This is a genomic window from Arminella tubonensis (assembly GCF_003240585.1).
Lineage (GTDB): Bacteria > Pseudomonadota > Alphaproteobacteria > Rhizobiales > Rhizobiaceae > Rhizobium > Rhizobium tubonense.
Window position 1 is genome coordinate 1 of sequence record NZ_PCDP01000035.1, and the last position, 54,646, is coordinate 54,646.

Consider the following 54,646-nt stretch of genomic DNA (forward strand, 5'->3'; position numbering starts at 1 on the left):
GTCGCGGCGGCGCGATCGCGCTGGGCAACGGCCTGGTCACGCTGGGTCTGCAGCACCGGAACCTTGTTCTCGGCTGCCACGAGAGCGGCTTCGTCGCGTTCGACGGCCGCAGCGGCCTGGTCCTTGAGCGACTGGCTTTGCTCGACATGGGACTGTGTGCCAGCGCCGCTGGTGATCAGCCTTGCATTGCGTGCGGCATCGGACTGGGCGAAGGCCAGCGAGGCGCGGGACGCGTCAATCGAGGCCTTGGCCTGACCGATGATGGACTGCTGCAGATGAATCTGGGCGTCGATGTTGGTGATCGCCGCCTCGGCAGCCTTGACGTCTGCCCTCGCCCCTGCGAGCGCGGCCTGATAATCGCGATCGTCGATCCGGGCAAGAACCTGTCCGGCCTTGACGGTGTCGTTGTCCTTGACGAGGACGTCCTTGATATAGCCCGCGACCTTGGGCGCAATCGTCGTGAAGTCAGCCTTCACATAAGCGTCGTCAGTGGACTCGATGAAGCGCCCGACTGTCCAGTAGTGATAGCCGAAGTTCGCGCCGAAGGCGACGCCTGCGAGAAGGACTGCGGCGAGGATGCCGCGCTTGACGACACTGCGACCGGACTTCTTCGGCGCTTCGGGCGCTGCCGCTGCCTCGGCGGCGGGTGCGGCCGGAGCATCGGCGACCTTGGCCGTCTCAGCCTCGGCGGCCGTCTTGAATGCTTCCTTGCGGGGTATCTGAACCATTGTCCTTCTCCTGTGTCCTGCCCGGTCCGTCCGGGTGGGGCTTGCCCTGTGAACATGAAGATGGCCCGCTATCCCCAGTTTGATAATCCGCTTATATTGGCAAGGATCATAAACTCTGAGCGGATAATCAGGAGGCATGCTTGGATCGTCTCACAAGCCTTTCGGTCTTTGGAAAGGTGGTCGAATGTGGAGGATTCTCCGCAGCAGCGCGCCGCCTCAACATGTCGGTCACCATGGTCGCCAACCATGTACAGTCGCTGGAAGACAGGCTGGGCGTCCGGCTGCTGAACCGGACGACACGCAAGGTAAGCCTGACGGAAACCGGAAAATACTACTTCGAGCGCTCCACGCAGATCCTCGCGGATCTCGATGAGGCCGACCGTGCCGCGGCGGCGCTGACGACCACTCCGCGAGGCACGCTCAAGATCTACTCCGGCACCGCGATCGTCCGCTTCCTGCTGCCCGTCATCGACGAGTACCTCGATCTCTATCCCTCGGTCTCTCTCGACATGAACATAGGCGAGCGGATGATCGACATGATCGAGGACGGCTACGACCTTGTGCTCCGCACCATACCCTCTCCCGATTCCAGCCTCGTGGTTCGCAAGCTCACGCCTTGGAGGCACATCCTGGTCAGCTCGAAGTCCTACCTCGATACCCATGCCGAACCGAAGACACCCGACGACCTCGCAGGCCACAACTGCCTGCAATTCCCCTACTATCCCTTTGGAGACGAGTGGCGCTTTGAATCACTATCCGGCGAAACCCAGAGTGTGAGAGTTCAGGGAAACGTGCTTTCCAACAGCGCGGAGACGCTTCGTCATCTGACCGTCAGCGGCCGGGCGGTATGGCTGGCCCCCAGCTTCGTCGTCGCGGAAGACCTCGCCGAGGGACGCCTCGTCCGTCTTATGCCTGAATTCCGGGGTGTCGAGTTCGCCATCAACGCCGTCTACCCGAACCGAACGCATCTGCCGACCAAGGTCCGCCTTTTCATCGACATGCTGGCCGAGCGGTTCACGGAGCACCGCAAGTGGATGACCTGATAGATCAGCTTGGGCGTTTCGGGCAACGGATCGGAAGTGAAAGGGAAATCTTGTCGAGCTTTGCTAAACTGCAAACTGATGGCAAACCGGCAAACGGCGACCGCGCCACTTAAGGCGCGTTCGCTGTAAACCATTGATTTTGGTAAAATTTTGGTGGGTGATGTAGGGCTCGAACCTACGACCCGCTGATTAAGAGTCAGCTGCTCTACCAACTGAGCTAATCACCCGTAACCGCTTTTGACGGCGTGACCGGGCATATAAATAGGATCGGTTTCATTGTCCAGCCGCTTGACTGATTTTCTTTGGCTATTCGGCAAAATAATTTCACAAAAAGCCAATTATCGAACAAAATCAAAGTTCCAGTGTGCCGCTTGCAATGCGCACCGCCTGGCCGCCAATTCGCGCGTTGGAAATTTCGCCGCCGTCGACGTCGATATGAAGATGAATGAACGAAGGCCGACCCATCTCGACCCCCTGCTCTACGATGAAGGGGTAATGGCCGTCTGGCAGCCGGTCGAAATGGTGGATCGCGCCGGAGAGAGCTGCCACTGCCGATCCTGTTGCCGGATCCTCGACGATGCCCATTCCGGCAGCAAACATGCGGGCGTGAAACTTCGCGGTGTGATTGACGGCCCCGCGGCAATAGATGTAGGCGGACGCCAGTGAACCGTCGACGAAGGGAACCGTTTTCTCCCAAAGTTGCGGATCGAATTCGATACGCTGCGCCGCGCCAACGTCGTGTACCGGTACCATCAGGAACGGCACGCCCGCAGTCCAGATCGACGGCACGTGATTCTCAAAGCCGATCTCGGTAACCTTCAGTCCAAGCGCATCGGCCAGCCTCATCCTTTCGAGTGGCAAAAGGATCTGCTGCGACTTTCGCGGCAGGTCGAATTCGGCGAAGCTCGCCCGCTCCTGCTTGAGCCGCACGGCACAGCGCACCGGCCCGACTTTTTCCTCCAGTACGGAAACCAGATCGATATCGCCGCCGTGTCTCGCATGGGATCGTTCCGCAAGCGCTATCGCTGCACCAACCGTCGGATGTCCCGCAAAAGGCAGTTCCCGTCCGGGCGTGAAGATACGCAGGCTTGCGGTATGAGCGGGATTGGTCGCGGGGCGGACGAACACGGTTTCAGAAAGGTTCAGTTCGCGCGTGATCGCCTGCATCTCCTCGTCGCTCAGGCCGTCGCCGTCAAAGACCACGGCCAGCGGATTGCCTGCCAACTTGGTGTCGGTGAACACGTCGTAGACGCTGTATCTGCGGACCACCCCTGCCTCCTTCGATGACTTCCAAATTTCCAAACTGCCCGACCGCGCAATCAAGCGCAAGGCGGTACGCTTATCGCGGCCGATCGAAGAACCAGGCAAGGATCGGCAGCATCGAGACGTTATAGGGTTGCGCCTCCGGATCGGCGGAGCGGATCGCCACTGCACCCTCGATCTCCTGATCTGCGGCATGAGGCATATGGGCCTCGATCCGGGCAACCAGTTCGTCGGCCGTCACCGGGAAGCGAAAAAGACGGAACACCGTCAGCGAGTGCCTGAAATGCGAGGCGTGATAGCCGGGCTCGGCCAAGACGTCGCTGAGGTCGAGGCCTGTCTCCTCCAGCACCTCGCGGCGCATGTTGCCTTCGATATCGCAGCGGCCGTCGACTATATCGTTCTCGTCGAGAGATCCCGCCGCGAAATAGACCTGGCCGGGATTAGCGGTGTGCTGCCCCATGCGGATGGCCACCAGCGCATTGTCGGAGGTCACGAGCACGGGAAAGGCGAATACGTGGAAACCGCCCGCGCGCACCGTCTGCTTGCGCCACCAAAGAAACGTAGAGAACGGAACGACATAGGCATCGCCGAAAATACCGTCTTCGCTCACCGCCATGCGATGCTGAAAAACCATGCGGCCCTCGAAGAGCGCCGGGTTCGCCGTGATCTCCGTAAGCCAGTTTGCGCGCGCCGCCGAAGCCTCGTGCAGGTGAAACGGATGATCTCCCTCAAGCACACGGAGATCGATATGCCCCACCGGGAACACGGTCTGCTCCGGTGGCCAATTGGCCGTGTCTTCCTGCAGCGGGGTCTTCATTTGCAATCCCGAGGTCATCATTTGAAATCCCCAGTTGTCACTTGAAATCCAGTGTCATGACAACGGGGCAATGGTCGGAGGCCTTCGGTCGGTCCCAGCCGGTGCGCGGATAGCGCTCGACCTCCTGGCCAGGCGGAAAGATCGTGCGATATGGCTGGCCGGCGCGGATGATTTCGGGAAGACGATCAGAATTCGCCTGCGCGAGCGCCGGCGACAGCCAGAGATAATCCAGCTGGCAAAGCCATTGCTCCTGTGGTCCGCGTGCGTGGTACAGCGTCCAGCGGTCCATTGGGCTGCGGCGCGCGATCACGTTTTCCGCAAAGCCGCCATTGCTGAAGACATCGAGCGCGCTTTCCGCCTCCCGCTGATGTTCGAAGCGATAGCCGGTCCGTCGCCGGCCGATGACGTCGACGCGCTCCTGATAGTCGTTCATATCGCCGCAGATGGCGAAATTCCCGGTAGCGGTCTCGCCCGGCCCGAAACGGCTCTCGATGATGCGCCGCACGGCAAGGGTCTCTGCCCGGCGCACGGGCATCGTGACGTGGCGCCCGTCCACGCCGTCGCGGGGACCGCCCATCGACTTCAGGTGCACCACGTAGAGCGCAAACGGGACGTTACCGATCAACAGGTCGAGCTCGAGGCAATCGCGCTTGAATATCCTGTCATCGGGATGAAGCCCGAGTGCCGCCAACTCGTCGTTGAAGAGGTCAAACTCCCGGTATGTCACCGTAGCGTGACTGGTGATGCCCTTGAGCTCGATGCGCTCGCCGTCGCTCGTCTGTTCGCGCATGAGCACGGCGACATCGATGCCACGGCTGTCATTGCCTTCGACCAGATATTTCTGCCGATAACCATTCCCGACCATGCGGAAGAGATAGCCGTTTTCGAACGCCTGCAGCGCCGCCATGTTGTCGACCTCCTGCAGACAGAGGATATCCGCATCGGCATCGGCGATGGCAAGTGCCGTCATCTGCCGCGTGTCGTCGGTCGCTGCGACCACGCGCGCTTGCTCGAGCTGCTGATAGACGCCCTCGTTGCGCACCTCGAAAAGCTTCAACACGCGATCCTGATGCATCTGGTTGCGAAACCCGGTGAAATCGAACCGCGTCAGGAATTTTCGATATTGAACGTGGCGAGACGCAGGGACATGAGGCATTCCTGATGCGGACGGGTCCTTACCCGGCCTTGGCAGTTACGGTCGACTTGAACTTGCCCATGAGATACGGGCCTGACAGTACAGGCTCATATTTCGGCGCAGCACCTGGTTCGACACAGGATGGCAGGCAGGCGATCTCGGCGGACCAGTTCGGTTGATGGAAGAAGGCAAGCGACTGCCGGCGCTTCATGCCACCCTCCTCAGGCGGTGGATTGACGACGCGGTGCATGGTCGAGACCCAGCGATCATTGGTCCAGAGCGCCATGAGGTCGCCGATATTGATGACAAAAGCGCCCGGCACCGGTGGGACCGCCGTCCAGCTGCCATCCGGCGCGACGATCTCGAGACCCTTCGAACCGGGCTCCGGCAAGAGGATCGTCAGGCTGCCGTAGTCCGTATGGACGCCGGCACGCAGCTGTCCCGGCTGTGGTGCTACCGTCTGCTCCGGGTAGTTGAGGGCCCGCAGTGCACTGATCGGCGCATCGACGTAGCGATCGAAGAAATGTTCCTCAAGCCCCAGCCCTACCGCAAAAACGCGCATGATGCGGGAGGCGAGTTCCTCCATCGAACGATAATAAGCCTTCCAGGCGTCGGCAAAGCCTTCCGGTTTCTCCGGCCAGATAGTGGCGGCATAACAGAAGCCGAGCGCCTCCGGATCGACCATCCCCCGAGGCACCGCAAGAGGACCGCCATTAAAGCTCTCCTTGAGATCGGGCGGCGTATCGACATTACGCGACTTGGCAAGCGCCTCGGTACCCGGGCCTAGATAGCCGTAGGGATAGCCGGGAAACGGCGCTTTCGCGCCCTGCTTTTCGTCCGGAGACTGGTCGAAAAAGGCCCTGGCCTTTTCCCATATGCCGGCGATGACATCTTCGCCGACCCCATGATTGGCAATCGCCAGGAATCCGGTCGAACGGCAGATTGCGTCCACTGTCGCGCCGAGCCGCTTCTTCTCATCGACACCAGCCGCCTCGAAGGCACCGAGATCGAAAACCGGGAAGCTTTGGCTGGACATGAGACGATTCCCTGCTGACTGATGCGCAAATCAACCACAGGAAGACGACGGGAACAACCACCATGTCGCCCAGACTGCCCCAAGGTAAATTAGAGCCGCCATGCCGAGCGGATCACGACGGTGAGCCTTTCCCCCGGCACGACCGCGAAACGGCTGTAGGCCCGGAGCGACTGGCCATCGGGCAACCGCAGCCGCACCGCATAACGCTCCCCCTCATAGAGCGAGGACTCGACCACGCATGAAACGCCCCCGGCATCGGCGATGACGTCTTCGGGACGTACAAGGATATCTGCACGCGGTGAACCATCATTTCCGGGGCGATCACGGTCGTCCCCGGGGCGACCACGGTCGTCCCCCGGCCGCTTCAGCACCTCTCTCAGCGCCGCCCAATCCAGCAACCGCGGCCCGACATCGCTCGATATGGGCACAGACAGGATGGACCCCCGCCCAACCAGTCCACCGACCAGCCTGCCCTCCGGCCGGGCATAGATTTCAGCCGGCGCCGCCACCTGCATCAGCCGGCCCTCGGACATCACCGCGACATCGGTCGCCAGCGCCATCGCCTCGCTCTGGTCGTGGGTGACATAGACCATCGTCGCACCCGAGCGCTGGTGGAATTCGCGGAACGTCTCCTCCATCTCGGTCTTCAGATGGCGGTCGAGGTTGGCAAGCGGCTCGTCGAGCAGCACGACGTCGGGAGATGTCACCAGGCAGCGGGCAAGTGCCACCCGCTGACGCTGCCCACCGGAGAGATCCGCCGGCCGCCGGTCCGCGAAGTCGCCGAGGCGCACGGTCCCGAGCGCCTCCCGTACCTTTTCACGGTAGCGCTCGCCGGAAATTCCGCGCACTTTCAACGGATAACCGACATTGTCGGCGACGTTCATATGCGGCCAGAGCGCATAGGACTGGAACACCATCGCCATATTGCGGCGCTCGGGCGGCAGGTAGCTTTCGGAGTTCGTCAGCAGCTTTTCACCGAGACGGATCGACCCGCCCGTGGGCTGCTCGAAACCGGCGATCATGCGAAGCACCGTCGTCTTGCCGCAACCCGACGGCCCCAGCAGCGCCAGGAAACCGCCGTCGCGCACTTCCAGCGACAAGCCATCGACCGCCGATCGCCCGGTGCCGAAATCCTTGCTGACGCGATCGAGGATCAGTTTCGCCAAGGCACCACTCCTTTTGGAAGGCGCTTGGCCAGCAGTTCAAGCAACAGCATCATCGCGACGACCATGCAGACGACCAGCACCGACATCGCCGATGCCAGATCGGAGCTGCCGCTATCGTCGAGATTGTAGATGGCGACGCCCAGCGTCTGCGTTCCGGCCGACCAGAGCAACGCCGATACCGTCAGCTCGTTGCAGGCGATCAGGAAAACCAGGATGACCGACGCGCCCGCCGCCGGCGCGATCAGCGGCAGGATGATGTCCGCCAGCCGGCGAAAGAAGCCGGCGCCTGACAAACGGGCGGCCTCTTCGAGCGCCGGATCCAGCTGCAGGAATGCACTAAGGACGGGCTTCAGGCTGACGGCGAAATAGGCCGAGAAATAGGCGAGCAGGATGATCCATATCGTCCCGTAGAGCGTGACGTGGAGCACCGGCAAAGGTGCAGCAAAGACCAGGATGAACGACACCGCGACGATAATTCCGGGCAGCGCATAGGGAATCTCGATCAACCCGGCGACCACGCGGCTTGCCAGATCCCGCCGCTTGGTCAGCGAGTAGGCGGCAAGGACTGTCACCGCAAGGAGACATATCGACGTCATGCCGGCAAGAAACAGCGAATTGGAAAAGGCCGTGCGCGTCACTGTCTGGCGAAACAGGATCTCGGTAAAGGCGTGCAGCGAGGCGGTCCTGAAGCTGAGTGGGACCCCATAGGCCGGCACCAAGGCGCCTGCAACAAGTGCGAAGAACGGTGCGACGAGCATGACGAACAGGATCCCCCACAGAAGAGGAAGCGCCGCATAACGCCAGCGTCCCAGCGACAAGGCAGCCGAGGCGCCGGACAGACCGATGACGCGGTAGTCGCGGCCGCGAAGCGCCCCGCCCTGCACCGCAAGGCCCACCACCGATATCACCGCGATCATCGTCGACAGCACGGCGATATCGCCGAAGGTCCGGGGTCCGAAGGAGGAGAATTTGGTGAAGATCAGCGTCGAGAGCGTAAAGATCGAGGCCGGAATGCCGAGGATGGCCGGGATACCGAAATTCCCGACCGAGGAAACGAAGGCGATCGCCGCACCGGCGATGACGCCAGGCAGCGACAGCGGAAAGACGATGTCGCGGAAAACTCGAAAACCGGAAGCCCCTGAAAGCCGCGCCGCCTCTACGCCATCGCGCGGCAGGGCCATGAGCCCCGCCCGGAGCGCCAGATAGACCAGCGGCGCATGCTGGACGCCATAGAGCAAGGCAATACCGCCGATCGAGTAAAGCGGCTGCGGCGAGCCCAGCGGCGGCGCGATATGCAGCGCCTTCAGCAGCGGACTGGAAGGGCCAGACATCTGTACCCAGGCGAGCGCCGTTACCTGCGGCGGTATCATCATCGGCAGCACGAAAAGAAAGCTCAGTATATTGCGGCCCGCGATGTCGGTCAGCGTCAGCAGGAAGGCAAAGAGACAGCCGATGGCGAGCGAAATCATCGTCCCCAGCACCGCCGTCTCGACTGTGTACCAGGTCGAGCGCCATAGCGCCGGATCGGTGACCAGATCATAAGCGCCGCCGCGCAGCAGCGCGGCAATGCCAGCCTCCGCCAGCCGCGCCAGGGGCAGCACGCTCAGGATCGACACCACAAAAACGACGAAGGGAAACAACCACGCCGGCTGGCTGTTTCCCCTGCGGACATATCCGTACATTCAACGTCCAGAATGGGTCAGTAAGGCCTTGTAGCTCAATTCGAACCGTAGAACGATGAGAAGGTCTTCAGGTCCCTGTCGGTGTTCTTCAAGGCGACAGCGGCATTCAGCGGCAGGACCTTAATGCTGTCGCGGGTAGGGAAACCGGCAGGCAGCGCCATGCCGCCTCTTGCCGGAATATATCCAAGCTTGAGGAAGCCCTGCTGGCCTTTTTCGGATAGCACGTAGTCGACGAACTTCTTCGCCGCATCGGCGTGCTTCGCGGTCGAAAGGATCGCCACCGGCTCGGTGACCGCGGAGACGCCCTCCTTCGGAAACACGAATTCAAGCGGCGCGCCCTTGGCCTTTTCGCGGATCGGCATGTAGTCGACAACCATGCCATAGGCCTTTTCGCCCGAGGCAACAGATTTCAGCACCTGGCCGTTGCCACCGGCAGCAACCGCGCCGTTGCCTGCGAGGTTCTTATAGAAATCCCAGCCAAGGCTATCGACGTCGGCAAGCGTCTGCGCGTGAATGAGGGCAGCACCGGAGGCAAGCGGGCTCGGCATGACGACGAGGCTCTTGGCTTCCGGCTTGGTCAGGTCCTGCCAGCTCGTTGGTTTCATCGAGGCGCCTGTGTTGTAGACGATACCCGTGGTGATGAGCTTGGTCGAATAGTAGTAGCCGTCGGCGTCATAGAGCGCGGCGTCGTAGTTGGCGGCTTCCGGCGACTTGTAGGCCATCAGTTTGCCGGCTTCCTTGAGACGCTCCAGCGTCACCATGTCGGCGATCAGGAGCACGTCGGCCACTGGATTGCCTGCCTGTATCTCGGCTTCGAGCTTGGCCATGATCTTCGGCGTGCCATCGCGCACCCAATCGACCTTGATTTCGGGGTTGGCCGCCATGAAGCCGTCAACCGTCGACTGCGCGTCCTCGTTCGGCTGGCTGGTATAAAGCACCAGGTCGGCGGCATGCACCGAAACCGAAAGAAAGCTCGCGGCGAGCAGGCCGGCAACCGCGGTGACGAAGGTTTTCATGATGGCATCCCAAAGTGATTTCGCACAGGTTCCTTAGCCACGCCGGTTAACATGAATGTGACAGGCGGCTGAACCATTTGGGACGGCATCGACCGCCGTTGGGCTTGACCCTGCCGCCAAGCCCCTATTTGTTGCCCCAACATCTGCACCATTGCTGACACTGTCTTTCCGCGGAGGAACCCCTATGGAATACCGTCTGCTCGGCCGCTCCGGCCTGAAAATCTCGACCATCACGATGGGCACCATGACCTTCGGCGGCAAGGGTTGGGCAAAGACCGTCGGCGATCTCGGCGTCGGGGAAGCGCGCAGGCTGGTCGACATGTGCCTCGATGCCGGCGTCAACCTGATCGATACCGCGGATGTCTATTCGCAGGGTGCCTCGGAGGAGATTCTCGGCGAAATCCTCGGCGGGCCACGCAAGAACGGCGTGCTGATTGCCACCAAGGCTCGCTTCCCGATGGGCGATGGGCCGAACAACGCGGGCTCTTCGCGATATCACCTGATACGCGCCTGCGAGGCCAGCCTCAAGCGAATGAAGACCGACGTCATCGATCTCTACCAGCTCCACGAATGGGACGGGCAGACGCCGCTGGAAGAGACGATCGAGGCGCTCGATACGCTCGTCCGCCAGGGCAAGGTGCGCTACATCGGCTGCTCGAACTTCTCGGGCTGGCATATCATGAAGGCGCTCGGTGTCAGCGAAAAGGACAGCCGCGAGCGTTTCGTCAGCCAGCAAATCCACTACACCCTCGAATCCCGCGATGCCGAATACGAACTCCTGCCGATCAGCATCGACCAGGGCCTCGGCATCCTCGTCTGGAGCCCGCTGGCCGGCGGTCTCCTCTCGGGCAAGCATCGCCGCAACCAGGCGACGCCGGAAGGCACGCGACAGTTTGCCGGCTGGACCGAACCGCCGATCCGCGACGAGAACAGGCTTTGGAACATCGTCGACACGCTGGTCTCTATCGCCGAGAGCCGCAATGTCTCGGCAGCCCAGGTGGCACTTGCCTGGCTGATCGGTCGAAAAGGCGTGACGTCTGTCATCATCGGCGGCCGCACGGATGCGCAGTTCAAGGACAATCTCGCTGCTGCCGAATTGACGCTGACCCAGGACGAACGCCAACGGCTCGACGACGTCAGCCTGCCGCAGGTGCTCTACCCCTACTGGCACCAGATGAACACCGCCACCGATCGGCTCAGTGAGGCCGATCTGTCGCTGCTCGGACCGCATTTGAAGAAGTGAGCTAGTGACGGCGGCGGTCCCGCGACCGCCGCTGATCTCGCCCCACTCGCACAATCGTTCAAGACCGACGCGCGCCCTCCTCCTAGTGACATTCCATCAAGCAACATGGAGGAAGCATCATGCAAACCGAAAAACAGAAAACCTACACCCCTATCAATCTTGCCCAAAAATCGGCGTTGCTGACCGAGCACTGGCAGCCGCGCGTCATCGCGGAGCTCAACGACTACCAGTTCAAGATCGCCAAGATCATCGGCGACTTCATCTGGCATGATCATCCTGAAACGGACGAAGCCTTCATCGTGCTCGAGGGCGAATTGCGGATCGATTTTCGGGACGGGTCGGTTCTGATCAAGCCCGGCGAAATGTTCGTCGTGCCCAGGGGTGTCGAGCACAAGCCCTTCGCCGCGGCAGAGGTCAGGATGATGATGATCGAGCCGCGCGGAACCGTGAATACCGGCGAGGCTGGAGGAGAACGGACGGCTCAGAACGACGTGTGGATCTGAGCCGGCGTTTCCCGGGTGAAGTCAGAGCTTTGCCATCTCGCTTGCGATCAACGCACCGAGCCTCGAAATACCCTCGTCGATCATCTGATCGTCGGCACAGGAGAAGCTGACGCGGAACGTGTTCGGGCCTGAGCCATCGGCAAAAAATGCCTGGCCGGGCACGAAGGCGACCTTCGCGGTTTCCAGCGAGGTCGCCAGCAGCTTGGCGCCGTCCATGCCGCGCGGCAGGGTGATCCAGACGAACATGCCACCCTCGGGCTTCGTCCAGCTCGTTCCTTCCGGCATGTACTTGGCAAGCGCCGCCAGCATGCAGTCCCGGCGATGGCTATAGGTCTTGCGAACCTTGGCAACCTGCGCGTCGAACCCCCTCTGGGCAACCTCATAGATCGCCATCTGGTTGATCGTCGACGAATGCAAGTCCGCCGCCTGCTTCATCAGTACCAGCTTGCGGATAACAGGCGCGTTTCCAACGACGAAGCCGACCCTGAGGCCCGGCGCCAGCGTCTTCGAAAAGCTGCCGCAATAGATCGTCCGCGTCAGGTTGATATCGCCCTTGCGGGCGATTTCGAGCGACAGGATCGGCGGAATCGGATCGCCGTCGTAGCGCAGCGATTGGTAGGCCGCGTCCTCGATGATCGCGATATCGAGATCATCGGCAAGGTCGATCAGCTTTTCGCGCGCCGCAAGATCGATTGTCTCGCCGGTCGGATTGGCGAAATCGGCGGAGAGATAGGCAAACTTGACACGACCGCCGGCCTGTTCGGCAGTGATGCGATAGGCCTCGGGCGTGCGATTCCCGTTCGGCGTCAACTGGTCGTAGCTCGGCTCATAGGCGTTGAAGGCCTGGAGCGCACCGAGATAGGTCGGTGCCGTTACCAGCGCCGTATCGTTCGGCGACAGGAACAGCTTGCCTAAGTAGTCGAGCCCTTGCTGCGAACCGGAGACGATGAAGACGTTTTCGAGATCGCATGCAACGCCGATCGCCGCCATCTGCTGCACGAGCCATTCCCGCAGCGGCTTGTAGCCTTCGCTGACCGAATATTGCAGCGCCGAATTGACGGCCTCCCCGTCGAAGATATCGCCGTAGGCCTGCTTGAATTCCTCCGCCGGAAACAGCTTCGGATCGGGAATACCCCCCGCAAAAGAGATGATATCCGGTCGCTCCAACAGCTTCAGAAGTTCGCGGATTTCAGAGGCGCGCATACGGCTCGAGCGCGTCGCAAAGATGTTTTCCCAATTGAACATGGGGCTTCCTCGTAATTTTTTATCTTTAGACGACCAAACCACGCAAGAAAAGATAAGTCAATATTGCTGACCTATTTTGTTGGATGCGCTGGCGGTGTAAGGAATGGATTGAAGGTCGAGACTGGGAAATTGGCAAAATCCTTGGTGTTTCTGGTTACAACGGTCATGTTGTGAACGATAGCCGTCGCGGCGATCAGACAATCTTCAATTAGATCGTCAGACCGCATATCCATGAGTTGAGCCCATTTTCGAAAAACCAGCGCGGTGGAATCGAGCACCGAAATTGATTGAAGCATGCGGTCCAGCCACCGCTCTATCTCATCCGCCTTTTCTAGATCTCGCTTCCGTGTGATTTCTATGCCGGCTTGAATTTCACCCGCCGTGATTGCCGCGAGATAAAGCGAATTTGGGGATACGCTTCCGAGCCATTGGACAACGGCTCCGTGGGGCTTGCGACGCCTAAGCTCCGAGACGATGTTTGTATCGAGTATATACATCGGCGTCTTTATTCGAAGCCCTGAGGTTTCCGACGCCGCAAGCGGCCTCTATCCGGAATTTCCAGATCAAATCTCGGCTCGGGCGCCAGAAGCAATTCCTTCAAAGTTGGCCTCGCCCTCTTCTGCAAGTCCTCCCACTCGTCAATGGAAACCAGGACCGCGCGGGGTTGTCCTCGTTTGGAAACAAGTTGGGGTCCCTCCTCCATGGAAGCATCAAGCAATTCGCTAAACCGCGCCTTGGCATCCTGAACCGGCCATTGCTTCATCGCAACCTCCTAACTGACTAGTCAACATACTAGTCAGTTCACTTCAACAATTCAACTTATCTCTGAAATCACTTTTCGCGCCAATCATCACACTCGATCATTGCGCCGCAATTCTGCAAGAAGGCCACTGCCTTGCTCCCGCTCAGGAGCAAGGCATCCGTATCAACTGGCGCAAGGCCTTCAGATCAGGAGCGCAGCAGCGCCGAGAGCTGGGCATTGTTGGGCACCTGCCCCTGCGGAGTCGCCTTGTCCACGACGCCGGGCAGAACTTTGGCGAGCTGCTCGAGCAACTCCTGTTCGCTGACGCCCGCTTGCCGCGCGAGATCGCTGATCGTCTGCGATCCTAGCGCGCCGCCGAGACTGCCGGGCGAGATCGGCTGATTGGGACCCGGCTTGACCCAGGAATCGACGGCTGCACCCTGGCCGGCTTCGGTCAGCTTGCCAAGAAGGCCGCCCAGTCCGCCGAACAGTCCGCCATCGTTTGCCGGCGCATTCGCCTGCTGGGTGGCGGCCTCGTCGTCTGTGTTGCCTTTGCCGCTGAGAAGCTTCCCAACGAGCAAAGCGCCAAGCGCAATCATAATCGGCTTCGATATATTTCCGCCGGGAACGGCGTCGTCAAAAATTCCCATTGTCCCATCCTCCTAAAGTTTCCGTTGCGAATGCCAAGCTACTGATCGATTGCGCGCGACCGATCAGGCCTTGATTTAATATCTCGGCCATTTAGCTTACAGTTGAAATGGTTGTGTTATGTGACCATTCAAGGAGGGGTGCGAAATGAATGTATTTGCGTGGATTATTCTGGGTCTGATCGCCGGTTTCATCGGCAGCAAGATCGTCAACAAGAGCGGCTCGGGCATGATCATGGACATTGCGCTCGGCGTTGTCGGTGCAATTGTCGGCGGGGTAATATTCAATTTCTTCGGCGCGGCCGGCGTTACCGGCTTGAATATATGGAGCCTTCTGGTTTCCGTCATCGGAGCCGTCGTCGTCCTTTGGCTCTATCACGCCGTTTCGGGCCGTCGCGCCTGACCTGATCAGCCGGCTCAAAACGACAAAGGCCGGAGCTTAAAGCCCCGGCCCTTACTTTTTAATTCACGGAAATCGCTTAGTTGACGCTCTTGTCGACCAGCTTGTTCTTGCCGATCCAGGGCATCATGCCGCGCAGCTTGGCGCCGACTTCCTCGATCTGGTGGCTGTCGTTCAAGCGGCGGATGCCCTTGAAGCGAGCGCCGCCGGCACGGTATTCCTGCATCCAATCCGAAGTGAACTTGCCGGTCTGGATGTCCTTTAGGACGCGCTTCATCTCAGCCTTCGTCTCAGCCGTGATGATGCGCGGGCCGGAAACGTATTCGCCCCACTCGGCCGTGTTGGAGATCGAGTAGTTCATGTTGGCGATGCCGCCTTCATAGATCAGGTCGACGATCAGCTTCACTTCATGCAGGCATTCGAAATAGGCCATTTCAGGCGCATAACCGGCTTCGGTCAAGGTTTCGAAACCAGCGCGGATGAGCTCGACAAGACCGCCGCAGAGAACGACCTGCTCGCCGAAGAGATCGGTTTCGCACTCTTCGCGGAAGTTGGTCTCGATGATGCCGGAGCGTCCGCCGCCGACGCCGCAGGCGTAGGAAAGCGCCAGTTCAAGTGCGTTGCCCGAAGCGTTCTGGTGAACGGCAACGAGGCAGGGAACGCCGCCGCCCTTCTGGTATTCGCCGCGAACCGTATGACCGGGGCCCTTCGGCGCGATCATGACGATGTCGACCGATGCCTTCGGCTCGATGAGGCCGAAATGGATGTTGAGGCCGTGGGCAAATGCGATTGCAGCGCCGTCGCGGATATTGCCGGCGATGTCGGCCTTGTAGATGTCGGCCTGAAGCTCGTCCGGGGTCGCCATCATCATCAGGTCGGCCCAGGCTGCAGCTTCGGCAACCGTCATGACCTTGAAGCCGTCGGCTTCGGCTTTCTTTACGGTCGGCGAACCGGCCTTGAGCGCGATCGCAACGTTCTGTGCGCCGCTGTCCTTGAGGTTCAGTGCGTGGGCGCGGCCCTGGGAGCCGTAACCGATGATTGCGACCTTCTTGGCCTTGATGAGGTTGAGATCGGCATCACGATCGTAATAGACGCGCATTGATTTTTTCCTTCCCTTTGCTTGTCTGTTGTCAGTATCGAACCATCAGACGGTCGCTGCCGCTTCCGCCGAAACTTTTTCCGTGCCGTAGAGCCGGAGGAAAGCGCTGACCGCCCTCTCCGCCTGGCTGCCGGTATCCTTCATGCCGGGCTCTCCGAGCAGCATGCGCACATGCAGGTCGGAAACCACGAGCCCGTATAGTGTATGATAGGCCTCGTCGCCGTTGGAAAAGCGCAGCAGCCCTGCCCGCTTCCCGGCATCGATAAGCCCACCTGCACGCTTGTCGATCTGCCGTCGCCCGCGCTCCAGCAAGAGCGTGCCGAGCTTCGACCCGTCGCGGTTCGACTGGCCGATCGCCAGCCGGTTGAGAGCCAGCGAAACGTCTCCGGCTAGGACCTCGAGAAGATCACGGGCAAAGATGACAAGATGGTCGTGCAGGCTCGCAGCCGTCAGCCGCTCGCCGTTGCGCTCGAACGTCCGGACTTTGCTCGCCTGATAGGCGATCATCGCCGACAGAAGCCCGTCGCGATCACCGAACCACTTATAAAGACTTTCCTTGGAGCAATTGGCTGCCCGCGCAACGCCCGACGTCGTCAGCGCCTTCTCGCCACCATCGACCAGCAGCAGAAGCGCCTGCTCCAGAACGGCGTTCTGGCGCGGAGAAAATTCGCTCGACTGTGCTGCATCGCTTGGCAAGATTGCCACTCCCAAATACGTACCGTACCGTACGGTTCGCAAGCCTTATCGCGCAGAGATGAAGCGTCGTCAAGCGCTTTTCGCGCGTGACGTCGAGGATTTTTGCGATCGAAAGATGGCTAAGGGAAGACGTCGAACGGCCTATTCGGCGGCGATCGGGCTGCGCATGCCTTCGACATCCCTGAGTGGTGGCAATCCGTATAGGCGGCTGTACTCGCGGCTGAACTGGGATGGGCTCTGGTATCCGACGCGATGGCCGGCAGTCCCAACGTCGAGCCGTTCGATCAGCATCAGCCGCCGCGCTTCATGCAGGCGAAGCTGCTTCTGATATTGCATCGGCGTCATCGCCGTCACCGTCTTGAAATGATGGTGCAGCGACGAGACGCTCATGTTGACGCGTTCCGCCAGGTCCTCGATGCGCAACGGCTCGGTGAAGTTGGCGCGGATCCAGCCGACGGCACGCGCCACCTTGTTGCTCTGGCTTTCGGCAAGCGCGATGTGCAGCAGCCGCGGCCCATCGGGCCCGGTCAGCAGGCGATAGAGGATTTCCTGCTCGATCAGCGGTGCCATTGCGGCAATGTCTTCAGGGCGGTCGAGAAGCCGGAGCAGCCGGAGCGATGCGTCGAGCAATTCGGGACTGGCGATGTTGACCGCAAGCCCTCGCATGCCGTCTGCTGCAGCCGGCCGCGGAATGCTGACCCGCGCGAGAAGATCGCTCAGTCTTTCGCTGTCGATCGCGAGGCCGAAACAGAGGTATGGCGTCTCCACGCTCGCCTCGGTGACATGCGAAGCAACCGGAAGATCGAGCGAGGTGAGGATATAGTGGCCGGCTCCGTAGCGGTAGACATCCGTTCCGACCGTCAGTCTTTTCGCGCCCTGAGCCACGATCGCGAATCCGGGTTTGTAGGCAGAATGCAGCGGCTGGGTCGGCGAACAGCGCCGGAAAAGGCTGAGATTGTCGATCGCGGTCGGAAAATCCCCATCGTCGGTGGCAAAACGGGCAATGATCGAGGCGATCTCGGAATGAGGATGAAATGGCAGTGTCATGCGCAACCAGCTGTTTTCGGATCGTTACCTAGCTATGCCGACCCGCCGCTCCGAGAAATACGGCGAAGGGCAGATTTGCAGGATCATACATAAAGCTTGCAGGATCGCTCTAACACCCCGGCGTCTAAATATTGCATAGTTCGAACATATTCTCAGCCCCTCACCTTAAATGGAGTTACAGATGGCTATTGCAAAAGGCTATGCCGCGACCGACGCGTCCAAGCCGCTCACCCCCTTCACCTTCGAGCGCCGCGAACCGAATGCCGATGACGTCGTCATCTCGGTCAAGTATTGCGGCCTCTGCCACTCCGACATCCATCAGGCACGCAACGAATGGGGCAATTCAAAGTATCCCATGGTTCCGGGCCATGAGGTTGCCGGTGTAGTCACAGCCGTCGGTGAAAGCGTCACCAGGTTCAAGGTCGGCGATCACGTCGGCGTCGGCTGCTTCGTCAATTCCTGCGTCGGTCATGCAACGCGCAATGTCGATCTCGAGCAGTATATGCCCGGTCTCGTCCAGACCTACAACGACTTCGAGGCCGACGGCACGACGCCGACCTATGGCGGCTATTCGGACTCCATCGTCGTCAAGGAAGGCTATGTCCTTTCCTTCCCGGAAAATGTTCCGCTTGATTCCGGTGCACCGCTTCTTTGCGCCGGCATCACCCTCTACTCGCCGCTTCGCCACTGGAATGCCGGCCCCGGCAAGAAGGTCGCGATCGTCGGCATGGGCGGTCTCGGTCACATGGGCGTCAAGCTCGGCGCGGCGATGGGAGCTGACATCACCGTCCTCAGCCAGTCGCTTTCCAAGAAGGAAGACGGCCTGAAGCTCGGCGCCAAGGAATATTACGCAACGAGCGATGCTGAAACATTCAAGAAGCTCGCCGGCACTTTCGATCTCATCATCTGCACGGTCGGCACAGTCATCGACTGGAACGCCTATCTTAACCTGCTGAAGATCGACGGCGCCATGGTGCTGGTCGGCGTTCCGGAACATCCGGTCCCGGTCCATGCCTTCTCGGTCATCGGCGGCCGCAAGAGCCTGACCGGCTCCGGCATCGGTTCGATCAAGGAAACGCAGGAAATGCTCGACTTCTGCGGCGAGCACAACATCGTCGCCGAGATCGAGATGATCGACATCAAGGACATCAACGAAGCCTATGAGCGCGTGCTGAAGAGCGACGTGCGCTACCGCTTCGTCATCGATATCGCGACCCTCGCCTGATATCGTTGCGACAAGATGGCAAAGGGCGGCTCTCCTGAGCCGCCCTTTAGCCTGTTGACAAACCACGCTCGCTATTCGCCGTCATCCTCGGCCTCGTGCCGAGGATCTGCCGTAGATCAATCCGGTTATAGATGCTCGGGACAGGCCCGAGCATGACGAGAGAAGCTGGGAGTCACTGATCCTTCTTCTATTCCTCCCGCATCGTTTCCTTCTGTGTGATCAGCCGGGCGCTGTGCTGGCGGCTCATGTAGATCCAGACCCAGCTCAAGGCGACAGCCAAGCGTGAGCGCGTGCCGATCAGGAAGTAGATATGGGCGATGCCCCATATCCACCAGGCGAGCCAACCGCGCAGCTTCAGCCAGCCGAAATCGATGATTGCAGCGCTTTTTCCGATGGTTGCAAGGCTTCCCTGATGTCGATAGCGAAACGGCGCTGGCGCAGGACGACCGGCAAGCCTGGCCCTGATGACCTTGGCGACATAGGCGCCTTGCTGTTTGGCCGCGGGCGCAATGCCAGGCACTGGCTTGCCGCTTTCCCAGATCACCATGGCCGTATCGCCAGCCACGAAAATATCCTCCTCGCCGGGCGCCCTGAGCGCCGGGTCGACGACCACCCGTCCGGCCCGATCGGCCGGCGCGCCAAGCCAGGTCGCCGCCGGCGAAGCTTGCACCCCGGCCGCCCAGACGATCGTGCGGCAGGGCACAAACGTGTCCCCCATCGTCACGCCTTCCGCCGTGCAGGCGGTAACCGCATGACCGAGGCGGACCTCTACCCCGAGCTTCTCCAGCGTCTTCTGTGCATAGGCGGAAAGATCTTCGGCAAAGCTTGAGAGAACCCGCGGCCCCGCCTCGACCAGGATCACCTTGGTCGTCCGCGTGTCGATATGGCGAAACTCCGGCGGCAGCGTCACGCGCGCCAGCTCAGAGATAATGCCCGCGAGTTCGACGCCCGTCGGCCCGGCACCGACGATCACAAAGGTCAGCAAGGCCTCGCGGACCGCAGGATCGGTTTCCATCTCAGCCTGTTCAAAGGCCAGAAGAACACGGCGGCGGATCGTCGTCGCATCCTCCAGCGTCTTCAGCCCCGGCGCCACCGGCTCCCACTCGTCATGGCCGAAATAGGCGTGCGTGGCGCCCGTGGCCAGAACCAGCGTGTCATAACCAATGCTCTCGCCACCTTTCAGAAGGACCGTTTTTGCTTGCCGGTCGATGCCGGTGACCTCGGCCAGCAACGTCGTCACCTCGGGCCGGTCGCGATAGAGGCTGCGGATCGGCCAGGCGATTTCGGAGGTCGAAAGCAGCGTCGTTGCGACCTGGTAAAGCAGCGGCTGAAAAAGGTGATGATTGCGCCGGTCTATCAGCGTTATGCGGACGGGCGCCCCCTTGAGACCATTGACCAGTTGCAACCCCGCAAATCCACCACCGATGACGACAACATGATGTTCCTGCATAAAAATTCCCTCGTGGGCCCCGTGGCTAACCTAGGGCCGTTGTGGCCTGGCATCAATCTACCGCCAGCGCATGGCACCCGTGCAACCCTGGTCGACATGGCGCGAAAGCCTTTGACCTTCGCCACCCATTTATTCAGGTTGCCTCAAATGGCATAAACGGGGCGAAACGTAATGGTAGAAAAGGCGGAAACCGGCCGCGAAGAACGGTCGCTATCGCGGCATATCCTTCCGACGTCAGGAACGATGATCGCGGTATGCACCACGCTGATTGGGCTGGTGAAGGTCGTCGAAGGTCGCATCGGGCCAAGCCATGTCGACGAATATGCGGCCTTCGCCTCGCTGCTGTTCCTGGCAAGCGCTGCGACGTCCTATTTGTCGATCCGCAATATTCAGAAGCAAGCCCTGAGCAAGCGGTTGGAAACCATCGCCGATCAGTGTTTTCTTGTCGGCCTCCTCAGCATCGTGCTGATCGGCCTGTTCTTCGCCTATGAAGCGATCTGATAGCCGTCACTCGGCATAGCTGACGGGAATGGTGATACCGCTTTTCAGCTCTTCCATCGATATCGATGCCGCAACGTCGAAGAGTTCGACCCTGCGGACGATCTTCTTGTAGATGACGTCGTAGTGCTCGACGCGGGGCAACACGATCTTCAGAATGTAGTCGTGATTTCCCGTCAATCGGTGCGCCTCGACGATTTCGGGAATATCGCTGATCGACTTTCGAAATTTCTCGATCCACTCATCGGAATGATGCGCCGTCTTGATCAGCGCATAGACAGTTGTCGGCACCCCCATCTTCTCGCGGTTGAGCACGACGATGCGCCTGGCGATGTGGCCACTTTCCTCCAGGCGCTGGATGCGCCTTGAGCAGGCCGAAACGGAAAGCGCCACACGCTCTGCAAGATCGGTCACCGAAATGCCGGCATCGGCCTGCAGAAAATCGAGAATCTTGCGGTCGCGGTCATCCAGCATGGCGGCATCCTCCAGGTTGACGCGTCAGTTTTGCGCGTTCTGTCGATTATGCGCAATAAATCGTGACAATGCTAGCTGATGAAACAAAAGAACGCAAAGACGTCGCAGCGGAATCGTCGCAATATGGGGCCTGAAGACAAAAACGGAGAACAGCAAAAATGCGCACCATCGGCCTGATCGGCGGCATGAGTTTCGAGAGTTCGGCGGTCTATTATCGCCTCGTCAACGAGATGGTCCGCGCCGAACTCGGCGGCCTCTCATCGGCTGAGGTGTTGATGCACTCCGTCAATTTTGCCGAGATCGTGGCGTTGCAGAAGGCTGGCCGTTGGGACGATGCCTCAGCCCGCCTCGGCGATGTCGCCTCGAAACTCGAATTGGCCGGCGCCGATTGCGTGCTGATCTGCACCAACACCATGCATCTGATCGCCGACGAGGTTGCCGCCCGGATTTCGATCCCGCTGATCCATATCATCGACGAAACGACGGCCGCATTGAAGTCGGCCGGATGCAAGCGACCGTTGCTGCTAGCCACCCGCTACACGATGGAGCACGGCTTCTATGTCGACCATATGGCGGCCCTCGGCGTGGAGGTCATGGTGCCCGAGGCGGACGACCGGACCACTGTGCACAACATCATCTTCGACGAGCTTTGCGCCGGCAGGATCCACGACACATCGCGCGCAAAGCTGATGGCCGTCATAGACCGGGCAAAGGCTGCAGGCGCCGACAGCGTCATCCTCGGCTGCACGGAAATCTGCCTCATCCTCGACCCGCACGGCTTGGCCCTCCCCGGCTTCGATACCACCGCAATCCACGCAAGGGCAGCGGTCGATTTCGCACTCCTGGAGGACAGGGCGACGGGGAGAAACGCGGCGTAAGGCGGCGACGACGTCGTTTATCGCCGATCAGCGCGAGGCGACGCGCGTGCTCGAGCCTGATAGACGCGGCACCACGACCATGCGGTTGACTTCGCCGCGCTGGAAGGCAGCAAGGAACCGCCGGTAATCCTTGAAGACCACGCAGCCATTGGAATCGCCGCGCCGGCCAAGCATGTAGGTATGGGCGAGCAACCCGGTCCGACCATAGACTGTACCGCCGGCGATCGGCGTCAGACGCAGCGCCTGCACGCCATGGAACATGGATTCCCGCAACGTCAGCGCATAGGTGTTCGGCGGTGTTGGGCCGCGGTTCTTCGTGCTCACGAAGCGCGGATTATCGAGCATGTTGCCAAGCCCGGAATGAGCCTCCAGCCGCTCGCCGCTTGGCAGGTAAACTGTTCCGGCAGAGATGTCGTAGACGGCGACACGGTTGTGACCGCCCGGCAGCGAAATCGCATTGTTGAACGTCGGCGCATCCTCGGTAACGCCGTCGTCAGCCCGCGCATAGGCCAGTACCGGTTCGCTCGGCCGACGGAAACGCTGCTCGGCGGCCGAACGGGCGCTTCCTGTCATCCCGCGTGGCCTGGCGGCGGGAAGCGGCACACTATCAAGCGGGTCTTCGTCTGAAGACGACCCGGCATTTGCCATCACAAGATTGAACGGGTCTTCCGAAGAGGCGTCGTCTGTCAATGAAGCGGTCTGTGTCGCAGCGGCCGCCGCAATCGGCCTTGCGCTCGGTATCGGCGGCACGAAGTCCACGACGTCGTCGGCTTGCGGCGATGCGGCATCGGCGAGCGCAACACCGACTGCTCTCTCCATGGGGCCGATTTCAGCGGTCACGGGTTCGGCTTTCGCGACTACGCTGTCGCCGAGCGAGGCACTGTCGGCAGCCCTGACCGCCATCGCCGCCATTCCGCCCGACCCGCGATCTGCGTCCGGTTTGGCCGAACCCGCAAGCGCGATGTCGACACGCTTTTCGTTAGCAGCAATTGGTGGTGTCATGGGAGCAATGGCCGCGACCGCCGTGGTATCGATCACCGGCCGCGACGCGGCGTTGGCAAGCGCCACCCTGAGCGCATTCTGGACTACGGCGGCTGCAAGCTTGCGGGTCGCGTTTTCGCGGTTTCCCTTTGCAACGGCGACCGCATCGCTCAATGCCTGCTGGTCTGCGGACAGAAGCGGGTGCAGGCGCGAAAATTTGGTCACATGAACGAGGCGCTGGCCCTGGGATTCCGCGGCAGGCAAGTTCGTCCGCGGCGCAAGCGAAACCCGCGTCAGGCTATTGCGATCCGGCGAAAGCGACACGGCCATCGTCTGCATCGTGGCAAGCGTCGCCACCATCCATGCTAGCGAGGCGGTTACAACGCCGATCGCGACCGCACTGGCGAGAACTCCACGAAACCTACGCGAAGGAAGCACAAATCCGCTGAACGGACTGACGTCATTGAAGGTCTCGGTCGCAAACGCCATGATACTCGTCTTCCAAACTACTGACTCAAACCCGGCCGCATCACATGACGCAACTCGACTACGGTCAGTGTGGCGACCGGCAAGCGCCGAATACCCACTCCCGTCGCCACTTGCCGACTGTTTGGAAGAATGAAGAATCTTGGTAACTATTTCCTTTACGCCGCCCCGGTTTCGGACATCTAATATTTCTAATTGCTCACGTACCAGACCGAAGAGCATTCGGAAACCCGCCAAATTTGGCGTTTGCGTGGCGAAATCGCCTTGGCTGGCCGCTTGATTGTCGATGGCCGACGGTTGACGGCAGCGGTTGGAAGATCGGATAAGGTGAGCAAGCCGCATGATCTACCGGGCTGAAATCACTTCTAAACCAGGATCCCCAGCCGGGCGGAACCGCAGCGCCCGGCGCTATCGAGAGGCCTTTGGATGAGCAGCACCTTTCCCGAAATTTATCTGGTTCGACATGGTGAAACAGAATGGAGTCTGTCCGGAAGACATACCGGCCGTTCCGACATTCCGCTGACGAGCAGGGGCGAGGAGGCCGCGCGTGGCGTTGCCGGCCGTCTGCAGGGACAGTCGTTTGCCGCGGTCTGGTCAAGCCCGTCCCAGCGCGCCATGAACACCTGCGCGCTAGCAGGCTTCGGCTCCGAGCGTGTGGTCAAGGATGATCTGGCGGAGTGGGACTACGGCGCCTACGAAGGGCTCACCAGCAAGCAGATCCACGCCGAGCGTCCCGACTGGCAGCTGTTTCGAGACGGATGCCCCGAGGGGGAAGCGGCAGCCGACGTCGGTGCAAGGGCGGACGCGATCATCGGCCAGATCCGAGAGGCCAATGCGAGGATCCTGCTGTTTTCAAGCTCGCACTTCCTGCGGGTCCTGGGCGCCCGGTGGCTCGGCCTTCCGCCGGAAGACGGCGCCCGCTTCGTCTTGGACACGACGAGCATCAGCGTTCTCGGCTACGAGCACGACCTCGCCGAGCCCGTCATCCGCCGGTGGAACCAGATATAGGCAGCCCAAGGCGTTCCGATCAAAACATGTCGCCATGACGTGAAAAGCCATCGCTCTCGATGTCTTTCAAAGCTTTGAAGCGCTTGACCAATACGGCGTGCGTGGACAGTGCGTTTGCTATGCGAACGAAAAACTCTCCACGCTCCTCCGTACATTGCTCGTTCCAAGCCACAGGGTTGACCACTTTTTCGAGCCAAGGGCCAACTGCCAGCAACCGGGCTGAGCTAGCGTGATGAGGGCAAACCGCCATCGCTACGCGATCCGCGGAATATTCCTGGGCACATGTCGTCGCCCGTCCTGGCAAAACCAGGGTATTTGGAACCAACGAAATGATTATTCGCCACAATGATACATGGCCCAGTTTGTGGTGTGCGAGTTCATGCGCCAGCACAAACTCAACAATCTCCGGCGAAGTCGGCAAAAGCAATGCAATTTCAGAATGGATGACAACGTAGTTATGCCGCCGATTGCATGACAGCGCATATGCATTCACGACACCGTTGCCGTTCGTCAAATAGAGTCGCGGCAAATGTGCCATCGCCAGGCGTCGACCAAGCTCTTGATAAACGGCAAATAGTTCAGGAAATTGCTTCGGACCGATGAGAATTGAATTGCTGCGCGCAACGGCAGCCGCAAAAAACCTGTGAAGATAGATAGCAGCCGGAGCCAAGGGCAAAAGGATTGCCATTTCCAGCGAAAAAATAGCGTCATGCGCATCGCTATCGAGACCTTTCGCCCAATCCGTTTGATCAAGCTCAATCAGTCCGATGGCAAGCGCAAACGCCAACAACGTGATTATTAGGGAAAGCCGGATCATTGGCATTTCCCAACGATGGCGTAGATTGAAGAAATTACGGGCTGGAGATGTGGGGCTACACATGGAAATTTCCATTATTAATATTTTAGGTTGAAAATAATTTGGAAGTACCGGCACAATTTCCCAATGTTTTTTTGGAGATCTGTCGATAAACGTGCCGCGACACCAGATGTTCCAACTCTCTTAGATTTTATATAATTTTAACACACGCAAATCCACAACAGACGATCTACGACGTCTTGGCACTAAATGGACGTGGTTCGGTTTCGAGCAGACTTGCTGCATCGCAAAATTTCGATTGATTTGGAAACGATCATTCCCTATTCAAGGGGAATGATCACATCAACGATTCAGGCCACCAGGCTTCGCGGCCGTCCACGCGAATTCGACATGGACGCAGCTCTAGACAAGGCTCTCGCTGTCTTTTCCGAGCGCGGCTATCATGCTGCGTCGATCAGCGAGTTGACGGAAGCCATGGGTCTGACATCGGGCAGCGTCTATAAGGCGTTCAAGGACAAGCGCGGCATCTTTCTCGCTGCCTTCGATCACTATCGCACCATCCGCCGGAAAATCGTCGACGAGAAGGTGGCAGCTGCAAGCTCCGGGCGCGAGAAGGTAATTGCATTGCTCAACGTATACGCCGACGCTTCGCACGGTGCGCAGGGGCGTTGCGGTTGCCTGGTGGTCGGCAGTGCCACCGATCTCGGCTTGTTCGACGACGAGGCAGCAAAGCGCGTTGCCCTCGCCTTCGAACAGAACGAACAGCTCCTCGTCGATCTGCTCCGCCTGGGCAAAGCAGATGGTTCGATTCCCGATCATATAGACGTCGCGACGACATCGCGCACCCTGCTGTGCCTGATGAAAGGCATGCGCCTCGTCGGCAAGACCGGTCGGAGCCATGAAGAAATGTCCGCGGTCGCCGAGACTGCGTTGAAACTGTTGAACTGATTTCGCAATTTTTGATCCGGGTTCGCTCGGTCGCATCCGCACGCCCCTCGAGGAACCCGCATGACCTCCACCGCCGCAGCCACCCAAGAAGCCGCGATACCGCATAAGACTATCTCGCCCTGGATGACCTTCATGTTCGCCGCCGCTTGCGGGCTGGTGGCCGCAAACCTGTATTACGGCCAGCCCCTCGCCGGCCCGATCAGTGCAGCACTCGGCTTCACGCCGGCCGCAACCGGCTTGATCGTCACGCTGACGCAGATCGGCTATGGCCTCGGTCTGCTCCTGATCGTGCCGCTCGGCGATCTCCTGGAGAACCGCAAGCTCGTGCTGACACTGATCGGCTGTGCGGCGATCGCCCTGATTGCGGCGGCCTTCGCCTGGTCGCCGGCACTGTTCCTGCTCGCATCACTCTGTATCGGCCTCGGCTCCGTCGCGGTGCAGGTGCTGGTACCCTTCGCGGCACATATGGCCCCCGATGCGACCCGCGGCCAAGTCGTTGGCAATGTCATGAGCGGCCTGCTCTGCGGCATCATGCTGGCGCGGCCGGCAGCCAGCTTCCTGGCTGAATATTCGTCCTGGCACGCAGTCTATATCTTGTCGGCGATCGTCATGGTCGCCCTGGCCGGCGTGCTGCGCGCCGTACTGCCGGTCCGCATTCCCCATACCAGATTGCGTTATGCCCAGCTGCTTGCCTCGATGGGCCATCTCGCATTGCGCACTCCGCTGCTGCAGCGCCGGGCCATTTACCAGGCCTGCATGTTCGGCGCCTTCAGCCTGTTCTGGACGACGACGCCGCTGCTGCTTGCCAGCCCCGCTTTCGGTCTCAGCCAGAACGGCATCGCCCTCTTCGCGCTGGCAGGGGCTGCCGGTGCCGTCGCCTCACCGATTGCCGGGCGACTGGCGGACCGCGGATATTCGATGTGGGCAACCGCATTCGCCATGCTGCTCGCGATCGGCGCGTTGCTGCTTGCACATGTCTCCGGCGGCGGTTCGACGCTGGCGCTCGTCATGCTGACGCTCTCCGGCGTCCTGCTCGATTTCGGCGTGCAGACAAACCTCGTCATCGGCCAGCGAGCGATCTATGCCTTAAGCGCCGAACACCGCAGCCGCCTGAACGGCCTTTACATGGCGACGTTCTTCGCCGGCGGCGCCATCGGCTCCGCCATCGGTGGCTGGGCCTATGCGACGGGCGGCTGGAACCTCACATCCTGGATCGGCGTCTGCTTCCCCGTCGTCGCCCTACTCGTCTTTGCCACCGAACGCTTTAAGAAATAAGCAAGGGGCGCCGGCAAGATATCGGCGCCCTATCCCAATCTTCAGCCCGCGGCCTCGTCGAAACGTGTCCGAGCAGCCCTCACTGCGTCGTGGTTTGCCTCTGCCCAGTTCAGCAGTTCTGCCAGTGGCGCATAGAGCGAGCGGCCAAGGTCGGTCAGTCGGTATTCGACGCTCGGCGGTTTGGTTGGAAATACCTCGCGATCGACATAGCCGTCGCGCTGCAGGTCGCGCAGCGTCTGGGTCAGCATGCGCTGTGAAATGTCAGGAACCATGCGCTTTAGCTCGCCGAAGCGATAGGGTTTCTGCGACAGGCATTCGATCAGCAGCGTCGACCACTTGCCATTGATCTGCTGCATGACATCGCGCACCGGGCAGTTGGAAAAATCCAGCTTGCTGATATCGATGCAGCGCGCTGGCTCTACGGCGTTGCGCAGATTGACGACGGTTCCGGCCATGATGGTTCCCTTTTGGTAACGTACGGTCGAAAACCTGCCTCCTTTACAGCGTGCAGTCAATTCCTATTCTAGTGTTAGTCTCTTTTTGAGACCGATGTCCGTCGGGCAAGATGGCCGACACCAGGGAAACAAAGGAACGCCCACATGAGCAACACTCTTCTCGTCACCGGTGCCGCCGGCCAGCTTGGCCAGAGCGTGATCCGCCACCTGATCGAGACCTACCATGTCTCGCCCGGCAGCATCATCGCTGCCACCCGCAGCCCTGAAAAGCTGAGCAGCCTTGCCGCCAAGGGCGTCGTCGTCCGCAAGGCGGATTTCGACGATGCCACCACCCTACCCGCAGCCTTTGCCGGCGTCGATCGCCTGCTGATCATCAGCACCGATGCGCTCGACACGCCCGGCAAGCGGCTCGTCCAGCACAAGGCGGCAATCGATGCTGCCAAGAAGGCAGGCGTCAAGCATATCCTCTATACGTCGATGCCAAGCCCGGACAAATCGCTGGTCACCTTCGCGCCTGATCATCTCGGCACCGAGGAAGCCATCAAGGCGAGCAGCATCGGCTACACGATCCTGCGTGACGCCTGGTATTTCGACAACTACCTGATGGGCCTGCCGCACAGCTTGCAGGACGGGAAGTGGTACACCGCGGCTGGCACTGGCCGCGTTCCCAATATCTCCCGCGAAGACTGCGCACTCGCCATTGCAGCCGCCCTCGCTTCTGGCTCTACCGAAAACGCCGTCTACACATTGACCGGCGACCGTGCGTCTACGATTGAGGAGGTCGCCGCAGTCGTCACGGAGGTCACTGGCAGGCCTCTCCAGGTCGTGCAGGTCAACGACGAACAGCTCGCCGGCGGCATGACCGGCGCGGGCCTGCCGAAATTCCTGGTCGACATGCTGGTATCCGCCGACGCCAATATCCGCGCTGGCAATTTCGAAACCGTCACCGGCGATTTCAAGAAGCTGACCGGCAAGGAGCCGCAGACGCTCAAGGGCTTCCTGGAAAAGCACAAGGCCGCGTTGGCAGCTTAATTCCTTGAACAGGAAGGCCCGCCCCGCATCGGCGGCGGGCCCTCCCTAAACGATCAGACCGACTGTCCGCAGGCACGGCGAAAGCGACGAACTGTTTCAGCCATGCCGAATTCCAGAGCATCGGCCGTCAGCCCGTGACCGATCGATGTCTCGGCGAGATCGGGAATTCGCTTGATCAGCGGTGGCAGATTAGCGACTGTCAGGTCGTGGCCAGCGTTGACGGCAAGGCCGATCGCAATTGCCGCATCCGCAGTTCTACCCAGCGCATCGAGGATCGGCGCGGCACGCTCCGGTGCGTCGTAACAGCCGCCGTAAGGGCCGGTATAAAGCTCGATCCGGTCGGCGCCGACGGCCTTGGCGACCGATACCGCCTCCGCATCGCCGTCGCCATCGGCAAACAACGACACCCGACACCCGAGCTTCTTGTACCTGGCGATCTCGCCCGTCAGAAAGTCGCGATTCCGGCGGAAATCCCACCCGTGGTCCGAGGTTGCCTGCGCCGGATCGTCTGGCACCAGCGTCACCTGCTCCGGTTGAACACCGGCACAAAGCTCGAAGAACTCGTCGGTGGGATAGCCCTCGATGTTGAACTCCGCTTGTGGAAACTCATCGTCGATCAGAGCGCGAATGACCGGCAGATCGGAGAAGCGGATATGCCGCTGGTCCGGGCGCGGATGGACCGTCAGCCCGCTCGCTCCGGCTTGAAGCGCAATGCGCCCAAGCGCTTCGACGCTCGGCCACGGCAGGTCGCGGCGATTGCGCAGCATGGCAATGGCATTGAGGTTCACGGAGAGCTTGGCGGGCATGATTGAGGTCCACGTTTGGCTGTGAGAACGGATGCCCCGCTTTTAGGCCAATAGCCGGCCGGAGGCCAACGAGATTCCAACATCGACTCATGCAAAAGATTGATGGCGTCACCCGCATTCTCAGTGGGTTCGCCCCGGCGCTACCTCCTTCGGGCGATTCCTAATCCACATAAAACTCGTTACGGTCTTGACTGAGGGGTCCGCCACCAGAGGCTGACGGAATTGTAAGGAGGCAAAGCCTGCCATAGCCGCCACGCGTCAGCGGGCGGATCGATGACGTTTGCGACCAAGGGGTCGCGGGTTGCATCGCTATGGCATCGACGATCTGCGCTGCATCGGCCTCCTCAGCGAAACGTCGGGGAAACACGAGTTCAGGACATCGAGGCATCAGAGCTAGCAAGACGACAGACGTGAGGTGGATGAAAAATTAGAACACAAAGGAGAGGTTCATGCCTGACGGTTCCAAACGTCTGTTTGCTGCCGCCAAACTTGCCTCGGAGGCCCGTGCGAAATACCGGTTTCTGCCTGCAGCGGCATTGCCGCCGGACTTGCCGAGCGGACCAATCGCTATTGCTGACATGGCGAACGCCTTTGGCGTGACCCACCGGACATTGCATTTCTACGAGGAAAAGGGGCTGATATCAGCTGATCGCATCGGGCTTATGCGCGTCTACGGCATAAGCGACGTGCTGCGGATGGCCGTGATCAATATCTGCCGCGAAACCGGGATGTCGATCGCCGTCATCCAGGAGATGATGGATGAATTGCATAAGGCGGAGACGCAGGAAGCAGCGGAAGATATATTCCACAACGCGCTTTTTTCCCGCAAGCGTGAACTGACCTCGGAGGTCTCGACCCTGCATCGACAGATGCAACTGGTAACCGAACTGCTCGATTACGACAGCGCTGCCGAAACCGACCGCCTGAACGATAATCGCGATCAGTCTGCCCTGACCGACCAGGAACGTCGCTGCCTGGAACTGATGGTGGAGGGCCAGACGGCTGTGAAGATTGCCCGCGAGATGGAGATCAGGTTGGAAGAAGCCCAGGCTCTCGAAGCTGCCGTCATCCAGAAGTTCGGAACCAACAACCGCTTCCAGGCGGTGGCGAAAGCCGTCCTATTGGGGATCGTCAAGACCTGACCGGTCGCGCAATCGCGCGGCCGGCAATTCGGCGAAAAGGACGGCCAGTCGGAAAAAAATCAAGTCAGCGAACGATCGTCAACGTCTCGGCTGCCCGGGTGATCGCGGTGTAGAGCCACCGTTCCCGCGTGTCGCGAAAGGCCCAGCTCTCGTCAAAAAGTACAACGTTGTTCCACTGCGAACCCTGAGCCTTGTGCACCGTCAGCGCATAGCCGTAGTCGAATTCGTCGTAGCGCTTGCGGGTCGTCCATGGAATTTCGCCTTCCACATTCTCGAATGCGGTTTTCAACAGTTTTATTTTGGCGGCACCGCGATCCATGTCGTCGTCTTCCGGGCGGATCAAAAGGTTGATGCCCGGCTTCGTCGTTTCCTTGGAAGACGTCATCACCTGCCAGAGCGAACCGTTGAGCAGACCCTTCGTCGGGTCGTTGCGCAGGCAGACAAGCTTGTCGCCGGACTGCGGATACTCCGTCGTAAATCCCTTCAGCTCGCGCAGGCGCTGATTGTAGCGCTTTCGCGTCTTGTTGGTGCCGATCAAGACCTGATCCGCCTCAAGCACCAGCGGCTGCGTCACTTCGTTCTTGGAAATCACCTTCACGGTTCCGTAGTCGCCGTGCATGATCTCCTTGCCCTCGCGCACCTGCATGGCGATCTGGATGATCGGATTGTCCCGCGCTTGACGGTGGATATCCGTCAAAAGGTAGTCCGGCTCCTCATTGGTGAAGTACCCTCCACCGCTCACCGGCGGAAGCTGGCCGGGGTCTCCGAGCACCAGGATCGGTGTGCCGAAGCTCATCAGGTCCTTGCCGAGCGCCTCATCCACCATCGAACATTCGTCGACGATGATCAGCGCCGCCTTGGCGACGGGGCTCTGCCGGTTGATCGCAAACATCGGCGCGATCGAAGTCTTGCCGGTCTCTTCGTTTTCAACCGACTCTTCACCGCGCGGGCGGTATATCAGCGAATGGATGGTCTTGGCGTTGCTGGCACCGCGCGATCGCAGAACCTGCGCGGCCTTTCCGGTAAACGCTGCAAACAACACCTCGCCATCGACATTCTCGGCAAAATGGCGCGCAAGCGTCGTCTTGCCCGTTCCGGCATAACCGAACAGGCGAAAAAGCGGCGAACGCCCGTCCTTCAGCCATTTGGAAACGGCCTTCAGCGCTTCGTCTTGTTGCGGCGCGAGTTGCATTGCGCGACTTGGCAGGATTCGGGGTTGATAGGCAAGCCGTAAAAACTCGAGCAAAACTGGGAATAAACTCCGGCCTCACGGTGTCTCATGTCCGGCAACGCAAAACGCGGGGCCTGGACCGCTCGTCCGTCCAACATTCGAGGAGAAACACCATGAAAGCCATCAAATTTCTGCCGGTGCTCATTCTGGCGACTGCCGCCGCCACCGCGGCCTTCGCCGCAGCGCCGGTCAAGACCATGGAAAGCTCGAAAGGCAAGGTCCTGGCCGATGAGAAGGGCATGACGCTTTACACCTTCAAGAACGACAAGAAGGACGTCTCGAATTGCTACGACGATTGCGCCAAGGCCTGGCCCCCGTTCATGGCCGATGGAAAAGCCAAGGCTTCCGGCGCATACTCGATCGTCGACCGCAAGGACGGCATGAAACAATGGGCCAAGGACGGTATGCCGCTGTATTTCTTCGTCAAGGATACCAAGGCTGGTGATGTCGCCGGCGACGGCGTGAAGGGCGTGTGGGATGCCGCACGGCCCTGATCGGACCGACCGGGCCGCGGGGGTCGCCTCCCCCGTGGCCGACCCGTTCGAGGCACAGGTGCTGGCGCTCCTGCCATCGCTCCGGCGCTATTCGCGTAGCCTCGCCCGCTCGGACGCCGACGGCGAAGACCTGTTGCACGACTGCGTGGAAAAGGTACTGGCGCGCCGAACCCAATGGCGCGGGCTGAACCTGCGCGGCTGGGTGCTCACCATCATGACCAACGTCTATCGAAACGGCCTGCGCAAACGTGGCGGCCGCACCTTTATCGATATCGACGATGCCCCCGAGCTGCCCTCGCCGGAGGCCTCAGTCGATCCGCTGGAAAACGCGCGCCTCGAAGCTGCGCTCAACAGCTTGGCCGAAGAAAGCCGCGCGATCCTGATGTTGATCGTGGTCGAGGGCTACAGCTACCAGGATATCGCCACCATGCTCGATATCCCGATTGGCACGGTCATGTCACGGCTGTCTCGCGCCCGCACGCGACTGAGCGACCTGATGAATGCCGACAACGTCGTTACGCTTCGGAGGCCGAAATGAACGAAACCAACGGGACCGTGACCGAAGCCGAGCTGCATGCCTTTGCCGATGGACAGCTGCCGTTGACCGAGCATGCGAGAGTTGAGGCCTGGCTGCGCGAAAACCCCGAGGATGCGTCGACCGTCGCCGCCTGGAAGGCCCAGAATGCCGGCATCAAGGCCCTGTTCGCCCCGTATGAGATCTCGAAGGAGACCGACAGGGCGCTCGTCGTCAGCTCGACTTCGCGCGGCAACCAGATTGCGATGAGGCGCTGGGCTCTAGCTGCGGCCGCAGCAGCTATCTTCGTTGTCGGTGTCGCTGCCGGGCATTTCCTGCCACCATTCGCCGCTCGGCCGGAGTTACAGCTGGCAGGCATAGAAACACTGCCGCGCCAGGCGCAATCCGCGTTCCTGGTTTACGCCAGCGAAGTCCGCCACCCCGTCGAAGTCGGCGCCGACCAGGAGGCCCATCTGGCGACATGGCTCGGCAAGCGGCTGAATATCCCAGACCTGAAGGTGCCGAACCTGCAGACGCTTGGCTTCCAGCTCGTCGGCGGTCGGCTTCTGCCGGTCAACGAAACGCCGGGCGCGCTGTTCATGTACGAGGATGCGACCGGCAGGCGCATTACCGTTCTAATCGGCCACAACGGGGAAAACGAGACGACGAGCTTCCGCTTTGCCAATTCCGGCCCGGTGGATACGTTCTACTGGATCGACGGCGCGCTCGGCTATGCCGTCACCGGCGAAATCTCTCGCGATATGCTGCGGCAGGTGGCCGAGCTCTGCTACAAGCAGTTTCCATCCTGACCCGGCTCAGCGCGCCGGATCATTGGCAAGCACGATCGGCTGACCATGCGGCGTTGCCTCGGCGGCCCGCTGCCAGCTCTGCTGCAGGCCGAGGATCGCATCGGCATCCGCGATGCCGCGACTGACAAGGAGGCTAGAAAGCGCGGCAACCCAGCAGTCGAAATAGTCGCTGCCGTCTTCCGCCCGGCCGGGCTTGCGCAACTCCACCGAAAGGCAATCCGCCCATTCGCTCCATGCAAACAGCCCGCGCTCGTGCAGATGCACAGTCATCGCAAAGGCTTCCGCAGCCCACGGCTCGGGGAAGACCGGCTCGCCATTATATGATTTCGGCAGTTGAGGCGATTGCGTCAGCGGCGACGAAAGATTACGCGCGCCCAAGATAGCTCTCCCAGGCGTCGATCGACACCGTCAGCGTTGGATCGGCACCTTCGCCCCAGATCTCCGACGCATCGAAGACGACGGTATAGAGCCATTGTGGATTCTCGCCCTTTCCATGGGCATTGGTGTCAGGAAAGACGAACGCCCCCTGCACCGCCTCGACAACACCGCGCTTGGCGCGGGCATAGCGTGGCAGCCGCGTATGGGTCGTCGGATTGAAATTCCTGGTCCGCACCCGATTGCCGACGGCAAATAGCGGTTCCGTCGAGACCGGGCGGTCACAGGGCCCGCCCTTGGCGAGGGCCGCCGTGACCATATCCGCCTTCAACACCCGCTTCGGAGTAGTACCCTCCTGTTGGTTCCGGCCGGAGACAAGCTCCTCGCGCGTCGCAAAGCCGTGGCGCTCCAGCAGCATCTCGACGCCTCGCGTCCAGATTTCATAATAGCTGGCAGCGAGATAATCGGCGGGAGGAATGCTTTCGCGCGCATGCCTGCTCTCGTCGATGTTCCAGGCACCGAAGGCGCCGCAGGAAATCGTGATGCCAAGAGCACGTTTTTCTCACTCGGCATGAAAATACGGCTCGTCCTTCTCAGGCGCGACCGGGCCGAAGCCCATTTGTCCGCCAAGATCGTGCGGCCCGTTCATGGCCTTTCTCCCGGCGCCATCGCAACTGCGGTGCCGATCATCGCATCGCGGCTGACGAGATCGGCAAGCTCAGCCTCGCTCAATCCATCGGTACCGTCAGGTCGTTCGGGTATGACGAGATATCGCAGCTCCGCAGTCGAATCCCAGACGCGGATGTCCTTGGTCTCCGGCAAGGTCAAGCCGAATTCCGCAAGCACGCCGCGCGGATTGATGACCGCCTGCGACCGATAGGCGGGCGCCTTGTACCAGACCGGCGGCAGGCCGAGCACCGACCAGGGATAGCAGGAGCACAATGTGCAGACGACGAGATTGTGCGTCTCCGGCGTATTGAACACGGCGCGCATATGCTCGCCCTGGCGGCCGGTGAAGCCGAGGCTGGCGATCGCCTCAGTCGCATCCCGCCTCAGCCACTCGGCAAACGCCGGATCGCTCCAAGCCTTCGCCACCACCGCAGCGCCGTTTCGCGGCCCGACCTTGGTCTCATAGGTCTCGACAATCGCATCGATCGCCGCCGGATCGATCAACCCCTTCTCTGTTAGCAAAGTCTCAAGTGCCCTCACCCGGGCTTGCATGTCGGAATAATGGTTGTCGTGGGCGTGGTCATGATCCTGATGATGATCTTGCAAGACCGATCCTCCTCCATTCTGGCCATCTTGTTTAAACCGTAGGGCAAAAGCCGCCAAGCGTCTTCTTCGCAGAAGGTTCTTCAATCGCATGCCGCACCGCTAGCCCGAATGCCAATTTCGGCTAGTCTCCTTTCTCATGAACATCCTGATTCTTGGCGCGAACGGCTTCATCGGTTCAGTGGTCGCAGCGCGGCTCTTGAGGGATGGGCATAGGGTAACGGGGCTTGGCCGCCAGCCCGAAAGGGCGCGCCTCAGGCAACCGCAGATCGACTGGGTCAAGGCGGACCTGGCGAAAATGGCGGATCCAAAAGACTGGCTGACCTTGCTCGACAAGCAGGATGTCGTCGTCAACTGCGCCGGCGCGCTTCAGGACGGATTGGCCGATGACGTTTCCGCCGCCCAGCAAGGGGCGATGATCGCACTCTATGCGGCCGCGAAATCCGCCGGTACGGCGCTGATTGTACAGATTTCCGCGCGAACCGAAGGCGCTGGCAGCGACCGGCCTTTTCTTGCCACCAAGCGCAATGCCGATCAGGCATTGAAAGAAAGCGGCATTCCGCATGTAATCCTCCGCCCCGCGCTGGTCATCGGACGCAACGCTCACGGCGGGACAGCCCTTTTGCGGTCTCTTGCTGCATTGCCGTTTGCGTTGCCACTCGCGCATGCGGGCAACCCGGTCGAGACGGTCTTCGTTGACGATGTCGCAGCCGCGGTGGCCGCCGCCATCGATGGCGAGATCTTGCCCGGCGCTGATATCGGTCTTGCCGAAAGCAGACCCACGACACTTGCCGATCTCGTTTTGCAGCACCGAAGCTGGCTTGGCCTTCCTCCCGTGCCGGTCATCGCCCTGCCCTCAGCTATCGCCAAGCCGATCAGCTGGCTGGCAGACATGGCTGGCCGGCTCGGATGGCGATCGCCGCTGCGCTCCACCGCTATGGCCATCATGTCGGAAGGGGTAGTCGGCGATAGGGGCGAGCGACAAATTTGGAGCCGTCGCCTTACGACAGTTGCTGAAGCGTTCGCCGCAAACCCCTCAGGTGTTCAAGACCTCTGGTTCGCCCGCCTCTATCTGCTGAAACCGCTGCTGATCTGCGGCCTCTCGCTTTTCTGGCTGTTGTCGGGCCTCGTTCCGCTGATCGACCTCGGCGCCGCAAGCAGTCATTTCCTGCCTTTGATGACTGAATTTCCGGCACGGATGCTGACAATTGCCACTTGCCTGCTCGACATCGCGCTCGGTGCAACCGTCCTTTTTCGCCCTTGCGCACGCAGGGCTCTGCTGGGGATGGTTGTCGTGAGCCTTGTCTATATCGTCGGTGGGACCGCCGTGGAACCGAAGCTCTGGCTCGATCCACTGGGACCGCTGGTCAAGGTGTTGCCATCTATCCTGCTGACGTTTGCAGCCCTTGCCATTCTGGAGGAGCGCTGATGCTGGCGGAAGAAGTTTTGCGCCTGGTGCACGTGGTCGGCGCCACCGTACTTTTCGGGACGGGCGCCGGCATTGCGTTTTTCATGGTGATGGCCCATCGGACAAGGGATCCAAAACTGATCGCCCACGTGGCGGGGACGGTGGCAATCGCCGACACGCTATTTACTCTGACAGCAGTCATCTTGCAGCCCATCACCGGATACCTGCTCGCGCAGAGCGTCGGCTGGTCGCTGAATGAAGGGTGGATCGCGGTATCGTTGCTGCTCTATGTGTTGACGGGAATTTTCTGGCTGCCCGTCGTCTGGGTCCAAATTCGGCTGCGCAATATCGCCCGTGTCGCGGCACTGGCAGGAACCGACTTGCCCCCGGCCTATGACAGGCTTTATCGCATCTGGTTCGCCTGCGGCTTTCCAGCCTTCTTAGCAGTGCTGTGCATTCTTTGGCTGATGCTCAACAAGCCTCAAATCGGCTCATTTTAACATTGGCCACAGGCTAAGCACCAATAAGGCCGCCATCGTGATGTTGAACCATTTCAGCCGCACGGGATCGGAAAGCCAATCGCGTAGCGCCGAGCCGAAGCCGGCCCAGGTGGAAACGCTCGGCACGTTGACCGCCGCGAAGGCAGCACCGACGATGAGCACACTGGCGAAATAGAGCGACGGCACGGTGTAGGTTGCCATCGCCGTCACCGCCATCACCCATGCCTTCGGATTGATCCACTGAAAGGCGGCGGCGGAAAAGAACGACATCGGAGTGGCGCCGCTTTGCTTCTCGCTCAGGCTCCGCGAATTTGCGATTTTCCAGGCGATCCAGACGAGATAGGCGCCGCCGGCAAATTTCAGCAGGGTATAGACGGCAGGCACGGTATGGAGCAGCGCACCCAGCCCGAGACCTACGCCGAGCAGCAGCGACAGGAATCCAGCGCCAATCCCCAGCATATGTGGGATCGTCCGGCGGAAACCGAAATTCACACCCGAGGCAAACAGCATCATGTTGTTCGGCCCTGGGGTTATCGATGTCGTAAATGCAAACAGAAGAAGTGCCAGAAATGTATCCAGCGGCATGAAACCCTCCCAGTGCCGCACCGTCCTCGCATAGCCACGAAAATCGACGGCATCTTCTTTCCGGCTCCCGTCCCGACAGAACGGTACTGGCGATCAATTTAGGTCAATATAGTTGACCTAAATCAACCGGACCAGTCCTCGATTGTCATGGTGACAGGATTGACTGCTCCGACATTCGATAAGATGTCAGCATCTGGATATGTTGACCTCATCGGTGAGAGCCTCATCTCTCCTCTATCACTGAAGTTCAAGGAGAAAAAAGATGCACGATGTCATCCCCACCGTCGCCTTCCCGTCCGGCATCTCCGTTCCCGCTCTTGGCCAGGGAACGTGGAACATGGGGGAAGACGCGTCGCATGCAAAGGGTGAGATCGAAAGCCTGCAGGCCGGCATCGACCTAGGCATGACGTTGATCGACACCGCGGAAATGTATGCGGACGGCGGCGCAGAGGAGATCGTTGGAACGGCGATCAAAGGTCGGCGCGATGAGGTTTTCCTCGTCAGCAAGGTCTATCCCTGGAATGCCGGCCGGGACGGCGTGGTCGAGGCCTGCGAGCGCAGCCTCAAGAGGATGAAGACGGACCACATCGATCTCTACCTCCTGCACTGGCGCGGAAGCCACCCGCTTACCGAGACAGTCGCCGGATTCGAGAGCCTGAAGAGGGCTGGGAAGATCGGCGCCTGGGGCGTCTCGAACTTCGACGTCGACGATATGAAGGAACTGCTTAGCCTCCCCGACGGCGGTAACGTGGCGGCCAATCAGGTTCTCTACAACCTCGGTCGGCGCGGCATCGAGTTCGACCTTCTACCCTGGTGCCAGGCGCGCCACATACCGGTGATGGCCTATTCGCCGATCGAGCAGGGTCGCCTCGCCCATCACCCGGATCTGATTCATATTGGCAAGGCCTGCCAGGCGACGCCGGCGCAGGTGGCGCTTGCCTTCGTGCTTGGCCGGCAGGGCGTCATCGCCATTCCAAAGACCGCACAAGTCAGCCGAGCGAGAGAAAATCGCGAGGCTGCCTCGATCAGGCTGACAGAAGCGGACTATGCAGCGCTCGACGCCGCTTTCCCGCCACCGAAAAACAAAAAGCCGCTGGAGATGATCTGACCAGCGGCTTTGAATTGCGATTTTCGCAGTCTACATTCCCTGAGGGCCGCGGTTCATCGCGGCGATGCCGGTGCGACAAACCTCGATCAGGCCGAGCGGCTTCATGATTGCCACGAACTGGTCGATCTTCGAGGACTTGCCTGTGATCTCCAGGATGAAGTGCTCGACGGTCGCGTCGACAACCTTGGCATGGAAGGCATCAGCGAGCCGCAGGGTCTCGGCCCGCGTTTCACCTGTTCCAGCCACCTTGACCAACGCCACTTCGCGCTCGATCGGCCGCTCCTGGCCGAGTTCGCGGGCACGCACGGTGAGATCCACAACCCTATGGACCGGGATGATACGCTCGAGCTGCGCCTTGATCTGCTCCAGCACCTGGGGCGTGCCCCGTGTGACGATGGTGATGCGAGACAGGTGCGCCTGATGCTCGGTCTCCGAGACCGTCAGGCTCTCGATATTGTAACCTCGCCCCGAAAACAGGCCGATGACGCGCGCAAGCGTGCCGGGCTCGTTGGCGACGAGAACCGAGAGCGTGTGGCTCTCGGCAGCGGCTGTCTCCGGCGAAATGAAATACGCAGAGCCGGTTGGTTGAAGATGTGCATTCATTCTCTTGGTCCTGACCTTATTTGTTAGACGAGCTGCCGGCCCTTGGCGTCGATGGCGTTGGCAACGGCTTCGTCGGTGGCTTCGTCGGGAAGCAGCATCTCGTTATGCGCCTTCCCCGACGGGATCATCGGGAAGCAGTTGGCGAGATTTGCCACGCGGCAGTCGAAGATGACCGGCCGCTTGACGTCGATCATCTCCTGGATGGCCGCATCGAGATCACCTGGTTTTTCACAGCGCAGGCCGACGCCGCCATAGGCGTCCGCCAGCTTGACGAAATCGGGCATCGCTTCGGTATAGGAGTTCGACAGGCGGTTGCCATGCAGGAGCTGCTGCCACTGGCGCACCATGCCCATGTACTGGTTGTTCAGGATGAATATCTTGATCGGCGCATTGTGCTGCACCGCTGCCGACATTTCCTGGATACACATCTGGATCGACGCATCGCCGGCGATATCGATGACGAGGCTCTCCGGATGGGCGATCTGAACGCCGAGCGCCGCCGGCAGGCCGTAGCCCATCGTGCCGAGACCACCCGAGGTCATCCAGCGGTTGGGTTCCTCGAACCCGTAGAACTGTGCCGCCCACATCTGGTGCTGTCCGACTTCGGTCGTGATGTAGGTGTCCCGATGCTTGGTCAGTTCGTACAGGCGCTGGATGGCATATTGCGGCATGATGACGTCATTGTTCATCTTGTAGGCAAACGAATTGCGCCCACGCCAGCGGTTGATGTTATCCCACCACTCGCCAAGCTGACTAGCCTCCGGCTTCTTGGGCAAAGCTCGCCACAACCGGACCATATCCTCAAGCACGTTGCCGACATCGCCGAGAATGCCAATGTCGACATGGACGTTCTTGTTGATCGACGACGGATCGATGTCGATCTGGATCTTCTTGGAGTTCGGCGAGAAGGCATTGAGACGACCGGTGATGCGGTCGTCGAAGCGCGCACCAATACAGATCATGACGTCGCAGTCGTGCATCGCCATATTGGCTTCGTACGAACCGTGCATTCCGAGCATCTTCAGCCAGTTCTTGCCGGAGGCTGGATAAGTGCCAAGCCCCATCAGCGTCGAAGTGATCGGGAAGTTCGTCAATTCGACCAGTTCGCGCAACAGCCTGGAGGCCTCTGGGCCGGCATTGACGACACCCCCGCCCGAATAGATGACCGGGCGCTTGGCAGTCGCCATCAGTTCGATCGCCTGATGAATCTTGTTCAGGTCGCCCTGAATCCTCGGCTGGTAGCTCTTCTGAACATCATGGCTTTCCGGCGGTGTGTAAGTACCGGTCGCGAACTGGACATCCTTCGGAATATCGACGACGACCGGACCCGGACGGCCTGTCTGGGCGATCCGGAACGCCTCGTGGATGACGCCAGCCAGTTTATTGACGTCCTTGACCAGCCAGTTGTGCTTGGTGCATGGCCGCGTGATGCCGACCGTATCGCATTCCTGGAAAGCATCCGAGCCGATCAGCGTCGTCGGGACCTGGCCGGTCAGGCAGACGAGCGGGACCGAGTCCATCAACGCGTCCTGCAGCGGTGTGACGGCATTGGTAGCACCAGGACCAGACGTTACCAGCATGACGCCGACCTTGCCGGTCGAACGCGCATAGCCCTCGGCCGCGTGGCCGGCGCCCTGCTCGTGACGAACGAGAATGTGCTGGATATCATCCTGCTGGAAGATTTCATCGTAGATCGGAAGCACCGCGCCGCCCGGATAACCGAAGATGTGCTCGACGCCATTATCCTTCAGAGCCCGCAAGACGATTTCCGCGCCGGTCATCTGATTGTCGTTGGTCTGGTTGTCTGTGCCCGTCATGCCTTTGTTCCATTATCTGCTGAGTGTTCTGGAAAGCTCGGAGCCCGATTTCGGGCATAAAAAAAGGCTCCTTGGGGAGCCTGTTGTCTAGCGCATGGGTGCTATCGCCGGATGGTTACACCATCCTGCCCATGCGCCTTCCCACCACGATAAGAACCATCGAGATTTTCATGGGTCGAATTGATAGACAGAAAATTTCGGAGCGTCAACGCGTTCGGCAATAAAAAACGCCTCTTTTGCCGCTTCCCGGCAAAATGGAGCGGTTGCGAAAGGAATTTATTAAGTCGCCGGCTATATTACTGCTTGCTCAAGCAGGGAGTAACCCGTTTGCTGAACAACGATTTACAGACGTCAGGCAAAGCAGGCGAGCATGACCGCCGCGACGGCCAAGCAACAGGGAACCGGTTCCTTGGTCGTGTTGTTGCGAGTAGCGGTTCCCGCGTCACCATTTCTGCAGTCGCCGAAGATGGCGGCACCGATCTCACCGAACTCTGGTCCGTCGGTCGCCTGATTTCGATCAGCGTCGGCCCGAACCGCGTCGCGGCGCTGGTTTATTCGATGAGCACCGGCAGCCAGAGCTGGGGCGAAAAACAGGACAATCTCTTCAGGATCGAAGCAGAACTTCTCGGCGAAGTTCGCGTCGGCCCGGACGGACGAGAAGAATTTTCATCCGGTATTACCAACTATCCCTATCTCGGCGCCATCGCCCATCGCATCCGCTCGAGCGACCTGATGCGGATTTACGATAGCGGCAAGAACAGCAGCTGCGTCATCGGGAAGTTGACACAGGACGACACCATCGACGCCGCAATCCACATTCCATCGATGCTGTCGAAGCATTTTGCCGTTGTCGGCTCCACGGGCGTCGGCAAGTCGACAGCGGTTTCGCTGCTCCTTCACAAGGCGATCAGCTCGGATCCGAAACTGCGTGTTCTCATCCTCGACCCGCATAATGAGTTTGCTGCCGCCTTCCCCGATCATTCAGTGGTCGTCGATACGGACACGCTCGATCTACCCTTCTGGTTGATGCGACTGGAAGAGTTCGCGGAAGTCATCTTCCGCGGTCGGCCCGCGATTGCGGAAGAGCTGGACATGCTGCGCGACCTCATACCGGACGCGAAGCGTGCATTCCGCGGTAGCGATTCCCCGCTCATGCGCCGCCAGGCGGAAAAGAGCTCCGTCACAGCCGATACGCCCGTTCCCTACCGCATTGCAGACCTACTGGCGCTGATCGACGAGCGCATCGGCAAGCTGGAAGGCCGACAGGAAAAGCCGCATCTCCGCGCGCTGAAAATCCGCGTGATGTCCGCCATCAACGATCCGCGCTACCACTTCATGTTTTCCAACAACACGATCAGCGACACGATCATGGAGACGATCGCGCAGATTTTCCGGATCCCCGGCGACGATAGGCCGATCTGCACGTTCCAGCTCGCGGGCATTCCATCTGAAGTCGTCAACTCGGTCGCATCGGTGCTTTGCCGCATGGCATTCGAACTGGCGCTCTGGAGCGATGGCGCCATCCACATGCTGGTCGTCTGCGAAGAGGCTCATCGCTACATTCCCGCCGATCCGAACCTGGGCTTCATCCCGACACGGCAGGCGATCTCGCGTATCGCCAAGGAAGGCCGGAAATACGGCGTTTCGCTCGGCATCATCACCCAGCGTCCCGGCGAACTGGATCAGACGATCCTGTCGCAGTGTTCGACGCTCTTTGCCATGCGCCTCTCCAACGACCGAGATCAGGAAATCATTCGCTCGGCCATCCCCAATTCCTCAATCTCGACAATGAGCTTCCTGTCGTCGATCGGCAACGGCGAAGCCATCGCGTTCGGCGAAGCTATCGCCGTTCCGATGCGCATGCGCTTCACCCGCGTACAGGAAAGCATGCTGCCGAAAGCGCACGGCCTCGTCGAAAAACCGACCGAAGAATCCCCCGACACAGTCGACCTGCGAAACATCGTCAGTCGGATGCGAGCGATTTCCGGACCCGACATCTCTACTTTCCAGCAGACCTTCACCGCAGCGGCAAGCAGCGGCGACGACCATGTGGACGTGGAATACGACCACCGTGTGCAACCAGAGCAACCGATCAGACAGCAACCGGCACCGCAGATCGAGCCATATCATCCTGATATGCTGCCTCGCGTCAATAATGCGACGCCCGCATTCGGAGCCCAGCCACAGACCTCGATCGAAAGTAAGCTAGCTGAGCTGCGCAGGGATCTGCTCCGCGAAGACAGTCCGGCAGCGACCCGTGCAACGCCGACGCAGGAGAATCCGCCGTCGCTACGGCGAGAGCCGGGGACATCGCTGCGCGACAGCATCCTGAAGAAGCCGATCAGCAGTCTCTACAACAAGGATTGAACGGACTCTTTTCAACGCCGTTCCCAACTTTCATCCATCTGGTTTCGAAACCATGTCATCTGGCGCTTGGCATATTGCCGCGTCGCGGCCGCGGCGGTTTCAATAACCTCTGCGCGGCTCATCCTGCCTTCTATCATCGCCGCAATCTGGGCGACGCCGATCGCCTTCATGACAGGCATCTCAGGCGAAAGGTCTAGCGCCAGCAACGCCCGCACCTCATCCTCCGCTCCCATCTCAAGCATCGCCTCGAAACGCGAGTTGATACGGCCATGCAGAACCGCGCGCTCCGGCAGGACGACAATCTTGCGGGCGCGATCGGCATCAATGATGACAGGTCCGCTTCTCCCCTGGAAAGAGGAGATGGATCTGCCGGTCGCTTCCAGAACCTCGAGCGCCCGGACGACACGCTGGCCATCCTGCGGATTGAGGTTTTCGGCCACGGACGTATCACGGATACCAAGCTCGCGATGGAGTGCCTCCGCTCCCTCGTCGATCAACCGCCGGCGAAGCAGTGTCCGGATTTCGACCGGGACTTCCGGCATGTCCGAAAGGCCACCGATCAGCGCCTTGAAATAAAGCCCCGTGCCGCCGACGATAACCGGCATCCGACGCTCATCGTGCAGCCGTGCAACCAAATCCGAGATATCCTTCAGCCAGAGGCCGGTAGAATAGGCCGCGCCAGCCGGGACATGGCCGTAAAGATGGTGCGGCACGCCCTGCATGTCTTCATCCGTCGGCCTGGCAGTCAGCACGCGGAGCGTGTCATAAACCTGCATACTATCCGCATTGATGACCACGCCGCCGTGCTGCTTCGCCAGTTCCACTGCTAAGGCGGACTTGCCGCTTGCCGTTGGCCCGGTTATCAGGATCGCTTCGATGTCGTTCACAGGTTTTCCCATCATGGCCTTCGTTGCCACGCTTATTGCCAATCCGTCAAACCCTGTTCTCGCTGCCGCGCTCGCGGAAAAGGCCGCGAATGCGGTCAGCGCGTCCGGCCTTTACTGGCTGGCGGACGGCATTGCCTGCGATATTGCCCTTAGGGACGGCTTCGATCTGCAGGCGGCGGAGGCCGATATGCGGGCGGTCATCGCCGGAGCGCCAATCGACCTCGTCATCCAGGAGACAGAAAGTCGCCGCAAGAAGCTCCTGATCGCGGACATGGATTCAACGATGATCGGCCAGGAATGCATCGACGAGCTGGCGGCCGAAGTCGGACTGAAAGACGAGGTCGCCGCCATCACCGCGCGCGCCATGAATGGCGAGATCGCCTTCGAACCGGCACTGCGCGAGCGCGTCGCGCTGCTCAAGGGCCTGCCGATTTCGGTCGTCGACGAGGTCATCGCCAAGCGTATCACCTTGACGCCGGGCGGCCAGGAACTGATTGCCACGATGAAAGCGAAGGGTTTCTACACCGCCCTCGTCTCCGGCGGCTTCACCGTCTTTACCAGCCGGATTGCGGCAACTCTGGATTTCGACGAGAACCGCGCCAACATCCTGCTTGAGGAAGACGGCATACTGACGGGCTTCGTGGCCGAGCCGATACTCGGCAAACAGGCCAAGGTCGACGCTCTCGACGAACTCACCAAAAAGCTTCACATATCTCAAGACGAGGTGCTTGCCGTCGGCGATGGCGCCAACGATCTCGGCATGCTGCAACGAGCCGGCTCAGGGGTCGCGTTGCATGCAAAGCCGACGGTGGCAGCTGAGGCAAAGATGCGCGTTGACCACGGCGACCTGACCGCCCTTCTTTACATTCAGGGTTATCGCAAGACGGATTTCGTAAAGCCATAAAACACAACCATTGCGATTGACAAGTTGACAGAACAACGAGATTATCTCCATTGAAAATCATTGCAAAAATGGTATATTTGGATGAAATGGTCTGTGGAGTTTCTAGACGAGTCGATTGAATTGAAACTCGACAGTTTGCCTAAAGACGTCATTGCAAGCTTCCTTCGGATCGTTAGCTTGATTGAACTTAGAGGCCCGCAAGGCGTTCACGAGCCCTACGTCAAACACCTGGACGGGCCTGTTTGGGAGATGCGGTTGCGGGGAAAGGACGGCATTGCGCGCGCCGCCTACGTGACCGCATCTGAACGCCGGGTGATCGTCGTTCATGTTTTCACGAAGAAGACACGGAAAACACCGCGCCGCGAAATTGAATTGGCATTGAAGCGTGCGAAGGAGATAAAATAGTGAACAAGACGCTTTTGGTCTCCGAAGCCGCAAAAAAGTGGCTTCGCGATCCTGAAATTGCGGAAGCCTACGACGCCCTCGAAGAGGAGTTTGCGTTGGCGGAGGCGCTGATCAGGGCCCGGGCCGATGCAGCCATGACCCAGGAAGACGTCGCTAAGGCCATGGGCACGACGCAGGCGGTTGTCGCGCGGCTGGAAAGTGGACGCTCGATGCCGTCGACGCGAACGCTGCAGCGTTTTGCCGAGGCGACAGGCACCAAACTTCGTATAAGGTTCGAACGGCCGAAAGCGAAGACTTCGGCGCCCTGACAACGCCATTCAAACAATATGTCTGAAGCTCGCCCCATGATCATTCTCGAGACTGAACGCCTCATGATCCGCAACTGGCAGGACCGCGACCGCGAACTATTCTTTGAAATCAACTCCGACGAAACGGTCATGAAGTTCTTTCCCTTTCGCAGGGACAGAGCCGAGGCGGACGCGTTTTTCGACTGGATTCAAAAGCTTATCACCGAAACCGGCCTCGGCTTCTATGCGCTCGAGCTTAAGATCAGCGGAGAAACGATCGGGTTTTGCGGCCTCGCCCGGACCGATCTCGAACCGCATATTCCCTTGAACACCGTGGAGATCGGCTGGCGCCTGGCGCCGCGCTTCTGGGGCAAAGGCTATATCAACGAAGCGGCCGTCGCACTGCTGCGGCACGGCTTCGAGACATTGAAGCTCGATGAGATCGTCTCCTTCGCGGTTCACGATAACGTCCGTTCGACATCGGTCATGCGAAGGATCGGCATGCAACGCGACACTGCCAACGATTTCGAGCATCCGCGGGTTCCCGAAAGCCACCCGCACCTGAAGCGACACGTGCTCTACCGAATGACGGCGTCGGACTGGCGCCGTCGCCAATAGCTATTCGAGCGGAACGGCGATGAAGCGAAGGTCGCCGTTTGGAGAGGCGATCATCATCTGCGCGTTTCGACGGCCTTCCTTCTTCAGCGAGGCGACCTTCGCAGAAATGGCAGACGGCGATTTCATGAACTCTTGAGCCACCTCGACAACGACGTCGCCGGGCTTCAATCCCTTTCCGGCAGCAGCCGAACCCGGCGTTACCGTCACGATCACCACACCGTCGACGCTGTCGGCGATGCCGAAGGTCTTGCGGTTTTCGGCGCTCAGCGAGGAAAGCTTGAGGCCGAGTACGTCCTGCGTCACCTCGGGGCCCGGTGTCGCCGACTGGTCGCCTTGATCCTCGTCCGAACCGTCGTCGCCATCCTCGCCCTGATCGGGGTTGATCACGCCATCATTGCTGCCCTTGCCGTCGCCCTTATTGTTGTCGCCGGGCGCAAGGCCAGGCGTCGCGCTGTCTGCAGCGGTCGCAGCCTGGTTGCTGTCTTCCAGCCGCCCCAGCGTCACCTTGACCGTCTGCTGCTTGCCGTCGCGCAGCACGACTACGTCGACTTCCTTGCCAACGGGGCTTTCGGCCACGACGCGGGGAAGATCGCGCATTTCGTTGACCGCCTTGCCGTCGAAATTCAGAATCACGTCCCCAGCCTTGATCGAGCCATTGTCGACAGGACCGCCCTTGATCACACCGGCGACAAGCGCTCCCTTTGCACCGTCGAGACCAAGGCTCTGTGCAACGTCGTCGGTAACCGGCTGGATGCGGACGCCGAGCCAGCCGCGACGCGTCTCGCCGAAATCCATCAGCTGCTTGACGACGCCGGAGGCGATTTCCGAGGGCACGGAAAAGCCGATGCCGATGGAGCCGCCACTTGGCGAGATAATGGCTGTGTTGATGCCGATTACCTCACCCCGCATGTTGAAAAGCGGACCGCCCGAATTGCCTTTGTTGATTGCAGCATCCGTCTGGATGAAGTTGTCGTAGGGACCCGCATTGATATTTCGTCCGCGCGCAGACACGATGCCGACAGTCACCGAGCCGCCAAGGCCGAAGGGATTGCCGATCGCCATCACCCAGTCGCCGATGCGCATGGTGGAAGAATCGCCAAAATGCACTGACGTCAGCGGCTGTTTCGGTTCGACCTTGAGGACCGATAGATCGGTCTTGGTGTCCGTACCGATCAGCTTTGCCTTCAGCTTGTTGCCGTTCGGGAAGATCACCTCGATATCGTCGGCACCCTCGATGACGTGGTTATTGGTGACGATGTAACCCTTGGGATCGACGACGAAGCCCGAGCCGAGCGAACTGACCTTGTGGTTGCTGTTCTGGTTGTTCTTGTCCTTGAAGAAATCGTTGAAGAACTCCTGGAATGGCGAACCGTCAGGCACCTTCGGCGAGGCGACATTTCCCTCGTCCTTGACCTTCTGCGACGTCGAAATATTGACGACAGCGTCAAGCAAACCCTGCGCCAGATCTGCTACCGAAGCAGGTCCTGCGCTCATTGCCGGACTACCGCTCGCGGCCGGTGGGGATAAGGGCGCCGGAGCGACAACCGCCGGTGGGGAAACCGGCTCTGGCGCGACCGGAGCTGGTGTCGCCGGTGTGGCGGGGACCGGTGTGGCGAGAACAGCCTGCGAATTCGAAGTAGCCGGAGCGTTCGGGGTCGCCGGCGGGGCGCTTGTTGGTGCCGTCGATCCGTCCACCGTTGCAGGGGCCGCCTGCGCCCGTGCCCGTTCGACGCCATCGAGCATGGAGCCGGCAAAGATTGCCGCGCCGGCCATGAGGGCGAGCGATCGTCTAAAGGGCGGGCGAATGGTCGAGGCCATCAGGCATCCTCATGAAATTAGGGGAAGAGCAAATCTGAACATCAACATAAGGCGGAATGATGAAGGGCGGAATCACCTTTTTGAGATTATCCTGGCCGCATATACAGCATTTTCGCAAAAAGTGCGCATCGGCCTCTCGATAGAAAATGCGACAAAACAAAAGCTTAGAGCCCGCAAAAGATCAGGGCCACCCTTGCGGATGGCCCTGATTGAAGATCGTGCGGACGTTCCACCGTTGTTAGTTCGCGGCAGGCGCTACTGGAGCCGCAGTGGGGGCGGCCGAAGGCGGCGCGAGTGCCGGCGCACCGGCCTGGGGCGGCCGCGCCGCGCCATTGGCATTGTTGAAGAACCGGAAGAACTCCGAAGTCGGCGACACGACGATCGTCGTACCGGTCGACGCCAGGGCCGTGTTGTAGGCCGCCATCGAGCGGTAGAACTCGAAGAAGCCGGGATCACGGGTAAAGGCATCGGCAAAGATACGAGCCCGTTCGGCCTCGCCCTCGCCTCGAAGAACCTCGGAATCCTTGCTCGCGTCGGCCACGATCTCGACCACCTGGCGATCGGCAATGGCGCGACGACGCTGGCCCTCTTCCGTGCCTTCGGCACGAAGCAGCTCCGCCTCGGCAAGACGCTCGGCCCGCATGCGGTCGTAGGTCTTCTGCGAGACGTCCTGCGTCAGGTCTGTCCGGCGGATGCGGACATCCTCGATGTTGAGACCAAGGGTTTCGGCATCGCGATGAAGATCGTCGCGAACCTCGAGCATCATCGACACGCGCTCGTCGGAAAGTGCTGCATCGAACTCACGCAGACCGTAGACGCGGCGCAGCGACGAATCCAATCGAGTGCGCAATCGCGCTTCGGCGGCGTCGCGGTCGCCCGATACCGTTTCACGGAACTTGCGGGCGTCGGCGATCGTGTAGACGACGAAGGCATCGACATCGAAGGTAGCGCCGCCCTTGACCTGGACGCGGATATTATCGAGGTCGAAACGCAGCGCCTGCTTTTCGACATACTGGACCCGATCGGCATCCATGAAGCCGAAAGGCAGCTTGAAATAGATGCCGGGTGCAGTCTTGACGTCCTGGATCTGGCCGAAGCGAACGACGACAGCCTGTTCGCGGGCGCTGACGACGAAGACCGAGGAATAGACGATCAGCAGCAGCACTGCGAAGGCGATGAGGATGGCTGGCAAACGACTGGAGTTCATCACTTGATCTCCTGCGCTTGCGCCAGCGGCGCGACAGGGGTCTTGCCGATCTCGTTCAGCGGGAGATAAGGCACGACGCCCTGTTTCTCGTCGAGGATGACCTTGTTCGAATTCTTCAAGACGGATTCCATGGTTTCAAGGAACAGGCGTGTCCGTGTGACATCGGGAGCCTTGATGTACTGGTTGTAGACCGATACGAAGCGCTGCGCCTCGCCGTCCGCTTCCTTGACGACACGGTCCTTGTAAGCGGCCGCTTCTTCGCGAACCTGCGCTGCCTGACCGCGAGCGCCACCGAGCTTCTGGTTTGCGTACTGATTGGCTTCTTCCACCAGGCGCTGCTTGTCCTGGTCGGCTCGCTGCACTTCTTCGAATGCGTCGGCCACTTCGCGCGGTGGAGCCACGTCTTCGATATTCACGCGGTTGATGGCGATGCCGGCGCCGTAGCGATCCATCGTGCCCTGGATGATATTCTGGACTTCGCTGGCGATCGGCTGGCGGTTGTCGCGGAATGCGTCCTGTGCAGGACGACGCCCGACGACTTCGCGCATGGCGCTTTCAGACACCTGCTGCAGCGTTTCAGCCGGGTTTTCCAGCTTGAAGAGATAGGATTTCGGGTCACTGATCGTATAGAGAACCGAGAATTGGACGTTGAGGATATTCTGGTCGCCCGAAAGCATCAGGCCCGCCGTCGAGCTGGCGCTCGCCCGGCCGCCGATGTTCTGCTGCTGCTCCGTCACCTTGACGACCTCAACCTGGTCCATCGGCCAGAAATGAAAGTGGAGGCCCGGAAGCGATACTTCTTCCTTTGGCTTGCCGAAGCGCAGCTCGACGCCGCGCTCGTCCGGCTGGATGGTATAGACGCACTGGATGAGCCAGAACACGACGACCACGGCAGCGATGATCAGGAAGATGCCGCCGTTGAAGCCGCCGGGAACCAGACGCCGCAGACGATCCTGACCGCGACGGATGATATCCTCGAGATCGGGCGGACCGCCGCCGTTGCCGCGCGGACGGTTCGGCCCCTGCCCCCAAGGCCCCTGATTATTACCGCCGCCACCGCCGCCGCCCCAAGGACCGCCGCCATTCTGATTGCTCCAGGGCATCAAAACCTCTTTGTTCGTTAATTCTCCCACGCTGTGGCCCGTGGTCTCCCTCAGGCAACAGCGATTATTTCCCGTTATAGGTATCGAAACATCCGCTTTCAACGCAACTTCAGGAAGTTGGGCTGATTTATTGGAAAATAGTTGCTTTTGCCTGGCCTTGACGGCGGGCATAGGTGACGAACCGCGTCGGGTAGCTGTCCTTCTCACCCTCGGCGATATCGAGTTCGCTCTCAATCTGCCACAAGGCCGGATCGATCTGCGGGAAGGAAGTGTCGCCATCGACATCGGTTTCGACATGCGTCACGTCAAGCCTGTCGGCGATCGGAAGAGCCTGGCGATAGATCTCGCCGCCGCCGATAATGCAGATTTCGGCCGCTCCGTCTGGCTCGACAAGCCCCGCCGCGATCTCGATCGCCTCCTCCAGCGAATGCGCCGTTCGAACGCCTTCGACGCTGAAGCCCTGGTCGCGGGTGATGACCACATTCGGTCGCCCCGGCAGCGGCTTGCCGATAGTCTGGAATGTCTTGCGGCCCATGATGACCGGCTTGCCCATGGTCCGGGCCTTGAAACGCTTGAGATCGGTCGACAGCCGCCAGGGCATGTCGCCGTCGCGACCGATGATGCCGTTCCGGGAGACGGCGACGACGATGGTCTTCATGACATTGGACATATCAGGTCTCTCAAGCGGCTTTCCAAATCTTCATCGCGATGCCGCCACGCATCAATAGACGGCCTTGTATCCCTGGCTCGCCGCACAAGAAATATATGTCATTCGCGCCTGACTTTTAGCTTGGCGCTCTTCCTGGAAATTGTCGCCCGCAGATTGGGTATAGATGTTGCTCAGCCTTTCCCGCTTCTCGAACTCCTGCCGCGCCCTGTTGTAGGATTCGTTGGCATCGCCGACGCATAGCGGATGAACGACGGAAGCGGGCTGGGCAGGCGTACCGACCGACAGCAGCAACGGATCGTTGGCACGATCGACGCAGCTGGAAAGAACGGCGGCGGCGGCAACCGCGATAGACAGAGCGAAGATGCGTTTCATGATGTCCCCAGGGAATGCGGTGATGTCTGCAAAACCCGATCGCGATCCAGGGATGGCAGAAGCCACCCCGGGGGGACGGTACATTACCACCCCGGGGGATGGCACATTGCCACCCCGGGGACGGCAGACCGCCTGACAGTTCTTAGACCGCGATCGGCGCCTTTATGCTTGAATCAGCTTCGTAGCCGACCAGTTCGAAGTCCTCGTATTTGAACGAGAAAATGTCCCTCACCTCGGGATTGATCCGCATCGTCGGCAAGGCTTTCGGGGTGCGGGTCAATTGCAGGCGGGCCTGCTCGAAATGGTTCTTGTAGATATGCGTGTCGCCGAGCGTATGGACGAAATCCCCGGGCTTCAGCCCCGTCACCTGCGCCACCATCATCGTCAGCAAGGCGTATGACGCGATGTTGAATGGCACTCCGAGGAAGATATCGGCCGAGCGCTGGTAGAGCTGGCACGAGAGCTTTCCGTCGGCGACGTAAAACTGGAAAAGGCAATGGCAGGGCGGCAGCGCCATGTCGTCGACCTCGGCCGGATTCCAGGCCGAGACGATGTGCCGCCGCGAATTCGGATTGGTCTTCAGCCCTTCGATGAGATTGGCTATCTGGTCGATATGGCGCCCATCCGGAGCAGGCCAGGAGCGCCACTGCGCGCCGTAGACAGGTCCGAGATCGCCCTTTTCGTCAGCCCACTCGTCCCAGATCGAGACGCCGTTCTCCTTCAGGTAGGCGATATTCGTTTCGCCCTTCAGGAACCACAGCAGCTCGTGAATGATGGAGCGCAGGTGCAGCTTCTTGGTCGTGAGCACCGGAAAGCCCTTGCCAAGGTCGAAGCGCATCTGATGGCCGAAAACCGATCGCGTGCCCGTGCCGGTGCGGTCACCGCGGTCCGAGCCGGTCTCCATCACATGCGCCAAGAGGTCGAGATATTGCTTCATCGCGTTTCGCTGCCGATTCTTGTTGCAACGATATTTAAGATCAAGTGAAAGCAAAACCAACTGTCGGTAGCCGATGGAGGACAATTCTCCCCTGCTTTCGCGTCGGAAAGCGCGAAGGGTAATGGATTCATGACAATTGCCCTTCCCTTACCGGATGGAAAACACTATATCAGCCTTGCCGGTCTTCGGGTCGGCTATGGTGATAAACGAGCGATGGAATAAGCCTATTGGACCCGGGGGCGGTACCCGGCGCCTCCACCAAAAACCGGCGATCGAAGGCCGGCTTTTGATGGGGGCGAAATAGGATCGACAAGGGTGTAAAGATCGTCTTTTTGCTCGGCATTGTACCACCGTTATCGGGCTAAACTTGTAGTTGCAAATGACAACTATGCGGAAGCTCGTCTCGCTGCTTAATCGCAGTGTGACACTTCAAATCAAGTCCTGAAGGTTCGCACCTTAAGGCGGGGTCCGAAGGCACCTGGCAACAGAAGCCTTCACCTTCTCCCTGCTTTGGAAATCATGTATGATTGGCCACCGTGACTCGTGCATCGGGGTTTCCTGACGCAGCTTCGCATGGCATATAGCCTTAAAAACGCATATAGCGTTAAAAACGAAGGCCAACGAAAGACAGGAAAGCATGGGGCAGGATCATATCCGCTACGACATCTTGGCACAGGACGCACTGCGCGGGGTTATCCGTAAGGTTTTGACCGAAGTCGGCACCACCGGCCGCCTACCCGGCGAACACCATTTCTTCATCACCTTTCTGACAGGCGCGGCCGGCGTTCGGATATCACAGCACCTGAAATCCAAATATCCCGAACAGATGACCATCGTCATTCAGCACCAGTTCTGGGAACTGAAGATCACCGAGACGCATTTCGAGATCGGCCTTTCCTTCTCCGACGTGCCGGAAAAGCTGGTGGTTCCGTTCAACGCGATCCGCGGTTTTTACGATCCCTCTGTCAATTTCGAGCTGGAATTCGACGTGCCGCTGAGCGAGGAAGACGAGTTGCCCGCTGGCGAAATCACCGCATATCCGGTGAATTCCGACGAAATCGTCGAGCATGTTCAACCCAAGGACGGCGAAGAGAAGAAACCGGGATCGGTGGTTTCTCTGGACTCCTTCCGCAAGAAACAGTGATCAAGCAAGGGGAGGCAAGCGCTTCCCCTTTTCATTTCTCCATTCCTGCTTCGATAATCGAGGACCATGGGAGAAGGATCGATGACCGCCGAAATCGTCAACCTGAAACAGTTCCGCAAGAAGCAGGCCCGTTCAGAAAGGGAAAAGCAGGCCGAGCAGAACCGCATCAGCTTCGGCCGAACCGGTACCGAAAAGCAGCTGACCACCAAGCTCAACGAGAAAGCTCGA

Annotated in this window: 58 protein-coding genes, 1 tRNA gene, 1 other RNA gene and 2 pseudogenes (1 of these 62 cut by a window edge); 26 read left to right on the forward strand and 36 right to left on the reverse strand. The window is 60.1% G+C overall.

Annotation, left to right across the window (positions count from 1 at the left end):
- Window positions 1–728: HlyD family secretion protein (locus tag CPY51_RS11645; RefSeq protein WP_146260122.1), on the reverse strand; the 728-nt coding region annotated here is incomplete at its 3' end.
- A gap of 140 nt (window positions 729–868) precedes the next feature.
- On the opposite strand from CPY51_RS11645, the gene CPY51_RS11650 reads away from it, so the two are divergent.
- Window positions 869–1,771 (forward strand): LysR family transcriptional regulator, encoded by a 903-nt coding sequence (locus tag CPY51_RS11650; protein ID WP_111160399.1) that lies wholly within the window; start codon window positions 869–871, stop codon window positions 1,769–1,771.
- A 151-nt stretch (window positions 1,772–1,922) separates the two neighbouring features.
- Here the strand turns inward: CPY51_RS11650 and CPY51_RS11655 are convergent.
- The 8 genes and pseudogenes from CPY51_RS11655 to CPY51_RS11690 all read right to left on the reverse strand — a co-directional run bounded on the left by CPY51_RS11655 (window position 1,923) and on the right by CPY51_RS11690 (window position 9,886).
- Window positions 1,923–1,998, reverse strand: a tRNA-Lys gene (locus CPY51_RS11655).
- A 124-nt stretch (window positions 1,999–2,122) separates the two neighbouring features.
- The gene (locus tag CPY51_RS11660) at window positions 2,123–3,040 is read right to left on the reverse strand and encodes a PhzF family phenazine biosynthesis protein (RefSeq protein WP_111160400.1); all 918 of its coding nucleotides are present in this window, start codon (window positions 3,038–3,040) and stop codon (window positions 2,123–2,125) included.
- A gap of 70 nt (window positions 3,041–3,110) precedes the next feature.
- Window positions 3,111–3,851 carry an NUDIX hydrolase gene (locus CPY51_RS11665; protein ID WP_244598624.1) on the reverse strand — a complete coding sequence of 247 codons (741 nt, stop codon included), beginning with the start codon at window positions 3,849–3,851 and terminating at the stop codon, window positions 3,111–3,113.
- A 37-nt stretch (window positions 3,852–3,888) separates the two neighbouring features.
- A pseudogene (locus tag CPY51_RS11670) lies at window positions 3,889–5,000 on the reverse strand (endonuclease/exonuclease/phosphatase family protein).
- A 26-nt stretch (window positions 5,001–5,026) separates the two neighbouring features.
- Window positions 5,027–6,022, reverse strand: coding sequence for an isopenicillin N synthase family dioxygenase (locus CPY51_RS11675; RefSeq protein WP_111160401.1), 996 nt, complete (start codon window positions 6,020–6,022; stop codon window positions 5,027–5,029).
- An 89-nt stretch (window positions 6,023–6,111) separates the two neighbouring features.
- Complete coding sequence (locus CPY51_RS11680) at window positions 6,112–7,188, reverse strand: ABC transporter ATP-binding protein (protein ID WP_111160402.1); 1,077 nt, start codon at window positions 7,186–7,188, stop codon at window positions 6,112–6,114.
- On the reverse strand, window positions 7,176–8,870 hold the full coding sequence (locus CPY51_RS11685; protein WP_111160403.1) for an ABC transporter permease: 1,695 nt from the start codon (window positions 8,868–8,870) through the stop codon (window positions 7,176–7,178). The genes CPY51_RS11680 and CPY51_RS11685 overlap by 13 nt, the downstream gene beginning before the upstream one ends.
- A 35-nt stretch (window positions 8,871–8,905) precedes the next feature.
- Window positions 8,906–9,886: an ABC transporter substrate-binding protein gene (locus CPY51_RS11690; RefSeq protein WP_111160404.1), complete on the reverse strand. Its 981-nt coding sequence runs from the start codon at window positions 9,884–9,886 to the stop codon at window positions 8,906–8,908.
- 184 nt (window positions 9,887–10,070) lie between these two features.
- On the opposite strand from CPY51_RS11690, the gene CPY51_RS11695 reads away from it, so the two are divergent.
- Window positions 10,071–11,129: an aldo/keto reductase gene (locus tag CPY51_RS11695; RefSeq protein ID WP_111160405.1), complete on the forward strand. Its 1,059-nt coding sequence runs from the start codon at window positions 10,071–10,073 to the stop codon at window positions 11,127–11,129.
- A gap of 119 nt (window positions 11,130–11,248) precedes the next feature.
- Window positions 11,249–11,632: a cupin domain-containing protein gene (locus CPY51_RS11700; protein ID WP_111160406.1), complete on the forward strand. Its 384-nt coding sequence runs from the start codon at window positions 11,249–11,251 to the stop codon at window positions 11,630–11,632.
- A 21-nt stretch (window positions 11,633–11,653) separates the two neighbouring features.
- Here CPY51_RS11700 and CPY51_RS11705 read toward each other — a convergent pair whose 3' ends face one another.
- From CPY51_RS11705 to CPY51_RS11720, 4 genes are all read right to left on the reverse strand, one after another.
- Window positions 11,654–12,877 (reverse strand): aminotransferase-like domain-containing protein, encoded by a 1,224-nt coding sequence (locus tag CPY51_RS11705; RefSeq protein WP_111160407.1) that lies wholly within the window; start codon window positions 12,875–12,877, stop codon window positions 11,654–11,656.
- Window positions 12,878–12,948: 71 nt separating this feature from the next.
- Complete coding sequence (locus tag CPY51_RS11710; RefSeq protein ID WP_111160408.1) at window positions 12,949–13,374, reverse strand: type II toxin-antitoxin system VapC family toxin; 426 nt, start codon at window positions 13,372–13,374, stop codon at window positions 12,949–12,951.
- 8 nt (window positions 13,375–13,382) lie between these two features.
- A complete protein-coding gene (locus CPY51_RS11715) occupies window positions 13,383–13,640 on the reverse strand; it encodes a type II toxin-antitoxin system Phd/YefM family antitoxin (RefSeq protein ID WP_111160409.1) in 258 nt (85 codons plus the stop codon).
- A 185-nt stretch (window positions 13,641–13,825) separates the two neighbouring features.
- Window positions 13,826–14,269: a YidB family protein gene (locus CPY51_RS11720; RefSeq protein ID WP_111160410.1), complete on the reverse strand. Its 444-nt coding sequence runs from the start codon at window positions 14,267–14,269 to the stop codon at window positions 13,826–13,828.
- Window positions 14,270–14,414: 145 nt separating this feature from the next.
- Between CPY51_RS11720 and CPY51_RS11725 the strand changes: the two genes are divergently transcribed.
- A complete protein-coding gene (locus CPY51_RS11725) occupies window positions 14,415–14,669 on the forward strand; it encodes a GlsB/YeaQ/YmgE family stress response membrane protein (protein ID WP_111160411.1) in 255 nt (84 codons plus the stop codon).
- Window positions 14,670–14,745: 76 nt separating this feature from the next.
- Here CPY51_RS11725 and ilvC read toward each other — a convergent pair whose 3' ends face one another.
- The 3 genes from ilvC to CPY51_RS11740 all read right to left on the reverse strand — a co-directional run bounded on the left by ilvC (window position 14,746) and on the right by CPY51_RS11740 (window position 17,508).
- Window positions 14,746–15,765 carry a ketol-acid reductoisomerase gene (gene ilvC, locus CPY51_RS11730; protein WP_111160412.1) on the reverse strand — a complete coding sequence of 340 codons (1,020 nt, stop codon included), beginning with the start codon at window positions 15,763–15,765 and terminating at the stop codon, window positions 14,746–14,748.
- Window positions 15,766–15,810: 45 nt separating this feature from the next.
- Window positions 15,811–16,461: a TetR/AcrR family transcriptional regulator gene (locus tag CPY51_RS11735; RefSeq protein WP_111160413.1), complete on the reverse strand. Its 651-nt coding sequence runs from the start codon at window positions 16,459–16,461 to the stop codon at window positions 15,811–15,813.
- A gap of 141 nt (window positions 16,462–16,602) precedes the next feature.
- On the reverse strand, window positions 16,603–17,508 hold the full coding sequence (locus CPY51_RS11740) for an AraC family transcriptional regulator (protein WP_111160414.1): 906 nt from the start codon (window positions 17,506–17,508) through the stop codon (window positions 16,603–16,605).
- Window positions 17,509–17,689: 181 nt separating this feature from the next.
- Between CPY51_RS11740 and CPY51_RS11745 the strand changes: the two genes are divergently transcribed.
- The gene (locus CPY51_RS11745) at window positions 17,690–18,733 is read left to right on the forward strand and encodes an NAD(P)-dependent alcohol dehydrogenase (RefSeq protein WP_111160415.1); all 1,044 of its coding nucleotides are present in this window, start codon (window positions 17,690–17,692) and stop codon (window positions 18,731–18,733) included.
- 187 nt (window positions 18,734–18,920) lie between these two features.
- Here CPY51_RS11745 and CPY51_RS11750 read toward each other — a convergent pair whose 3' ends face one another.
- A complete protein-coding gene (locus CPY51_RS11750; RefSeq protein WP_111160416.1) occupies window positions 18,921–20,183 on the reverse strand; it encodes an NAD(P)/FAD-dependent oxidoreductase in 1,263 nt (420 codons plus the stop codon).
- Between the two features lie 171 nt (window positions 20,184–20,354).
- Between CPY51_RS11750 and CPY51_RS11755 the strand changes: the two genes are divergently transcribed.
- The gene (locus tag CPY51_RS11755) at window positions 20,355–20,684 is read left to right on the forward strand and encodes a hypothetical protein (protein WP_111160417.1); all 330 of its coding nucleotides are present in this window, start codon (window positions 20,355–20,357) and stop codon (window positions 20,682–20,684) included.
- Window positions 20,685–20,690: 6 nt separating this feature from the next.
- On the opposite strand, the gene CPY51_RS11760 is transcribed toward CPY51_RS11755, so the two are convergent.
- Window positions 20,691–21,155 carry an Lrp/AsnC family transcriptional regulator gene (locus tag CPY51_RS11760; RefSeq protein ID WP_111160418.1) on the reverse strand — a complete coding sequence of 155 codons (465 nt, stop codon included), beginning with the start codon at window positions 21,153–21,155 and terminating at the stop codon, window positions 20,691–20,693.
- Between the two features lie 158 nt (window positions 21,156–21,313).
- Here CPY51_RS11760 and CPY51_RS11765 point away from each other — a divergent pair, with 158 nt between their 5' ends.
- On the forward strand, window positions 21,314–22,033 hold the full coding sequence (locus tag CPY51_RS11765) for an aspartate/glutamate racemase family protein (RefSeq protein WP_111160419.1): 720 nt from the start codon (window positions 21,314–21,316) through the stop codon (window positions 22,031–22,033).
- Window positions 22,034–22,060: 27 nt separating this feature from the next.
- Here CPY51_RS11765 and CPY51_RS11770 read toward each other — a convergent pair whose 3' ends face one another.
- Window positions 22,061–23,503: a tlde1 domain-containing protein gene (locus CPY51_RS11770; protein ID WP_195909508.1), complete on the reverse strand. Its 1,443-nt coding sequence runs from the start codon at window positions 23,501–23,503 to the stop codon at window positions 22,061–22,063.
- 423 nt (window positions 23,504–23,926) lie between these two features.
- Between CPY51_RS11770 and CPY51_RS11775 the strand changes: the two genes are divergently transcribed.
- Entirely contained in the window at window positions 23,927–24,508 is a 582-nt protein-coding gene (locus tag CPY51_RS11775) for a histidine phosphatase family protein (protein WP_111160421.1), read from the forward strand.
- A 19-nt stretch (window positions 24,509–24,527) separates the two neighbouring features.
- On the opposite strand, the gene CPY51_RS11780 is transcribed toward CPY51_RS11775, so the two are convergent.
- Window positions 24,528–25,325: a M48 family metallopeptidase gene (locus tag CPY51_RS11780; protein ID WP_195909509.1), complete on the reverse strand. Its 798-nt coding sequence runs from the start codon at window positions 25,323–25,325 to the stop codon at window positions 24,528–24,530.
- Window positions 25,326–25,658: 333 nt separating this feature from the next.
- On the opposite strand from CPY51_RS11780, the gene CPY51_RS11785 reads away from it, so the two are divergent.
- The gene (locus CPY51_RS11785) at window positions 25,659–26,273 is read left to right on the forward strand and encodes a TetR/AcrR family transcriptional regulator (RefSeq protein ID WP_111160953.1); all 615 of its coding nucleotides are present in this window, start codon (window positions 25,659–25,661) and stop codon (window positions 26,271–26,273) included.
- 60 nt (window positions 26,274–26,333) lie between these two features.
- Window positions 26,334–27,548 (forward strand): MFS transporter, encoded by a 1,215-nt coding sequence (locus CPY51_RS11790; RefSeq protein WP_111160423.1) that lies wholly within the window; start codon window positions 26,334–26,336, stop codon window positions 27,546–27,548.
- 41 nt (window positions 27,549–27,589) lie between these two features.
- Here CPY51_RS11790 and CPY51_RS11795 read toward each other — a convergent pair whose 3' ends face one another.
- Window positions 27,590–28,003 carry a winged helix-turn-helix transcriptional regulator gene (locus CPY51_RS11795; RefSeq protein ID WP_111160424.1) on the reverse strand — a complete coding sequence of 138 codons (414 nt, stop codon included), beginning with the start codon at window positions 28,001–28,003 and terminating at the stop codon, window positions 27,590–27,592.
- Between the two features lie 144 nt (window positions 28,004–28,147).
- On the opposite strand from CPY51_RS11795, the gene CPY51_RS11800 reads away from it, so the two are divergent.
- On the forward strand, window positions 28,148–29,035 hold the full coding sequence (locus CPY51_RS11800; protein WP_111160425.1) for an SDR family oxidoreductase: 888 nt from the start codon (window positions 28,148–28,150) through the stop codon (window positions 29,033–29,035).
- A 53-nt stretch (window positions 29,036–29,088) separates the two neighbouring features.
- On the opposite strand, the gene CPY51_RS11805 is transcribed toward CPY51_RS11800, so the two are convergent.
- Window positions 29,089–29,841 carry a pyridoxine 5'-phosphate synthase gene (locus CPY51_RS11805; protein ID WP_111160426.1) on the reverse strand — a complete coding sequence of 251 codons (753 nt, stop codon included), beginning with the start codon at window positions 29,839–29,841 and terminating at the stop codon, window positions 29,089–29,091.
- 449 nt (window positions 29,842–30,290) lie between these two features.
- On the opposite strand from CPY51_RS11805, the gene CPY51_RS11810 reads away from it, so the two are divergent.
- Complete coding sequence (locus CPY51_RS11810; protein WP_111160427.1) at window positions 30,291–30,983, forward strand: MerR family transcriptional regulator; 693 nt, start codon at window positions 30,291–30,293, stop codon at window positions 30,981–30,983.
- Between the two features lie 64 nt (window positions 30,984–31,047).
- Here the strand turns inward: CPY51_RS11810 and CPY51_RS11815 are convergent, their stop codons facing one another.
- A complete protein-coding gene (locus CPY51_RS11815) occupies window positions 31,048–32,175 on the reverse strand; it encodes an ATP-dependent DNA helicase (RefSeq protein WP_111160428.1) in 1,128 nt (375 codons plus the stop codon).
- Window positions 32,176–32,327: 152 nt separating this feature from the next.
- On the opposite strand from CPY51_RS11815, the gene CPY51_RS11820 reads away from it, so the two are divergent.
- Genes CPY51_RS11820 through CPY51_RS11830 form a run of 3 tightly spaced genes read left to right on the forward strand, consistent with a single transcriptional unit; the run spans window position 32,328 to window position 34,031 of the window.
- Window positions 32,328–32,708 (forward strand): COG4315 family predicted lipoprotein, encoded by a 381-nt coding sequence (locus tag CPY51_RS11820; RefSeq protein ID WP_111160429.1) that lies wholly within the window; start codon window positions 32,328–32,330, stop codon window positions 32,706–32,708.
- Entirely contained in the window at window positions 32,692–33,246 is a 555-nt protein-coding gene (locus tag CPY51_RS11825; RefSeq protein ID WP_111160430.1) for an RNA polymerase sigma factor, read from the forward strand. Before CPY51_RS11820 ends, CPY51_RS11825 begins: the two co-directional genes overlap by 17 nt.
- Window positions 33,243–34,031: an anti-sigma factor family protein gene (locus CPY51_RS11830; protein ID WP_111160431.1), complete on the forward strand. Its 789-nt coding sequence runs from the start codon at window positions 33,243–33,245 to the stop codon at window positions 34,029–34,031. Before CPY51_RS11825 ends, CPY51_RS11830 begins: the two co-directional genes overlap by 4 nt.
- A gap of 6 nt (window positions 34,032–34,037) precedes the next feature.
- On the opposite strand, the gene CPY51_RS11835 is transcribed toward CPY51_RS11830, so the two are convergent.
- The 3 genes and pseudogenes from CPY51_RS11835 to nthA all read right to left on the reverse strand — a co-directional run bounded on the left by CPY51_RS11835 (window position 34,038) and on the right by nthA (window position 35,627).
- Window positions 34,038–34,409, reverse strand: a complete 372-nt coding sequence (locus tag CPY51_RS11835; RefSeq protein WP_111160432.1) for a nitrile hydratase accessory protein — start codon at window positions 34,407–34,409, stop codon at window positions 34,038–34,040.
- A pseudogene (nthB, locus tag CPY51_RS11840) lies at window positions 34,396–35,055 on the reverse strand (nitrile hydratase subunit beta). The gene CPY51_RS11835 and the pseudogene nthB overlap by 14 nt, the downstream one beginning before the upstream one ends.
- Window positions 35,052–35,627, reverse strand: a complete 576-nt coding sequence (gene nthA, locus CPY51_RS11845) for a nitrile hydratase subunit alpha (RefSeq protein ID WP_111160954.1) — start codon at window positions 35,625–35,627, stop codon at window positions 35,052–35,054. Before nthA ends, nthB begins: the two are co-directional and overlap by 4 nt.
- Before the next feature lie 190 nt (window positions 35,628–35,817).
- On the opposite strand from nthA, the gene CPY51_RS11850 reads away from it, so the two are divergent.
- On the forward strand, window positions 35,818–37,107 hold the full coding sequence (locus CPY51_RS11850) for an SDR family oxidoreductase (protein ID WP_111160433.1): 1,290 nt from the start codon (window positions 35,818–35,820) through the stop codon (window positions 37,105–37,107).
- A gap of 2 nt (window positions 37,108–37,109) precedes the next feature.
- Window positions 37,110–37,586 carry a DUF2269 family protein gene (locus CPY51_RS11855; protein WP_111160955.1) on the forward strand — a complete coding sequence of 159 codons (477 nt, stop codon included), beginning with the start codon at window positions 37,110–37,112 and terminating at the stop codon, window positions 37,584–37,586.
- Here the strand turns inward: CPY51_RS11855 and CPY51_RS11860 are convergent.
- A complete protein-coding gene (locus CPY51_RS11860) occupies window positions 37,578–38,171 on the reverse strand; it encodes a LysE family translocator (protein WP_111160434.1) in 594 nt (197 codons plus the stop codon). The genes CPY51_RS11855 and CPY51_RS11860 overlap by 9 nt on opposite strands.
- A 262-nt stretch (window positions 38,172–38,433) precedes the next feature.
- Here CPY51_RS11860 and CPY51_RS11865 point away from each other — a divergent pair, with 262 nt between their 5' ends.
- Window positions 38,434–39,279, forward strand: coding sequence for an aldo/keto reductase (locus CPY51_RS11865; protein WP_111160435.1), 846 nt, complete (start codon window positions 38,434–38,436; stop codon window positions 39,277–39,279).
- Window positions 39,280–39,309: 30 nt separating this feature from the next.
- On the opposite strand, the gene ilvN is transcribed toward CPY51_RS11865, so the two are convergent.
- Window positions 39,310–39,882, reverse strand: a complete 573-nt coding sequence (gene ilvN, locus CPY51_RS11870) for an acetolactate synthase small subunit (protein WP_111160436.1) — start codon at window positions 39,880–39,882, stop codon at window positions 39,310–39,312.
- Window positions 39,883–39,905: 23 nt separating this feature from the next.
- A complete protein-coding gene (locus tag CPY51_RS11875; RefSeq protein ID WP_111160437.1) occupies window positions 39,906–41,699 on the reverse strand; it encodes an acetolactate synthase 3 large subunit in 1,794 nt (597 codons plus the stop codon).
- A gap of 327 nt (window positions 41,700–42,026) precedes the next feature.
- On the opposite strand from CPY51_RS11875, the gene CPY51_RS11880 reads away from it, so the two are divergent.
- Window positions 42,027–44,066, forward strand: coding sequence for an ATP-binding protein (locus CPY51_RS11880; RefSeq protein ID WP_111160438.1), 2,040 nt, complete (start codon window positions 42,027–42,029; stop codon window positions 44,064–44,066).
- 11 nt (window positions 44,067–44,077) lie between these two features.
- Here CPY51_RS11880 and miaA read toward each other — a convergent pair whose 3' ends face one another.
- Window positions 44,078–44,965, reverse strand: a complete 888-nt coding sequence (gene miaA / locus CPY51_RS11885) for a tRNA (adenosine(37)-N6)-dimethylallyltransferase MiaA (protein ID WP_420820690.1) — start codon at window positions 44,963–44,965, stop codon at window positions 44,078–44,080.
- Between the two features lies 1 nt (window position 44,966).
- Between miaA and serB the strand changes: the two genes are divergently transcribed.
- From serB to CPY51_RS11905, 4 genes are all read left to right on the forward strand, one after another.
- A complete protein-coding gene (serB, locus tag CPY51_RS11890; protein WP_111160439.1) occupies window positions 44,967–45,857 on the forward strand; it encodes a phosphoserine phosphatase SerB in 891 nt (296 codons plus the stop codon).
- 81 nt (window positions 45,858–45,938) lie between these two features.
- A complete protein-coding gene (locus CPY51_RS11895; protein ID WP_111160440.1) occupies window positions 45,939–46,262 on the forward strand; it encodes a type II toxin-antitoxin system RelE/ParE family toxin in 324 nt (107 codons plus the stop codon).
- Window positions 46,262–46,570 carry a helix-turn-helix domain-containing protein gene (locus CPY51_RS11900; RefSeq protein WP_338049429.1) on the forward strand — a complete coding sequence of 103 codons (309 nt, stop codon included), beginning with the start codon at window positions 46,262–46,264 and terminating at the stop codon, window positions 46,568–46,570. Before CPY51_RS11895 ends, CPY51_RS11900 begins: the two co-directional genes overlap by 1 nt.
- Window positions 46,571–46,606: 36 nt before the next feature.
- Window positions 46,607–47,167 carry a GNAT family N-acetyltransferase gene (locus CPY51_RS11905; protein WP_111160442.1) on the forward strand — a complete coding sequence of 187 codons (561 nt, stop codon included), beginning with the start codon at window positions 46,607–46,609 and terminating at the stop codon, window positions 47,165–47,167.
- On the opposite strand, the gene CPY51_RS11910 is transcribed toward CPY51_RS11905, so the two are convergent.
- The 6 genes from CPY51_RS11910 to CPY51_RS11935 all read right to left on the reverse strand — a co-directional run bounded on the left by CPY51_RS11910 (window position 47,168) and on the right by CPY51_RS11935 (window position 53,274).
- Complete coding sequence (locus tag CPY51_RS11910) at window positions 47,168–48,985, reverse strand: Do family serine endopeptidase (RefSeq protein WP_111160443.1); 1,818 nt, start codon at window positions 48,983–48,985, stop codon at window positions 47,168–47,170.
- A gap of 238 nt (window positions 48,986–49,223) precedes the next feature.
- Window positions 49,224–50,192, reverse strand: coding sequence for a protease modulator HflC (hflC, locus tag CPY51_RS11915; protein WP_111160444.1), 969 nt, complete (start codon window positions 50,190–50,192; stop codon window positions 49,224–49,226).
- Window positions 50,192–51,295 (reverse strand): FtsH protease activity modulator HflK, encoded by a 1,104-nt coding sequence (hflK, locus tag CPY51_RS11920; protein ID WP_111160445.1) that lies wholly within the window; start codon window positions 51,293–51,295, stop codon window positions 50,192–50,194. Before hflK ends, hflC begins: the two co-directional genes overlap by 1 nt.
- Before the next feature lie 127 nt (window positions 51,296–51,422).
- Window positions 51,423–51,965, reverse strand: a complete 543-nt coding sequence (locus CPY51_RS11925) for a dihydrofolate reductase (RefSeq protein WP_111160446.1) — start codon at window positions 51,963–51,965, stop codon at window positions 51,423–51,425.
- 51 nt (window positions 51,966–52,016) lie between these two features.
- On the reverse strand, window positions 52,017–52,337 hold the full coding sequence (locus tag CPY51_RS11930; protein ID WP_111160447.1) for a hypothetical protein: 321 nt from the start codon (window positions 52,335–52,337) through the stop codon (window positions 52,017–52,019).
- 142 nt (window positions 52,338–52,479) lie between these two features.
- Window positions 52,480–53,274, reverse strand: coding sequence for a thymidylate synthase (locus tag CPY51_RS11935; protein ID WP_111160957.1), 795 nt, complete (start codon window positions 53,272–53,274; stop codon window positions 52,480–52,482).
- Window positions 53,275–53,412: 138 nt separating this feature from the next.
- Between CPY51_RS11935 and ssrA the strand changes: the two genes are divergently transcribed.
- The 3 genes from ssrA to CPY51_RS11950 all read left to right on the forward strand — a co-directional run.
- Window positions 53,413–53,773, forward strand: a transfer-messenger RNA (tmRNA) gene (gene ssrA, locus CPY51_RS11940).
- A gap of 138 nt (window positions 53,774–53,911) precedes the next feature.
- The gene (locus tag CPY51_RS11945) at window positions 53,912–54,418 is read left to right on the forward strand and encodes an SspB family protein (RefSeq protein WP_111160448.1); all 507 of its coding nucleotides are present in this window, start codon (window positions 53,912–53,914) and stop codon (window positions 54,416–54,418) included.
- Window positions 54,419–54,499: 81 nt separating this feature from the next.
- Window positions 54,500–54,646 carry the 5' portion of a DUF4169 family protein gene (locus CPY51_RS11950; protein ID WP_111160449.1) on the forward strand. Its footprint extends 48 nt past the window's final position, so the window shows 147 of its 195 coding nt (coding positions 1–147); it begins with the start codon at window positions 54,500–54,502; its stop codon lies off the right edge, out of view.

Excerpts from the sequence above, each read along its gene's own strand:
- CPY51_RS11790 (WP_111160423.1), top strand. The coding sequence starts at position 26,334 with ATGACCTCCACCGCCGCAGCCACCCAAGAAGCCGCGATACCGCATAAG.
- CPY51_RS11930 (WP_111160447.1), bottom strand. The coding sequence starts at position 52,337 with ATGAAACGCATCTTCGCTCTGTCTATCGCGGTTGCCGCCGCCGCCGTT.
- CPY51_RS11685 (WP_111160403.1), bottom strand. The coding sequence starts at position 8,870 with ATGTACGGATATGTCCGCAGGGGAAACAGCCAGCCGGCGTGGTTGTTT.
- CPY51_RS11690 (WP_111160404.1), bottom strand. The coding sequence starts at position 9,886 with ATGAAAACCTTCGTCACCGCGGTTGCCGGCCTGCTCGCCGCGAGCTTT.
- CPY51_RS11850 (WP_111160433.1), top strand. The coding sequence starts at position 35,818 with ATGAACATCCTGATTCTTGGCGCGAACGGCTTCATCGGTTCAGTGGTC.
- CPY51_RS11910 (WP_111160443.1), bottom strand. The coding sequence starts at position 48,985 with ATGGCCTCGACCATTCGCCCGCCCTTTAGACGATCGCTCGCCCTCATG.
- CPY51_RS11770 (WP_195909508.1), bottom strand. The coding sequence starts at position 23,503 with ATGGCGTTTGCGACCGAGACCTTCAATGACGTCAGTCCGTTCAGCGGA.
- CPY51_RS11945 (WP_111160448.1), top strand. The coding sequence starts at position 53,912 with ATGGGGCAGGATCATATCCGCTACGACATCTTGGCACAGGACGCACTG.
- CPY51_RS11820 (WP_111160429.1), top strand. The coding sequence starts at position 32,328 with ATGAAAGCCATCAAATTTCTGCCGGTGCTCATTCTGGCGACTGCCGCC.
- CPY51_RS11750 (WP_111160416.1), bottom strand. The coding sequence starts at position 20,183 with ATGCAGGAACATCATGTTGTCGTCATCGGTGGTGGATTTGCGGGGTTG.
- CPY51_RS11665 (WP_244598624.1), bottom strand. The coding sequence starts at position 3,851 with ATGAAGACCCCGCTGCAGGAAGACACGGCCAATTGGCCACCGGAGCAG.
- CPY51_RS11935 (WP_111160957.1), bottom strand. The coding sequence starts at position 53,274 with ATGAAGCAATATCTCGACCTCTTGGCGCATGTGATGGAGACCGGCTCG.
- CPY51_RS11700 (WP_111160406.1), top strand. The coding sequence starts at position 11,249 with ATGCAAACCGAAAAACAGAAAACCTACACCCCTATCAATCTTGCCCAA.
- serB (WP_111160439.1), top strand. The coding sequence starts at position 44,967 with ATGGCCTTCGTTGCCACGCTTATTGCCAATCCGTCAAACCCTGTTCTC.
- ilvC (WP_111160412.1), bottom strand. The coding sequence starts at position 15,765 with ATGCGCGTCTATTACGATCGTGATGCCGATCTCAACCTCATCAAGGCC.
- CPY51_RS11715 (WP_111160409.1), bottom strand. The coding sequence starts at position 13,640 with ATGAAGCAATGGCCGGTTCAGGATGCCAAGGCGCGGTTTAGCGAATTG.
- CPY51_RS11765 (WP_111160419.1), top strand. The coding sequence starts at position 21,314 with ATGCGCACCATCGGCCTGATCGGCGGCATGAGTTTCGAGAGTTCGGCG.
- CPY51_RS11860 (WP_111160434.1), bottom strand. The coding sequence starts at position 38,171 with ATGCCGCTGGATACATTTCTGGCACTTCTTCTGTTTGCATTTACGACA.
- CPY51_RS11795 (WP_111160424.1), bottom strand. The coding sequence starts at position 28,003 with ATGGCCGGAACCGTCGTCAATCTGCGCAACGCCGTAGAGCCAGCGCGC.
- CPY51_RS11780 (WP_195909509.1), bottom strand. The coding sequence starts at position 25,325 with ATGATCCGGCTTTCCCTAATAATCACGTTGTTGGCGTTTGCGCTTGCC.
- CPY51_RS11775 (WP_111160421.1), top strand. The coding sequence starts at position 23,927 with ATGAGCAGCACCTTTCCCGAAATTTATCTGGTTCGACATGGTGAAACA.
- nthA (WP_111160954.1), bottom strand. The coding sequence starts at position 35,627 with ATGCAAGCCCGGGTGAGGGCACTTGAGACTTTGCTAACAGAGAAGGGG.
- miaA (WP_420820690.1), bottom strand. The coding sequence starts at position 44,965 with ATGGGAAAACCTGTGAACGACATCGAAGCGATCCTGATAACCGGGCCA.
- hflK (WP_111160445.1), bottom strand. The coding sequence starts at position 51,295 with ATGCCCTGGAGCAATCAGAATGGCGGCGGTCCTTGGGGCGGCGGCGGT.
- hflC (WP_111160444.1), bottom strand. The coding sequence starts at position 50,192 with ATGAACTCCAGTCGTTTGCCAGCCATCCTCATCGCCTTCGCAGTGCTG.
- CPY51_RS11875 (WP_111160437.1), bottom strand. The coding sequence starts at position 41,699 with ATGACGGGCACAGACAACCAGACCAACGACAATCAGATGACCGGCGCG.
- CPY51_RS11785 (WP_111160953.1), top strand. The coding sequence starts at position 25,659 with ATGATCACATCAACGATTCAGGCCACCAGGCTTCGCGGCCGTCCACGC.
- CPY51_RS11675 (WP_111160401.1), bottom strand. The coding sequence starts at position 6,022 with ATGTCCAGCCAAAGCTTCCCGGTTTTCGATCTCGGTGCCTTCGAGGCG.
- CPY51_RS11755 (WP_111160417.1), top strand. The coding sequence starts at position 20,355 with ATGGTAGAAAAGGCGGAAACCGGCCGCGAAGAACGGTCGCTATCGCGG.
- CPY51_RS11760 (WP_111160418.1), bottom strand. The coding sequence starts at position 21,155 with ATGCTGGATGACCGCGACCGCAAGATTCTCGATTTTCTGCAGGCCGAT.
- CPY51_RS11710 (WP_111160408.1), bottom strand. The coding sequence starts at position 13,374 with ATGTATATACTCGATACAAACATCGTCTCGGAGCTTAGGCGTCGCAAG.
- CPY51_RS11905 (WP_111160442.1), top strand. The coding sequence starts at position 46,607 with ATGATCATTCTCGAGACTGAACGCCTCATGATCCGCAACTGGCAGGAC.
- CPY51_RS11865 (WP_111160435.1), top strand. The coding sequence starts at position 38,434 with ATGCACGATGTCATCCCCACCGTCGCCTTCCCGTCCGGCATCTCCGTT.
- CPY51_RS11895 (WP_111160440.1), top strand. The coding sequence starts at position 45,939 with ATGAAATGGTCTGTGGAGTTTCTAGACGAGTCGATTGAATTGAAACTC.
- CPY51_RS11810 (WP_111160427.1), top strand. The coding sequence starts at position 30,291 with ATGCCTGACGGTTCCAAACGTCTGTTTGCTGCCGCCAAACTTGCCTCG.
- CPY51_RS11805 (WP_111160426.1), bottom strand. The coding sequence starts at position 29,841 with ATGCCCGCCAAGCTCTCCGTGAACCTCAATGCCATTGCCATGCTGCGC.
- CPY51_RS11925 (WP_111160446.1), bottom strand. The coding sequence starts at position 51,965 with ATGTCCAATGTCATGAAGACCATCGTCGTCGCCGTCTCCCGGAACGGC.
- CPY51_RS11825 (WP_111160430.1), top strand. The coding sequence starts at position 32,692 with ATGCCGCACGGCCCTGATCGGACCGACCGGGCCGCGGGGGTCGCCTCC.
- ilvN (WP_111160436.1), bottom strand. The coding sequence starts at position 39,882 with ATGAATGCACATCTTCAACCAACCGGCTCTGCGTATTTCATTTCGCCG.
- CPY51_RS11695 (WP_111160405.1), top strand. The coding sequence starts at position 10,071 with ATGGAATACCGTCTGCTCGGCCGCTCCGGCCTGAAAATCTCGACCATC.
- CPY51_RS11815 (WP_111160428.1), bottom strand. The coding sequence starts at position 32,175 with ATGCAACTCGCGCCGCAACAAGACGAAGCGCTGAAGGCCGTTTCCAAA.
- CPY51_RS11830 (WP_111160431.1), top strand. The coding sequence starts at position 33,243 with ATGAACGAAACCAACGGGACCGTGACCGAAGCCGAGCTGCATGCCTTT.
- CPY51_RS11705 (WP_111160407.1), bottom strand. The coding sequence starts at position 12,877 with ATGTTCAATTGGGAAAACATCTTTGCGACGCGCTCGAGCCGTATGCGC.
- CPY51_RS11745 (WP_111160415.1), top strand. The coding sequence starts at position 17,690 with ATGGCTATTGCAAAAGGCTATGCCGCGACCGACGCGTCCAAGCCGCTC.
- CPY51_RS11740 (WP_111160414.1), bottom strand. The coding sequence starts at position 17,508 with ATGACACTGCCATTTCATCCTCATTCCGAGATCGCCTCGATCATTGCC.
- CPY51_RS11800 (WP_111160425.1), top strand. The coding sequence starts at position 28,148 with ATGAGCAACACTCTTCTCGTCACCGGTGCCGCCGGCCAGCTTGGCCAG.
- CPY51_RS11725 (WP_111160411.1), top strand. The coding sequence starts at position 14,415 with ATGAATGTATTTGCGTGGATTATTCTGGGTCTGATCGCCGGTTTCATC.
- CPY51_RS11720 (WP_111160410.1), bottom strand. The coding sequence starts at position 14,269 with ATGGGAATTTTTGACGACGCCGTTCCCGGCGGAAATATATCGAAGCCG.